The organism is Nonomuraea sp. NPDC005692 (assembly GCF_040631115.1).
Taxonomy (GTDB): Bacteria; Actinomycetota; Actinomycetes; order Streptosporangiales; family Streptosporangiaceae; genus Nonomuraea.
In genome coordinates, this window is record NZ_JBEXYU010000022.1 from 54915 (window position 1) to 110807 (window position 55893).

General features: G+C 72.5%; 49 protein-coding genes and 1 tRNA gene (2 of these 50 running past the window's edge). 30 read left to right on the top strand and 20 right to left on the bottom strand.

Annotation, left to right across the window (positions count from 1 at the left end; all coding sequences use genetic code 11):
* A protein-coding gene (locus ABZ459_RS34565) for a glycine--tRNA ligase (protein ID WP_357979394.1) crosses the window boundary here: on the top strand, positions 1-953 show its 3' portion. 433 nt of this gene lie to the left of the window's left edge; only the last 953 of its 1386 coding nucleotides appear in the window; its start codon lies beyond the left edge, outside the window; it ends in the stop codon at positions 951-953.
* A gap of 131 nt (positions 954-1084) precedes the next feature.
* On the opposite strand, the gene ABZ459_RS34570 is transcribed toward ABZ459_RS34565, so the two are convergent.
* Positions 1085-1996 carry a dienelactone hydrolase family protein gene (locus tag ABZ459_RS34570; protein WP_357979396.1) on the bottom strand — a complete coding sequence of 304 codons (912 nt, stop codon included), beginning with the start codon at positions 1994-1996 and terminating at the stop codon, positions 1085-1087.
* Between the two features lie 150 nt (positions 1997-2146).
* Here ABZ459_RS34570 and ABZ459_RS34575 point away from each other — a divergent pair, with 150 nt between their 5' ends.
* Together ABZ459_RS34575 and ABZ459_RS34580 are read left to right on the top strand one after the other, a co-directional pair.
* Positions 2147-2809, top strand: coding sequence for a response regulator transcription factor (locus ABZ459_RS34575; RefSeq protein ID WP_352323395.1), 663 nt, complete (start codon positions 2147-2149; stop codon positions 2807-2809).
* Positions 2806-3978: a HAMP domain-containing sensor histidine kinase gene (locus tag ABZ459_RS34580; RefSeq protein ID WP_357979399.1), complete on the top strand. Its 1173-nt coding sequence runs from the start codon at positions 2806-2808 to the stop codon at positions 3976-3978. The genes ABZ459_RS34575 and ABZ459_RS34580 overlap by 4 nt, the downstream gene beginning before the upstream one ends.
* A 51-nt stretch (positions 3979-4029) precedes the next feature.
* Here the strand turns inward: ABZ459_RS34580 and ABZ459_RS34585 are convergent, their stop codons facing one another.
* On the bottom strand, positions 4030-4473 hold the full coding sequence (locus ABZ459_RS34585) for a hypothetical protein (RefSeq protein ID WP_357979401.1): 444 nt from the start codon (positions 4471-4473) through the stop codon (positions 4030-4032).
* Positions 4474-4893: 420 nt separating this feature from the next.
* Here ABZ459_RS34585 and ppdK point away from each other — a divergent pair, with 420 nt between their 5' ends.
* Together ppdK and ABZ459_RS34595 are read left to right on the top strand one after the other, a co-directional pair.
* Positions 4894-7530 (top strand): pyruvate, phosphate dikinase, encoded by a 2637-nt coding sequence (gene ppdK / locus ABZ459_RS34590; protein WP_357979403.1) that lies wholly within the window; start codon positions 4894-4896, stop codon positions 7528-7530.
* A gap of 285 nt (positions 7531-7815) precedes the next feature.
* On the top strand, positions 7816-8286 hold the full coding sequence (locus ABZ459_RS34595; protein WP_357979405.1) for a GNAT family N-acetyltransferase: 471 nt from the start codon (positions 7816-7818) through the stop codon (positions 8284-8286).
* Here ABZ459_RS34595 and ABZ459_RS34600 read toward each other — a convergent pair.
* Positions 8283-9773, bottom strand: coding sequence for a M48 family metallopeptidase (locus tag ABZ459_RS34600; protein ID WP_357979407.1), 1491 nt, complete (start codon positions 9771-9773; stop codon positions 8283-8285). The genes ABZ459_RS34595 and ABZ459_RS34600 overlap by 4 nt on opposite strands.
* Positions 9774-9853: 80 nt before the next feature.
* Here ABZ459_RS34600 and ABZ459_RS34605 point away from each other — a divergent pair, with 80 nt between their 5' ends.
* On the top strand, positions 9854-11074 hold the full coding sequence (locus ABZ459_RS34605) for a deoxyguanosinetriphosphate triphosphohydrolase (protein ID WP_357979409.1): 1221 nt from the start codon (positions 9854-9856) through the stop codon (positions 11072-11074).
* Positions 11075-11151: 77 nt separating this feature from the next.
* Positions 11152-12315, top strand: a complete 1164-nt coding sequence (locus ABZ459_RS34610) for an FAD-dependent oxidoreductase (RefSeq protein WP_357979411.1) — start codon at positions 11152-11154, stop codon at positions 12313-12315.
* Here the strand turns inward: ABZ459_RS34610 and ABZ459_RS34615 are convergent.
* Entirely contained in the window at positions 12278-13183 is a 906-nt protein-coding gene (locus ABZ459_RS34615) for a M23 family metallopeptidase (RefSeq protein WP_357979413.1), read from the bottom strand. The two genes, ABZ459_RS34610 and ABZ459_RS34615, sit on opposite strands and share 38 nt — an antisense overlap.
* Before the next feature lie 209 nt (positions 13184-13392).
* Between ABZ459_RS34615 and dnaG the strand changes: the two genes are divergently transcribed.
* Both dnaG and rpoD read left to right on the top strand, forming a co-directional pair.
* Entirely contained in the window at positions 13393-15234 is a 1842-nt protein-coding gene (gene dnaG / locus ABZ459_RS34620; RefSeq protein ID WP_357979415.1) for a DNA primase, read from the top strand.
* A 322-nt stretch (positions 15235-15556) separates the two neighbouring features.
* Positions 15557-16693: an RNA polymerase sigma factor RpoD gene (gene rpoD / locus ABZ459_RS34625; RefSeq protein ID WP_043627522.1), complete on the top strand. Its 1137-nt coding sequence runs from the start codon at positions 15557-15559 to the stop codon at positions 16691-16693.
* A 63-nt stretch (positions 16694-16756) separates the two neighbouring features.
* On the opposite strand, the gene ABZ459_RS34630 is transcribed toward rpoD, so the two are convergent.
* Genes ABZ459_RS34630 through ABZ459_RS34660 form a run of 7 tightly spaced genes read right to left on the bottom strand, consistent with a single transcriptional unit; the run spans position 16757 to position 25047 of the window.
* Positions 16757-17563: a transporter substrate-binding domain-containing protein gene (locus ABZ459_RS34630; protein ID WP_357979417.1), complete on the bottom strand. Its 807-nt coding sequence runs from the start codon at positions 17561-17563 to the stop codon at positions 16757-16759.
* The gene (locus ABZ459_RS34635; RefSeq protein ID WP_357979419.1) at positions 17560-18936 is read right to left on the bottom strand and encodes a hypothetical protein; all 1377 of its coding nucleotides are present in this window, start codon (positions 18934-18936) and stop codon (positions 17560-17562) included. Before ABZ459_RS34635 ends, ABZ459_RS34630 begins: the two co-directional genes overlap by 4 nt.
* The gene (locus ABZ459_RS34640; protein ID WP_357979421.1) at positions 18933-19571 is read right to left on the bottom strand and encodes an FHA domain-containing protein; all 639 of its coding nucleotides are present in this window, start codon (positions 19569-19571) and stop codon (positions 18933-18935) included. Before ABZ459_RS34640 ends, ABZ459_RS34635 begins: the two co-directional genes overlap by 4 nt.
* Positions 19571-20857 carry a VWA domain-containing protein gene (locus ABZ459_RS34645; RefSeq protein ID WP_352352540.1) on the bottom strand — a complete coding sequence of 429 codons (1287 nt, stop codon included), beginning with the start codon at positions 20855-20857 and terminating at the stop codon, positions 19571-19573. The genes ABZ459_RS34640 and ABZ459_RS34645 overlap by 1 nt, the downstream gene beginning before the upstream one ends.
* The gene (locus tag ABZ459_RS34650) at positions 20850-21707 is read right to left on the bottom strand and encodes a protein phosphatase 2C domain-containing protein (protein ID WP_357979423.1); all 858 of its coding nucleotides are present in this window, start codon (positions 21705-21707) and stop codon (positions 20850-20852) included. Before ABZ459_RS34650 ends, ABZ459_RS34645 begins: the two co-directional genes overlap by 8 nt.
* Complete coding sequence (locus ABZ459_RS34655) at positions 21704-23884, bottom strand: tetratricopeptide repeat protein (protein ID WP_357979425.1); 2181 nt, start codon at positions 23882-23884, stop codon at positions 21704-21706. The genes ABZ459_RS34650 and ABZ459_RS34655 overlap by 4 nt, the downstream gene beginning before the upstream one ends.
* Positions 23881-25047 carry a hypothetical protein gene (locus tag ABZ459_RS34660; RefSeq protein ID WP_357979427.1) on the bottom strand — a complete coding sequence of 389 codons (1167 nt, stop codon included), beginning with the start codon at positions 25045-25047 and terminating at the stop codon, positions 23881-23883. The genes ABZ459_RS34655 and ABZ459_RS34660 overlap by 4 nt, the downstream gene beginning before the upstream one ends.
* A gap of 176 nt (positions 25048-25223) precedes the next feature.
* On the opposite strand from ABZ459_RS34660, the gene ABZ459_RS34665 reads away from it, so the two are divergent.
* Genes ABZ459_RS34665 through ABZ459_RS34675 form a run of 3 tightly spaced genes read left to right on the top strand, consistent with a single transcriptional unit; the run spans position 25224 to position 27159 of the window.
* Positions 25224-25382 (top strand): hypothetical protein, encoded by a 159-nt coding sequence (locus ABZ459_RS34665; RefSeq protein ID WP_352318900.1) that lies wholly within the window; start codon positions 25224-25226, stop codon positions 25380-25382.
* A 32-nt stretch (positions 25383-25414) separates the two neighbouring features.
* Positions 25415-26689, top strand: a complete 1275-nt coding sequence (locus ABZ459_RS34670) for a hypothetical protein (RefSeq protein ID WP_357979429.1) — start codon at positions 25415-25417, stop codon at positions 26687-26689.
* Positions 26686-27159, top strand: a complete 474-nt coding sequence (locus ABZ459_RS34675) for a hypothetical protein (RefSeq protein ID WP_357979431.1) — start codon at positions 26686-26688, stop codon at positions 27157-27159. Before ABZ459_RS34670 ends, ABZ459_RS34675 begins: the two co-directional genes overlap by 4 nt.
* A gap of 69 nt (positions 27160-27228) precedes the next feature.
* Here the strand turns inward: ABZ459_RS34675 and ABZ459_RS34680 are convergent, their stop codons facing one another.
* Positions 27229-27546 (bottom strand): YtxH domain-containing protein, encoded by a 318-nt coding sequence (locus ABZ459_RS34680; protein ID WP_352318894.1) that lies wholly within the window; start codon positions 27544-27546, stop codon positions 27229-27231.
* A 126-nt stretch (positions 27547-27672) separates the two neighbouring features.
* Between ABZ459_RS34680 and ABZ459_RS34685 the strand changes: the two genes are divergently transcribed.
* From ABZ459_RS34685 to ABZ459_RS34715, 7 genes are all read left to right on the top strand, one after another.
* Positions 27673-27744 (top strand) — tRNA-Asn (locus ABZ459_RS34685).
* A 203-nt stretch (positions 27745-27947) separates the two neighbouring features.
* Positions 27948-28412 (top strand): hypothetical protein, encoded by a 465-nt coding sequence (locus ABZ459_RS34690; RefSeq protein WP_357979606.1) that lies wholly within the window; start codon positions 27948-27950, stop codon positions 28410-28412.
* Positions 28394-28669 (top strand): hypothetical protein, encoded by a 276-nt coding sequence (locus ABZ459_RS34695; RefSeq protein WP_357979602.1) that lies wholly within the window; start codon positions 28394-28396, stop codon positions 28667-28669. Before ABZ459_RS34690 ends, ABZ459_RS34695 begins: the two co-directional genes overlap by 19 nt.
* A gap of 240 nt (positions 28670-28909) precedes the next feature.
* Entirely contained in the window at positions 28910-30052 is a 1143-nt protein-coding gene (locus ABZ459_RS34700) for a nitric oxide synthase oxygenase (protein ID WP_357979433.1), read from the top strand.
* Between the two features lie 41 nt (positions 30053-30093).
* The gene (locus ABZ459_RS34705; protein ID WP_357979435.1) at positions 30094-30867 is read left to right on the top strand and encodes an enoyl-CoA hydratase-related protein; all 774 of its coding nucleotides are present in this window, start codon (positions 30094-30096) and stop codon (positions 30865-30867) included.
* Positions 30868-31026: 159 nt separating this feature from the next.
* On the top strand, positions 31027-32067 hold the full coding sequence (locus ABZ459_RS34710; RefSeq protein ID WP_357979437.1) for an NAD(P)-dependent alcohol dehydrogenase: 1041 nt from the start codon (positions 31027-31029) through the stop codon (positions 32065-32067).
* A 21-nt stretch (positions 32068-32088) separates the two neighbouring features.
* The gene (locus ABZ459_RS34715; RefSeq protein WP_357979439.1) at positions 32089-33918 is read left to right on the top strand and encodes a glycoside hydrolase family 15 protein; all 1830 of its coding nucleotides are present in this window, start codon (positions 32089-32091) and stop codon (positions 33916-33918) included.
* A gap of 5 nt (positions 33919-33923) precedes the next feature.
* Here the strand turns inward: ABZ459_RS34715 and galK are convergent, their stop codons facing one another.
* Positions 33924-35036, bottom strand: a complete 1113-nt coding sequence (gene galK / locus ABZ459_RS34720; RefSeq protein WP_357979441.1) for a galactokinase — start codon at positions 35034-35036, stop codon at positions 33924-33926.
* Between the two features lie 43 nt (positions 35037-35079).
* Between galK and ABZ459_RS34725 the strand changes: the two genes are divergently transcribed.
* Positions 35080-35916, top strand: coding sequence for a pyridoxal-phosphate dependent enzyme (locus ABZ459_RS34725; protein ID WP_357979442.1), 837 nt, complete (start codon positions 35080-35082; stop codon positions 35914-35916).
* Here ABZ459_RS34725 and ABZ459_RS34730 read toward each other — a convergent pair.
* The 3 genes from ABZ459_RS34730 to ABZ459_RS34740 all read right to left on the bottom strand — a co-directional run bounded on the left by ABZ459_RS34730 (position 35850) and on the right by ABZ459_RS34740 (position 37576).
* Positions 35850-36521 carry a DUF6766 family protein gene (locus tag ABZ459_RS34730; RefSeq protein ID WP_357979444.1) on the bottom strand — a complete coding sequence of 224 codons (672 nt, stop codon included), beginning with the start codon at positions 36519-36521 and terminating at the stop codon, positions 35850-35852. The two genes, ABZ459_RS34725 and ABZ459_RS34730, sit on opposite strands and share 67 nt — an antisense overlap.
* 79 nt (positions 36522-36600) lie before the next feature.
* The gene (locus ABZ459_RS34735; protein ID WP_357979446.1) at positions 36601-36981 is read right to left on the bottom strand and encodes a hypothetical protein; all 381 of its coding nucleotides are present in this window, start codon (positions 36979-36981) and stop codon (positions 36601-36603) included.
* 49 nt (positions 36982-37030) lie between these two features.
* On the bottom strand, positions 37031-37576 hold the full coding sequence (locus ABZ459_RS34740; protein WP_357979448.1) for a hypothetical protein: 546 nt from the start codon (positions 37574-37576) through the stop codon (positions 37031-37033).
* A gap of 114 nt (positions 37577-37690) precedes the next feature.
* Between ABZ459_RS34740 and ABZ459_RS34745 the strand changes: the two genes are divergently transcribed.
* From ABZ459_RS34745 to ABZ459_RS34760, 4 genes are read left to right on the top strand one after another with little or no spacing between them, the layout of a single operon-like run.
* Positions 37691-38422 carry a helix-turn-helix domain-containing protein gene (locus ABZ459_RS34745; protein WP_357979450.1) on the top strand — a complete coding sequence of 244 codons (732 nt, stop codon included), beginning with the start codon at positions 37691-37693 and terminating at the stop codon, positions 38420-38422.
* On the top strand, positions 38419-40896 hold the full coding sequence (locus ABZ459_RS34750; RefSeq protein WP_357979452.1) for a PEP/pyruvate-binding domain-containing protein: 2478 nt from the start codon (positions 38419-38421) through the stop codon (positions 40894-40896). The genes ABZ459_RS34745 and ABZ459_RS34750 overlap by 4 nt, the downstream gene beginning before the upstream one ends.
* Before the next feature lie 49 nt (positions 40897-40945).
* Positions 40946-41092: a hypothetical protein gene (locus tag ABZ459_RS34755; RefSeq protein WP_357979454.1), complete on the top strand. Its 147-nt coding sequence runs from the start codon at positions 40946-40948 to the stop codon at positions 41090-41092.
* Positions 41079-42050, top strand: a complete 972-nt coding sequence (locus tag ABZ459_RS34760; protein ID WP_357979456.1) for a phosphotransferase — start codon at positions 41079-41081, stop codon at positions 42048-42050. The genes ABZ459_RS34755 and ABZ459_RS34760 overlap by 14 nt, the downstream gene beginning before the upstream one ends.
* Positions 42051-42098: 48 nt before the next feature.
* On the opposite strand, the gene ABZ459_RS34765 is transcribed toward ABZ459_RS34760, so the two are convergent.
* Together ABZ459_RS34765 and ABZ459_RS34770 are read right to left on the bottom strand one after the other, a co-directional pair.
* A complete protein-coding gene (locus tag ABZ459_RS34765) occupies positions 42099-44081 on the bottom strand; it encodes an amino acid transporter (protein WP_357979458.1) in 1983 nt (660 codons plus the stop codon).
* Between the two features lie 83 nt (positions 44082-44164).
* Positions 44165-45136 (bottom strand): PP2C family protein-serine/threonine phosphatase, encoded by a 972-nt coding sequence (locus tag ABZ459_RS34770; RefSeq protein WP_357979460.1) that lies wholly within the window; start codon positions 45134-45136, stop codon positions 44165-44167.
* A gap of 138 nt (positions 45137-45274) precedes the next feature.
* Between ABZ459_RS34770 and ABZ459_RS34775 the strand changes: the two genes are divergently transcribed.
* From ABZ459_RS34775 to ABZ459_RS34795, 5 genes are all read left to right on the top strand, one after another.
* Positions 45275-47380 carry an ATPase gene (locus tag ABZ459_RS34775; protein ID WP_357979462.1) on the top strand — a complete coding sequence of 702 codons (2106 nt, stop codon included), beginning with the start codon at positions 45275-45277 and terminating at the stop codon, positions 47378-47380.
* A gap of 131 nt (positions 47381-47511) precedes the next feature.
* Entirely contained in the window at positions 47512-48726 is a 1215-nt protein-coding gene (locus ABZ459_RS34780) for a cytochrome P450 (protein WP_357979464.1), read from the top strand.
* 250 nt (positions 48727-48976) lie between these two features.
* Positions 48977-49921, top strand: a complete 945-nt coding sequence (locus tag ABZ459_RS34785) for an alcohol dehydrogenase catalytic domain-containing protein (RefSeq protein WP_357979466.1) — start codon at positions 48977-48979, stop codon at positions 49919-49921.
* Between the two features lie 3 nt (positions 49922-49924).
* Positions 49925-51217 carry an alpha-galactosidase gene (gene melA, locus ABZ459_RS34790; protein WP_357979468.1) on the top strand — a complete coding sequence of 431 codons (1293 nt, stop codon included), beginning with the start codon at positions 49925-49927 and terminating at the stop codon, positions 51215-51217.
* Positions 51214-52272 (top strand): amidohydrolase family protein, encoded by a 1059-nt coding sequence (locus tag ABZ459_RS34795; RefSeq protein ID WP_357979470.1) that lies wholly within the window; start codon positions 51214-51216, stop codon positions 52270-52272. Before melA ends, ABZ459_RS34795 begins: the two co-directional genes overlap by 4 nt.
* A 4-nt stretch (positions 52273-52276) precedes the next feature.
* Here the strand turns inward: ABZ459_RS34795 and ABZ459_RS34800 are convergent, their stop codons facing one another.
* Positions 52277-53179, bottom strand: coding sequence for a sigma-70 family RNA polymerase sigma factor (locus tag ABZ459_RS34800; RefSeq protein ID WP_357979472.1), 903 nt, complete (start codon positions 53177-53179; stop codon positions 52277-52279).
* 204 nt (positions 53180-53383) lie between these two features.
* Between ABZ459_RS34800 and ABZ459_RS34805 the strand changes: the two genes are divergently transcribed.
* On the top strand, positions 53384-54691 hold the full coding sequence (locus tag ABZ459_RS34805) for an FAD-binding oxidoreductase (RefSeq protein WP_357979474.1): 1308 nt from the start codon (positions 53384-53386) through the stop codon (positions 54689-54691).
* On the opposite strand, the gene ABZ459_RS34810 is transcribed toward ABZ459_RS34805, so the two are convergent.
* Positions 54692-55893 carry the 3' portion of a C39 family peptidase gene (locus tag ABZ459_RS34810; RefSeq protein WP_357979476.1) on the bottom strand. 73 nt of this gene lie beyond the right edge of the window, so the window shows 1202 of its 1275 coding nt (coding positions 74-1275); the start codon falls outside the window, past its right edge; it ends in the stop codon at positions 54692-54694.

The window sequence follows — 55893 nt, forward strand, 5'->3', positions numbered from 1 at the left end:
TCAAGACCTTCCTCGGCCCGGTCGAGGACGAGTCGGGCCTGGCCTACCTGCGTCCGGAGACGGCCCAGGGCATCTTCATCAACTACCTCAACGTGCAGCAGTCGGCGCGCAAGAAGGTCCCGTTCGGCATCGGCCAGGTCGGCAAGTCCTTCCGCAACGAGATCACCCCGGGCAACTTCATCTTCCGCACCCGCGAGTTCGAGCAGATGGAGATGGAGTTCTTCGTCAAGCCCGGCACCGACGAGGAGTGGCACCAGTACTGGATCGACGAGCGTTTCCGCTGGTACTCCGACCTGGGCATCAACAAGGACAACCTGCGCCTCTACGAGCACCCGCAGGAGAAGCTGTCCCACTACTCCAAGCGCACCGTCGACGTCGAGTACCGCTTCAACTTCCAGGGCTCGGAGTGGGGCGAGCTCGAAGGCATCGCCAACCGCACCGACTTCGACCTCACCGCCCACTCCAAGGCCTCGGGCGTCGACCTGAGCTTCTTCGAGCAGGACACCGGTGAGCGTTACGTCCCCTACGTCATCGAGCCGGCCGCCGGCGTCGACCGGGCCACGCTGACCTTCCTGATCGACGCCTACACCGAGGACGAGGCGCCCAACGCCAAGGGCGTCCTGGAGAAGCGCACGGTGCTGCGGCTCGACCACCGGCTCGCGCCGGTCAAGGCCGCGGTGCTGCCGCTGTCGCGCAACGCCGACCTGTCGCCCAAGGCTCGCGACCTGGCCGCGCAGCTGCGCCGGCGGTGGAACGTCGAGTTCGACGACGCGGGCGCGATCGGCCGCCGCTACCGCCGCCAGGACGAGATCGGCACCCCGTTCTGCATCACCGTCGACTTCGACACCCTCGAAGACCACGCGGTGACGATCCGCGAGCGCGACAGCATGGCCCAGGAGCGCATCGCCATCGACCAGGTCGACTCCTACCTGCGCCAGCGCCTCAACGACTGACCCCGGCACCACGCCACCGACGCCGCCCCGGCTCTCCGCCGCGGGCGGCGCTCGCGTTTTCCGCCCCGGCCGAGCAGCACAGGCCCGGCCGGGGCGGCACAGGCCCGGCTGAGCAGGACAGGCCCGGCCGGTCAGGACAGGTGGCGGCCGAACCAGGTCAGCACGTAGTCGTAGGCCTGCGAGGCGGCCCGCTCGTCGTAGCGGGCTCCCGTGTCGTTGAAGAAGGCGTGGCCGACGCCGGGGACGGTCACCAGCTCGTGGGTGAGCCCGGCCTTCGTCAGCGCCGCCTCGGCCGCGTCCCTGGTGGCGTTGACGCGGTCGTCCTGCTCGGCGTAGATCGCCAGCACGGACGCCTCGGTGCCGGTCAGGTCGGCGTCGTCGGGCAGCGGGCCGTAGAAGGGCGCCGCGGCGGCCAGCCGGGTCTCCCCGGACGACAACAACAGCCACGTCATCCCGCCGCCGAAGCAGAACCCGATCATGCCCAGCCCGGCGCCCCTCGCCCGCTTCTCCAGCTCGCCGACGGCCGCCTTCATGTCGGCCACGAAGCGTTCCTGGGCGATCTCGCCCAGCTTGGCCGTGACCTGCGCGGTGTCGGCGAACGCGGCCGTGCCGCCCTCTCGGGAGAGCAGGTCGGGCGCCAGGGCCGAGTAGCCGCTCGCGGCCAGCCGGCCGGCGACCGAGCGGATGTGGTCGGTCAGCCCGCGGTTCTCGTGCATGACCAGCACCGCGCCCTTGGGGTCGGCGGCGGGCGCCCAGGCGGCCCGCAGGGTGGTCCCGTCCGGGCCGGGGAACGTGATCTCCTGCGTGGGCAGCGGGGCCGGGCCCGCGGGGGAGGCCGTGCCGGACGGCGAGGCCGCGAGCGGCGTAGGCGTGCTCGCCGGGTCGGTGTCCGGGGTGGCGCCGCAGGCGGCGAGGAGGGCAGTGGCGGCGGGGAGGGCGAGCCCGAGGAGGCCCAGGCGGCGCAGGGCCTCCCGCCGCGAGATCAGGCCCTCTACGTGGTCGAGTGCCACTTCTTCTGCCAAATATCGCTGGAAGGGCGTCATGGTCGAAAGATCTAACGGTGAACACCGAAAAATCGTGTAAAGGCGATAGTTATGTGGGCTTTCGCTGGCGTTTGGTGAGGTGGTGCTGAAGCCGGGAACGCCGCTCCGGACCCATGGCGTGACACCTCATCCGGAACTATGGTCAAGATCATGCGACTGCTGGTGGTCGAGGACGAGGAAGACCTGGTCGACGCGTTACGGGTGGGTCTGGTCCGGGCGGGCTACGCGGTGGACGTGGCCTACGACGCGCCGTCGGCGCACGAGAAGCTGGAGGTCAACACCTATGACCTGGTCCTGCTCGACCTGAACCTGCCCGGCGGCGACGGCTTCGAGCTCTGCCGTTCGGTACGGGCCGCCGGCCGCGGGGTGCGGATCATCATGGTCACCGCCCGCGACCGCCTCGACGACCGGGTGCGCGGCCTCGACGAGGGCGCCGACGACTACCTGGTCAAGCCGTTCGCCTTCCCCGAGCTGCTGGCCAGGGTGCGGGCGCTGCTGCGCAGGGACACCGGCGGCACCGCCGTCCTCCAGGTGGGCGGGCTGCGCATCGACACCGCCCGCATGGAGGTCTCCCTCGACGGCCGGTCGCTGGCCCTGACCCCCAAGGAGTACGGCGTGCTGCACTACCTGATGACCCGCCCCGGCCACGTGGTCTCCACCGAGGAGCTGCTCGAACACGTCTGGGACGAGCACGCCGACCCGTTCACCAACACCGTCCGGGTCACCGTCGGCAACCTGCGCCGCAAGCTCCAGGAGGACGGCCTCATCGAGACGGTGATCAGCCGCGGCTACCGGCTCAGGGAGCCGGCGTGATCCACACCATCCGCTTCCGGCTCACCGTGCTCTACTCGGGGCTGCTGTTCGTGCTGGCCGCGCTGGTGCTGGGCGGCATCTACGTCGCGGTCTCCAAGACCACCGAGGAACGCCCGTACTCCACCGAGTACGCCAAGGCGTACCGCGGCAACCAGTACGTGGGCAAGCAGGAGGTCGTCTTCATCGAGGAGGTCGAGAACGAGGTCAACATCAGGACGCTGGCCACGCTGCGCGACTACTCGCTGGCCACCCTGGCCGCACTCTACCTGGCGTCCCTGGGCATCGGCTGGGTGTTGTCGGGACGGGTGCTGCGCCCGGTGCGGTCGATCACCCGGACGACGGAGGAGATCCAGGCGACCGACCTGACGCGGCGGATCAGGCTGGGCGGCTCGCGCGACGAGCTCAAGGACCTGGCCGACACCATCGACACCATGCTCGACCGGCTGGAGGAGGCGTTCAGCGCGCAGCGCCGGCTGATCGACGACGCCTCGCACGAACTGCGCAGCCCCCTGACGATCATCCGGGCCAACGTGGACGCCGTGCTCGCCTCGCCCGAGGCCAGCGAGGAGGAGCGGGCCAGGGCCGTGCAGATCGTGGACCGGGCGACCACCCGCATGACCAGGCTCGTGGAGGACCTGCTGGCCAGCGCCCGGCGGCAGGCGACCGCGTTCGCCGACACCGACCTCGACCTGAGCAGGGTGGCGCGGGAGGCGTGCGAGGAGTACGCGGCGCCTGCCGCCGCCCGCGGCCTGACGATCACCCGCGGGCTGGACAGGAACCTGGAGATGACCGGCGACCAGGACGCGCTGCGCCGGGCCGTGGCCAACCTGCTGTCCAACGCGGTGCGCCTGACCCCGCCGGGCGGCAGCGTCCGGGTGGAGGCCGGCCGGTCGGGCGGCTGGTTGTGGGTCGCGGTCAGGGACGACGGCCCCGGGCTCGGCGTCGCGGAGCAGGAGCGGGTCTTCGACCGGTTCTGGCGCGGCGAGGCCAGCCGGCGCGACCGGCACACGGGCCTCGGCCTGGCCATCGTCCGGCAGATCGTGGAGTCGCACGGGGGACGGGTGGCGGTGTTCTCCAGGCTCGGGCAGGGGGCCACGTTCGTGTTGTGGCTGCCGCCGCGCGACGGCGCGCCGGGCCCGGCGCCCGAGGGCAACCCCATCCCCGCCTGACCGCCCCGCCTGACCGCCCCGCGGGGGCCCGCGCCGACGCGGGCCCGGCGTCTACTCCAGCACGCGCCCGACGAGCTGCCCGTCACGCGCCACCGCCACGCAGTACGCCGTGCGGTGGCGCGGCCACTCCTCCTCCAGTGGCGGCAGCGCGGTCACCTCGACCTCGCTCCCCCTGCCCGGCGCGACCCGCAGCCGCGGCGCGCAGAAGTCCGTGGCCTGCCGCTTGGCCTGCTCGGCGCCCGGCCACGCGCCCTCCGGCACGACGTAGATCATGCCGAACTCGGCCGCGTGCGGGTTGCCGCACGGCACGAGCGTCGCGATCAGATCGTCGGGGATCGACACGAGGCAGTCGCCCGGCCGGAGTTGGGTCGCGTGTCGCTGTTCCGCCCCCGGCACCAGCGACCCCGCGGAGGGCTCGGGCGTTCCCGAGCCGCAGGCGGACAGCGCCAGGACCAGGCAGGCGGCCATCAGACCTCGTGGCGTCGTGCGGGGCATGCGAGCAGAGTGTCATGCCTCGATCACGTCCATATCGCGGAACGACCCGAGCTGTGTCACGTTGAGCGATCACGACGGCCGCCGGCCCGGTGCGGCGGCCGGAGGTCCAGGTAGATCACCGTGTCCGCGGGGGACTTGGGCGATCCCGCGACGAAGCCTGCACGGCGCTTTGGCTTGGCGGGAGCGGCCATGGGCGTCTCCTGGCGGGACCGCATCCGATTCCCCACCTCTCGCTCCTCTTTCTCAAGAATTGGTGTAAACCAATTGGTATAAACCAATTTATCGGGCAGCGGTCCTATAATTGGATTAGACCTGTCGCGGGCGGTTGACCTGCAAAAACGATGACTTATCCGAGGAGTGCAGTTTCATCATCAATTTCGCCGGTAGAGTCCGGGACAGAAGCGTTGGATTGGAGCTGTGGTGGCCAAGTACGTTTACGACTTCACCGAGGGCAACAGGAATCTCAAGGATCTTCTCGGTGGAAAGGGCGCGAATCTCGCCGAGATGACGAATCTCGGGCTGCCCGTACCCCCCGGATTCACGATCACCACTGAAGCCTGCCGTCACTACCTGACGGAAGGCGCTCTTCCCGACGGCCTGGAGCGCGAGGTCGCCGAGCACCTGGACGCCCTGGAGGCCCAGATGGGCCGCCGGCTCGGTCAGGCCGACGACCCGCTGCTGGTCAGCGTACGGTCGGGCGCGAAGTTCTCCATGCCGGGCATGATGGAGACGGTCCTCAACATCGGGCTCAACGACGAGTCGGTGCACGGCCTGGCCAAGCAGGCGGGCGGCAACGACCGCTTCGCCTGGGACTCCTACCGCCGGCTGATCCAGATGTTCGGCAAGACTGTGCTCGGCCTCGACGGCGACCTGTTCGAGCACGCGCTCGACGAGCTGAAGGGCCGCCGCCAGGACACCGACCTCGACGCGGGCGAGTTGCAGGGGCTGGTCGAGACCTACAAGGGCATCGTCCGGGAGCAGACCGGCAAGGACTTCCCCGCCGACCCCCGCGAGCAGATGCGGCTGGCCGTCATGGCGGTCTTCGACTCCTGGAACGCCCCGCGCGCCATCCTCTACCGCCGCCAGGAGCGCATCCCGGCCGACCTCGGCACCGCCGTCAACATCGTGGCCATGGTCTTCGGCAACGTCGGCAACGACTCCGGCACCGGCGTCGCCTTCACCCGCGACCCCGGCTCCGGCCAGCAGGGCATCTACGGCGACTACCTGCAGAACGCCCAGGGTGAGGACGTCGTCGCGGGCATCCGCAACACCATCCCCCTCCAGGAACTCGAACGCCTCGACAAGCGCTCCTACGACGAGTTGCTGCAGATCATGGAGACGCTGGAGAACCACTACAAGGACCTGTGCGACATCGAGTTCACGATCGAGCGCGGCAAGTTGTGGATGCTCCAGACGCGGGTCGGCAAGCGCACCGCCGCGGCCGCCTTCTGCATCGCCACCCAGCTCGTCGACCAGGGCCTGATCACCCTCGACGAGGCCGTCACCCGCGTCAACGGCGACCAGCTCGCCCAGCTCATGTTCCCCCGCTTCGACGGCGGCGCCGAGAAGAAGAAGATCGCCAAGGGCATGAACGCCTCGCCGGGCGCCGCCGTGGGCAAGGTCGTCTTCTCCTCCGAGCGCGCCGTCGAGCTGGCCGGACGGGGCGAGGACGTCATCCTCGTCCGCCGTGAGACCAACCCCGACGACCTGGCCGGCATGATCGCCGCCAAGGGCATCCTGACCAGCCGCGGCGGCAAGACCTCGCACGCCGCCGTGGTCGCCCGCGGCATGGGCAAGACGTGCGTGTGCGGCGCCGAGGAGCTGGAGGTCTCCACCGGCGAACTCAGGTTCACCGCGCCCGGCGGCGAGGTCGTCTCCGAAGGGGACGTGATCTCCATCGACGGCAGCACCGGCGAGGTCTACCTCGGCGAGGTCCCGGTCGTGGACTCGGCCGTCGTCGAGTACTTCGAGGGCGCGCAGCCGGACGACGACCTGGTCAGGGCCGTGGACCGGATCATGGGCCACGCCGACTCCGTGCGCCGGCTCCGGGTCCGCGCCAACGCCGACACCCCCGAGGACGCCGCGCGGGCCCGCCGCTTCGGCGCCCAGGGCATCGGCCTGTGCCGCACCGAGCACATGTTCCTCGGCGAGCGCCGCCAGCTCGTCGAGGACCTCGTCCTGGCCGACGGCGACCAGGAGCGGCAGGCCGCGCTCGACGCCCTCGAACCCCTCCAGAAGGCCGACTTCATCGGCATCTTCAAGGCCATGGGCGGCGACCCGGTCACCATCCGGCTCATCGACCCGCCTCTGCACGAGTTCCTGCCCGACCTGGTGGACCTGTCGGTCAAGGTCGCCACCTCGCCCGACGTGACCGACAAGGACCGCAGGCTGCTGGCCGCCGTCAAGAGGCTGCACGAGCAGAACCCGATGCTGGGCCTGCGCGGCGTACGTCTCGGCCTGGTGATCCCCGGGCTGTTCGCCATGCAGGTGCGGGCGATCGCCCAGGCCGCGGCCGAGGTCCCCGGCGCGCGTCCGGAGATCATGATCCCGCTGGTGGCGTCCGTCCAGGAGCTGGAGTCCGTACGCGAGGAGGCGACCAGGATCCTCGCGGAGACCGGCGTCGAGGCGCTGATCGGCACCATGATCGAGGTGCCGAGGGCGGCGCTGACGGCGGGCCAGATCGCCGAGGCCGCCGAGTTCTTCTCCTTCGGCACGAACGACCTGACCCAGATGACCTGGGGCTTCAGCCGCGACGACGTGGAGGCCGCCTTCTTCTCGCGCTACCTGGAGCTGGGCATCTTCGGCGTCAGCCCGTTCGAGACCCTGGACCGCGACGGCGTCGGACGGCTGGTCAGGATCGCTGTCGAGGAGGGCCGTGCGGCCCGCCCCGACCTGCACGTCGGCATCTGCGGCGAGCACGGCGGCGACCCCGACTCGGTGCACTTCTGCCACGAGGTCGGCCTCGACTACGTCTCCTGCTCCCCGTTCCGCATCCCGGTGGCCCGGCTGGAGGCCGGCCGCGCCGCCCTGACCGACACCGACTCCGACACCCGCTGACGAGCGCGGCGGCCGGGACCCCGCAGCCCGGCCGCCCCTACCCGCGGCGCCGGTTGGCCAGCGCCACGGCGGTGAACACCACGACCCCGATCAGGAGGAAGAAGAGCACGAAACCGATGATGATCTCCGGGACGCCTAAGTTCACGAGGGTTACCTCCCTACCGGCGCCCCTGGAGGAGCGCTCCTTGCGACGGATCGTAGGAGCGCGCGGTTGAGGATCTGTTGATTTCCTGTCCACGAACCCCGGAGATCGCGCCAAAACCGGCCATTGGGATACTTTCCGCCATGAAAGATCTCCTGGAATGGGAGCTGCGGACCGCCGCGCCGGACGACGTGGAGGCCATCGCGGAGCTGCGGGCCACGGTGATGCGCCCCGACCTGGAACGGCTGGGCCGCTTCGACGAGCACCGGGTACGGCAGCGCTTCCGCGACTCCTTCGCCCCCGGGCACACCTCCGTCATCCTGGCCGACGGCGCCTTCGCCGGCTGCGTCACCCTGCGCCCCGCCGAGGACGGGCGCCGGCTGGAGCACTTCTACCTCGCCCCCGCCGTCCAGGGACGCGGGCTCGGCACGGCCGTCCTGCGCGCGCTGCTGGACCGCGCCGACGCCGAGCGCGCGACCGTGCGCCTGGTCGTCCTGCGGGGCAGCGCCGCCCAGCGGCTCTACGAGCGGCACGGCTTCACCGTCGAGGGCGAGGACCAGGTCGACGTCCTCATGGTCCGCCGGCCGGCCGCCGGGCCGCCCGCGGCGGGCTAGCGGGGCAGGGCCTCCTCGGCCGGTACGTAGTCGTGCCGCATCCCGTGGTCGCCCAGCCACTGCCGCAGCCCGGCCACGGCCTCCGGATCGCCGGCGACCCGGGCCGCGTACTCGGCCAGGGCCACCTCCTCGCCGTCCTCGAACAGCAGCCGGGCGGGGCCCGACCAGGACAGCGTCCACCTGGCCTCGCCGAGCTGGATCAGCACCGCCTCCAGGGCCTGCCCCAGCACCCCGGCGAGCAGCGTCTCCGAGGGTTTCCAGCCCAGCTCGCGCAGCTGTTCGGCCAGCTCGGCCTGCCGGCCCCTGGCGATCGACTCGAAGGCCGCGTCGAGGTAGGGCCGCGTGGCCCCCATCACCCGCTGGCCCGCCACCGCCAGGTCGTGCAGGGCCTCGGCGTTGCGCCCGGCGTACATGCCCCGGGCCACCAGCTCGTCCCACGGCACCGGGCGCAGCCCGGCCAGCGCCTCCGGCGTCCACATCGACCGCTCCACCGCCTCGGCCGCGACGTCGGGGTCGCGCAGCAGGGTCAGCGCCGGACGCGGGTCGGGGACGTGCTCGGGCTCCGGCAGCACCGCGATGGCCGCCAGCCGGTCGGCCAGGCTGGGATGGGAGTCGTACGGCGAGACCTCCTCGGGCCGCTCGCCCAGCCTGGCGATCTCGGCCTGCCGGCCGGGGTCGTTCATCAGCGCGTGGAAACCGCCGAACACCGAGGCGGGCCGGGTGCCGCCCACGCCGGTCAGCGACAGGTAGTCGCCGGCGTACAGCTCCCAGCCCAGGGAGGTGTCGTGGATCTTGCGGAGCGCGCCCGACATGGCCTGGCGCCCGCCGATCGCCACCGCGAACGCGTCGGCCTCCAGCTCCTGACGGCGCGACACGGCCTGCGAAACCCGCAGGTAGAGCTTGGCGTACCAGGCGAAGAGCCGTTGAATGATCGGATGGTTGCCCAACCCCTGCACGGTCGCGATCAGCGAGACCCGCCCCCGGTAGACGGGCGCGCCGAGCCGCGTGTGGGCCCCGCTGTAGTGGCCCAGCTCGTGCCCGAGCACGGCGCGCATCTCGTCGACGGTGAGCGTCTGGAGCAGTGGCAGCCCGATGAACATCCGCCGCCGCGTCGCGCGCAGCCCCAGGAACCGGGTGTCCTCCGAGACCGCCGCGTTCACCTCGGGGACGAGCCGGATCTCGTCGGGCGGCGCGGTGCGCACCCGCCGGGCCAGGTCCTCCACCGCCTGCCAGAGGGCGGGCTCGTGCTCGCGCCCCACCGGCACGCCCGGCAGCTCGCCCCCCTGCCTCCTGCCGACCATGAACAGCGCCCGCACCAGCGCGCCCGCCGCCAGCGTGAGCACGATCGCGACCTTCAGCGCCGCGGTGTGGAAGTCCACCAGCAGCAGGACGTCGAAGAACACGGCGGCCACCAGGATGACGCCGACCAGCACGTAGAAGCCGGCGAGCAGACTGAAGGCCAGCACCGCTCGGAACGCTGTCGTCATGGGGGAGGGCTCCCGGGGAAGGGGTTCTCGCGAGGCTCGACACTAGCGGAGACAGGAAACTGGATAAAATCACTGCACCAATGTCGTACTACGACGAGCACGACCAGGAACGATGGGTCCCGGAACCACCCGGCAACCCCGGCCGCGGTGCGTTCGAACGCGACCGCGCCCGCGTCCTGCACAGCGCCGCGCTGCGCAGGCTGGCGGCCAAGACCCAGGTCGTGGGCCCCGGCGAGACGCTCGGCGGCGGCCAGCACATCCCGCGCACCCGGCTGACCCACTCGCTCGAGTGCGCCCAGGTCGGCAGGGAGATGGGCGCCACGCTCGGCGTCGACCCCGACCTGGTCGAGACCGCCTGCCTGGCCCACGACCTCGGCCATCCGCCGTTCGGGCACAACGGCGAGGTGGCGCTCAACGCGCTGGCCACCTCGTGCGGCGGCTTCGAGGGCAACGCCCAGAGCCTGCGCCTGCTCACCAGGCTGGAGGCCAAGGTCCTGACCGACGACGGCCGCAGCGCCGGACTCAACCTCACCAGGGCCGCCCTCGACGCCTCCGTCAAATACCCCTGGACGTGCGAGAAGTCCCCGAAGTTCGGCGTCTACCACGACGACCTGCCGGTCTTCGAGTGGATCAGGGACGGCGCCCCGGAGGGCCGCGTGAGCTTCGAGGCCCAGATCATGGACTGGGCCGACGACGTCGCCTACTCCGTCCACGACCTGGAGGACGCCCTCCACTCCGGCCACGTCACCCCCGAGGCGCTCCAGTCGCCCGTGGAGCGCGGCGCGGTGGCCCGCATCACCCGCACCTGGTACGCGCCCGGCGCCGACCTCAACGAGCTGGAGGAGGTCTTCGCCAAGCTGATCGCCGACCCGCTGTGGCCGCGCCGGTTCGAGGCCACGCTCGCCGACCTGGCCGGCCTCAAGGCGCTCACCAGCGGCCTGATCGGCCGGTTCTGCCGCTCGGCCCAGACCGCCACCAAGGAGGTCCACGGCGCCCGCCACCGCGCCGACCTCGTCGTGCCGCGCGCCACGCTGCTGGAGTGCGCCCTGCTCAAGGGCGTCACCGCCCACTACGTGATGACCACCGAGGGCCACCACGCCAACCAGGCCAGGCAGCGCGAGCTGATCACCGAGCTGGCCTCGCTGATCACGCTCGGCGCTCCCGGCACCCTCGAACCCGCCTTCCGTCCCGCCTTCGTCGACGCCCCCGACGACGCCGCGCGGGTGCGCGTCGTGATCGACCAGATCGCCTCGCTCACCGACACCTCGGCCGTGGCCTGGCACCGGCGCCTGTCGACGTGACGCCATGCCGCCGGGGCCGGTGAAACCGCCCCCACGAGCGGCTTTGCGGACCTGCCTCGTCGGCGGATACTGCGCGCATGGCTACATATGTCATCGTCGGCGCGGGCCTTGCGGGAGCCAAGGCCGCGCAGACGTTGCGCGAGGAGGGCTTCGCCGGCGAGGTGGTGCTCGCCGGCGCGGAGAGCGAACGCCCGTACGAGCGGCCGCCCCTGTCCAAGGAGTACCTGCGGGGTGGCAGTGAGCGGGAGAGGATCTACGTCCACGCCCCCGGCTGGTACGCCGACAACGACGTTGAGCTGCGGCTCGGCCTGCCCGTCACCCGCATCGAGCCCCGCAACCACGTCGTCAGGTTCGCCAACGGGTCCCGGCGGGCCTACGACAAGCTGCTGATCGCGACCGGGGCGACGCCGAGGCGCCTGCCCGGCCCGGCCTACTACCTGCGTACCGTCGAGGACTGCGAGGCGCTCAGGCGGCGCTTCGCCGAGGGCGGCAGCGTCATCGTGGTCGGGGCGTCCTGGATCGGGCTGGAGAGCGCGGCGGCGGCCCGCGCGGCGGGCTGCCCGGTCACCGTCGTCGAGCCCGAGCCCACCGCGCTCCACCGGGCGCTCGGCCCCGAGCTGGGCGCGGTGTTCGCCCGCCTGCACGCCCGCAACGGGGTGGACCTGCGCTTCGGCACCGCGGTCGCCGAGGTCACCGGCACCGGCGTGCGGCTCAGCACGGGGGAGCGGCTGACGGCCGACCTCGTGGTGGCCGGCATCGGCGTCGCGCCCGAGGTGGAGCTGGCCCGCGACGCGGGCCTGGAGGTCCGGCACGGCATCCGCACCGACGCCTCCCTGCGCACCTCGCACCCCGACGTGTACGCCGCCGGCGACGCCGCCGAGCCCTTCCACCCCCTGTACGGCAGGCACGTCCGCGTCGAGCACCGGTCGGGCGCGCTCAAGGGCGGTCCGGCCGCCGCCCGGGCCATGCTCGGCCAGGACGTCGTCCACGACGAGATCCCCTACCTCTTCACCGACCAGTACGACCTGAGCATGGAGTTCACCGGCGACACCGGCGGCCACGACGAGATCGTCTGCCGCGGGTCGGTGGAGGACCTGCGGTTCGTCGCCTTCTGGCTGCGCGAGAGCCGGGTGGTCGCCGGCATGAGCGTCAACACCAGGGACGCCGTGCCGGAGATCCAGGAGCTGATCAGGACGGGCGTCGTCATTGACCGAAAGGAGTTGACGACGGGTCCGCCGTGATCGGGTTGTCGTCCTTGGCGTCGGCGGTCCTGCGCGGCTTCCTGGGCTGCTTGGTGGCCTGCGGCACCTTCTTGGACGTGCACTGGACCGCGCAGCGCGGCGTCTCGCCGAGTTTGCCGCGCAGCGCCAGGGTCTCCTTGCGGGGGGAGAGCGTGCGGTTGCCGGAGCGCCAGGCGTCCAGGTAGTCCCACGGCTCGACCATGCCCCGGCGCACCCACCAGTAGGCCGGGCCGGTCTTCCAGGAGATCGCGAAGTAGAGGTTGGAGCCGGCGTCGCGGGCGTTGCCCGACCTGCCCACCCGGCCGAGCAGCTGCCCGGCCTTGACCCGCACGCCGGGCCGTACGCCGTCGGCGACGGAGTCGAGGTGGCCGCCGAGGTAACGCACGCCGTCGTCGCCGACGATCGTGACGAACCTGCCCTCGCGGTCGGCGCCCTTGTCGGTGGAGGGCGCCCACCGGTTCTTGACGTTGACCTCGTCCACGACGCCGTCCACCGGCGCGACGAACGAGCAGCCCTGCGGGGCCCAGATCGTCGTCTTGGGCAGCACCAGCAGGCTGCGCTGGTAGGTCGTGCCGCAGCCCTTGACCGGGAACGTGTAGGTGAACTTCGACAGCTTGGGCGGCGGCACCTTGACCGGGTCGTCCCCCTTGGGCGGCCGCTCGGCCTGCTGCTCGCCCTCCTGGCCGGACGGGCCGGGCGAGGGGATGGTGGCGGTGACCGCCGGGGTGGCGGTGGGCGTGCCCGTGGCCGGGGCCGTGGAGGGTGACTGGGCGCTGACGCCCGCCACCCCGGTCGCCTGGGCGCAGGCGCCGGTGAGCAGCACGGCGCCGGCGACAATCGCCCACCGTACGATATGCCCGGAATGCATAGTCTTCCTCACCCGTGTCACCGTTTCCACCGACAACCCTCACCTTTGTAGCCGACCACGGGACTCCGCATCACCAGTTTCCCGCTTTAGCAACCCAGAGGTGACGCCCGTCTTCCCCGGCCGTCGACAGCCCGTGCCCCGCCGTTCACCGGCCGCGGCACACCCCGCGAGGGGCGGAACCGTCGGTCGGGCGGAATAGACTCACCGGCGTGGCTGGCCGGATCCGTGATGTCGACATCGCGCTCGTACGCGAGCGTTCCCCCATCGCCGACGTGATCGGCGAGCACATCCAGTTGCGCAACGCCGGAGGGGGCAACCTCAAGGGCCTGTGCCCCTTCCACGACGAGAAGAGCCCGTCGTTCAACGTCACCCCCGAGCGCGGCATGTACTTCTGCTTCGGGTGCTCGGAAGGCGGCGACGTGATCACGTTCGTCGAGAAGATCGAGCACCTGCCGTTCGGCGAGGCGGTCGAGCGGCTGGCGCAGCGTGCTGGCATCCAGCTCCAGTACGAGCAGGGCGGCTACGTCCCCAAGCGCGACCACGGTGAGCGGGCCCGGCTGATCGAGGCCCACCGGGTGGCCGCCGAGTTCTACGCAGAGAAGCTGTTCGGGCCCGACGCGGCCCCGGGGCGGCGGTTCCTGTCCGAGCGCGGGTTCGAGCGCGCCGACGCCGAGACGTTCGGCGTCGGCTACGCGCCGGCCGAGTGGGAGGCGCTGGCGCGCCACCTGATGGGGCGCGGGTTCACCGCCGACGAGCTGGTCAAGGGCGGCCTGGCCAAGGAGGGCAGGCGGGGGCCGATCGACCGGTTCAGGGGGCGGCTGATCTGGCCGATCAGGGACGCCACGGGCGACGTGATCGGATTCGGCGCACGCAAGTTGCTCGATTCCGACGATGGTCCGAAATATCTGAATACGCCTGACTCGCCGCTTTACAAGAAGAGCCAGGTCCTTTATGGCATTGATCTCGCCAAACGAGAGATCAGCAAGCGCGCCCAGGCGGTGATCGTCGAGGGATACACCGACGTGATGGCCTGCCATCTGGCCGGAGTTCCGACCGCGGTGGCCACCTGCGGCACGTCGTTCGGCGAGGAGCACATCAAGATCCTGCGCCGGTTCCTGCTCGACCAGGCCGAGTTCCGCGGCGAGGTCATCTTCACCTTCGACGGCGACGCGGCCGGCCAGAAGGCGGCGCTGCGGGCCTTCGCCGACGAGCAGAAGTTCGTCACGCAGACCTACGTCGCGGTGCAGAGCGACGGCCTCGACCCGTGCGACCTGCGGATCAAGCAGGGCGACGCGGCGGTGCGCGACCTCATCGCGAGCCGCGAGCCGCTGTTCCAGTTCGCCATCAGGAGCACCATCTCCCGCTACGACCTGCGCAGCAACGAGGGCAAGATCGCCGCCCTCGACGCGGCGGCGCCCATCGTGGCCGGGATCAAGGACGTCGGCCTGCGCAAGCGTTACGCCATCGACCTCGACCGCTGGCTCGGGTTCATGGACGAGCGCTTCGTCATGCAGCGCATTGGAGAGGTCGCCAACACCCAGCAGGGCCGCCCCCAGCGCGCCCCCAAGGCGGCTCCCGTCGATCCGAGCGTGCGGGTGGAGGGCGAGCTGCTCAAGCTGGCCGTCCAGCGGCCCGCGCTGCTCGGGCCGCGCTTCGACGCCCTCGACCCGCAGGCCTTCACCGCGCCCGACCACGTCGCGCTGCACAAGGTCATCCAGGCCGCCGGAGGCGTCGGCGCGGCCGGTCACGGCGGCCGTGAGTGGGTCGACCGGCTGCTGGAGCACGCCCACGACGAGGGCGCCAGGGGGCTCGTGACGAGGTTCGCGGTGGAGCCGATCCAGGCCGACGCGCACGCCGAGGAGCGTTACGCGGGGGCGATGCTGGCGGCCATCGAGGCGATCGCGGTCGACCGGGCCATCGCCCAGGCCAAGTCCCGCATGCAGCGCCTCAACCCGGTGGAGGAGCAGCAGGAGTACAACAAGCTGTTCGGCGAGCTGGTGGCGCTGGAACAGCAGCGCCGGGTGCTGCGCGACCGCGCCGCGGGAAGCTGACCGCCGGGGCCTTTTGATAACAGTTCGGCAGCGGGGACGGCCGGTGAACCGGGGGGTGTACGGGGAATCCCGGCCGGTCCGCGCTGCCGTTAAGCGGCATGTCGGACATCATCCGGGCAGCGAAAGAGATACGTCCGGCCGGCGGACGTCGCCGGACGTGGGATTCCAGACCGCGTAATTGACTTTTCTTTCCTGATCAAACTCGGGCCAAACCTTTACTCGATCTCAATTCGGTAATGCTGATCGTCTTACCTTCCGCAACAAAAATGGGTCTGCCATTTGATGGAACCAATACTGCAGACTGTCTCCCGTGGGTGCATCGGTGCTGCCAAGCGGGCCGCCATCGGTAGATCAGGTGGCGGACCTCGTCGCGAAGGGAAGGGAGCGCGGAAGCGTAACCGTCGATGACGTCGCCGCCGCGCTTGACCGATCCGAGCTGCCGTCCGACGCGCTGGAACGCGTCGTGCGGATGCTCGCAGAGAACGGCGTGGAGGTCCTCGAGCCCCAGGGCGACGAGGAGTCCACCCGCGCCGATGAGGAGGACGTAGGCAAGCGGGCGCCGACCAGCGATCTCGTCCGTATCTATCTGCGGGAGATCGGCCGCGTCCCCCTGCTGACCGCCGAGGAGGAGGTGGAGCTCGCCAAGTCGATCGAAGCCGGCCTGTTCGCCGAGGACAAGCTGGCCAACGGGGTCTCGCGTCTGGCCTTCCCGGAGTTCAGGGAGCTCGTCTGGCAGGGTACCAGGGCCAAGCAGCGGCTGATCGAGGCCAACCTCAGGCTCGTGGTGTCGATCGCCAAGCGGTACGTGGGCCGCGGCATGTTGTTCCTCGACCTGATCCAGGAAGGCAACCTCGGGCTCATCCGGGCGGTCGAGAAGTTCGACTACACGAAGGGTTACAAGTTCTCCACCTACGCCACCTGGTGGATCAGGCAGGCGATCACCCGGGCGATCGCCGACCAGGCGCGCACCATCCGCATTCCGGTGCACATGGTGGAGACCATCAACAAGCTCGTCAGAGTGCAGCGTCAGCTCCACCAGGACCTCGGCCGCGAGCCCATCCCCGAGGAGATCGCCAAGGAGATGGACCTCCCGGTCGACCGCGTGGTGGAGATCCAGCGCATCGCCCAGGAGCCGGTGTCCCTGCAGTCGCCGATCGGCGAGGAGGACTCCGACCTCGGTGACTTCATCGAGGACGCCGACGCCGTCGTGCCCATGGAGGCCGCCGCCTTCATCATGCTGCAGGACCAGCTCGACGACATCCTGGCCACGCTGTCCGACCGCGAGCAGCGCATCATCCAGCTCCGCTTCGGCCTGGCCGACGGGCATCCGCGCACGCTGGAGGAGGTGGGCAGGGAGTTCGGCGTGACGCGCGAGCGCATCCGGCAGATCGAGTCGAAGACCCTGGCCAAGCTCCGCCACCCGACGCGCGCGCAGATGCTCAGGGACTACCTGGACTGACCCTTCGACCCCGCGGCGGGCCCGGCGAGCGTGCCGGGCCCGTCCGCATGCCGGGCGGCGGGCTCAGGAGCAGCCCTCGAACTGCGGCACGGCGATGTTGTCCAGGTTCAGGCCCGCCTTGCCGAACCACTTGTGCAGCAGCCTGCCCGCGGTGCCGTCCTGGTACATGTCGGTGATCGCCCGGTTCACCGCCTCGCAGCCCGGCACGTCGTCCTTGTGCAGGCCCACCCCGCTTCGCTGCTCGTTGAACTGCGCGTTGGCCAGCCGCAGCCCCGAGCCGTCCTGATTGGCCAGGCCGGCCAGGATCACGTCGTTGGTGGTGACCGCGTCCACCTGCCGGTTCTTCAGCGCGCTCAGGCACGACGCGTAGTCCTTGAACGGCACCAGCTTGGCCGCCACGCTGCGTTCCTCCACGACCCGCTCGGCGGCGTTCGAGCCCTCCACCGCGCAGATCCGGCGGCCCTTCAGCTCCCGGACGTTGTTCACCTTGTCGTCCGGCCGCGTCAGGATGTCCTGGTAGGAGATGTGGTACGGCCCCGCGAACAGCACCTTCGCCTTACGGTCCATGCTGATCGTGTACGTCGCCACCACCATGTCGGCCCGCCCTTGGAGCAGCACCTTCTCCCGGTCGCCCGCCAGCACGGGGATCAGCTTGAAGTCCTTGCCCAGCCGCTTGGCCACGTAACGCGCGACGTCGACGTCGAAGCCCTCGAAGGTGCCGCCCGGCTTGCGGAAGCCCACCGACGGCAGGTCGGACCGGACGGCGATGACGATGGAGTCCTTGTCGAGGATCGACTCCCGGCCGCCGGTCCCGCAGCCCGCGGCGGCCACCGCGGTCAGGGCCAGGGCCGCTACCAGTGCCCGCTTCAACGGTACTCCTTGAGTCTCGGCCACACCCCGGCGATCATCAGCAGCCCGATCCCGGCGATCGCGAACGGCAGCAGCCGCCACAGGTTGTCCAGCGCGTTCTCGCCGGCGTCGATGGACCGGTCGAAGGTGCGCTCGTGCCGTTCGGCCAGGGCCACCAGGGCCTGGTCGTAGGCGTCGAACGCGGCGGTGACCGGCCCGAGCTTGGCGGTCACGGCCTCGGCGGTCCTGCCCTCCAGCGCCAGCGCCCGGAAGGAGGTGTCGGCCTGCTGGAAGGCCCGGTACGCGTCCAGCACGCGGGTGCCCTCCGGGCCGGTCAGCTCGGGCCCCAGCATGCCCCGGGCCGCCCCGGCGTCGGCGGCCACCTTCGCGTGGTACTGGGTGAGGTTGCCCGACTCGAAGTAGACGACCGACTGCGACTTGTCCAGGAACGTGTGCTCGTAGGTGTCGGCGCGGTCCTTGTCCAGCAGGTAGCGGCTCTGGTCGCCCTGCATGCTGTTGCTGATCGCGCGGGCCTTGGCCAGCGTCAGGACCGAGTCGAAGCCCTGTGTCTTGGCCGTGCGCAGGTCCGTCTGGTCCTGGCCGAGCACGTTCACGCCGAGGATCAGCGAGACCACGGTGGCCAGGGTTGCGACCAGCAGCGCCGGGCCGAACACCCGGCGGAAACGCCGGGCCAGGAAGACCTGGAGCCAGATCAGGCAGCCCAGCGCGAGCAGCCCGGCCAGCAGCACCGCGGAGCGCAGCAGCGGGACCATGGCGTTCTTGTCGTCGTAGGTGCGGCGGACGATCGTGCCGCTCTCCAGGGTCAGGTTGTAGGCCTGCGGCAGCAGCACCAGCCGCATCAGGTCGGTGGCCTGCCGGTAGGTGCCCACGACACCGTCCGGCGGCGCGCCGGGCGCGTGCCGGGCCTGCTCGTTCAGCAGGAGCGCCTGCCCGGCGAGCCGTTCGTAGCGGCCGAGCCCGTCCAGCACCGACTGCACGGTCCGCCGCTCGGCCGCGTTGTCGCCGGCCAGCTCGAACGCCTTCAGCAGCGCCTGGTTGGCCTCCGTGCGCCGCCGCTCGTACCGGTCGACGGCCTCGCGGCGCTGCTGGCCGTACTGGTCGCCCATGACCAGCGCGTTGGCGACCTGGGCGTCCATGTCGCTGAGCGCCAGGTAGAGCCCGGCGGTGGCGACGACCTGCGGTCCGGCGTCGCGGCCGATGACCTGCAGCCCGTCGCCGGCGGTCAGGCTGCCCACCCCGAGCGCCGCGAACAGCAGCGCGAGCGCCGCCACGGTGACGCCGGAGATGACGCGGATGCGGCCGGGCACGCTGTGGCGTGGCAGGGGGGCTGCGCCCGCCGGGACGAGGGCGCCCGGGTTCTGCACCAGGGTCACGGCGTCCCCTCCCTGATGGTGATGACGGTCCAGGCGCCCAGGTGGATCCGGTCGCCCGGACCGACCCGGACGGGCGTGTTGATCTCCAGGGTCCTGCCGTTGACCTGGGTGCCGTTGGCCGAGCCCGGGTCCACCAGCGTCCAGGTGCCGTCGGGCTGGGCCAGCAGCACGGCGTGCAGGTGCGACACGCCCGGGTCCTCGGGCGGGCCGGTCAGGTCGATCTCCGGCGCCAGGTTCCTGGCCCTGCTGCGCCGCCCGATGCGCACCTGCTCGCCGACCAGCCCGAACGAGCGCTCGGGGCAGTACGGCGGGAAGGCCATGCGCGCCGCGTCGGGACCGCCCTCGGCGACCACCTTCTCGTAGTAGGTGCGGTCGGCGGCGGCGACGGCCTCCCACCGCGCACCCCGCACCGGGAGCGGGACGCCGCCCCCGCCGCCGGTGAAGTCGTGCCCGCACACCTCGCAGAACTGCCCGGCGCGCGGCGTCTGGCAGACCGGGCAGGCGTCGTCACCCCCGCCGGCGCCCGCCGCCACCGGCTGGGGCTGGGACGCGGCGGGCGTCCCGCCCATCTGCGCGCCGCAGACGTCGCAGTAGTCGTCGGAGCCGGAGGCGTGCCCCTGGGGACAGGTCGCCATCAGCCCTCGCCCTTACGCAGCCGGCTGGTGCGGACGGAACCGGTGTCCAGCTCGATCTCGTCGGCCTTGTCCACGTTCCTGCGCAACCGGGCCGTGCCGGTCGCTGGATCGACCTCCACGACCTTCTCCAGCAGCCGGGCGGTGTCCTCGCGGCCCGACTCCGCGGCCAGCTCCCTGGCCTTGGCCAGGCGCGCGGTCGCGGCTTCCACGTCCCCGGCGGCGCGGGCGCTGAGGCCGTCCTGGATGAGCTCGTGCAGCTCGGCCTGGCCGGTGTAGTGGGCGACCTTCCGGTTGATCTGCGTGGACTGCGCCAGGTCGTCGGTCCACTGGGCCAGCACGTTGCCGCTGGCCACGACGTCCTGGGTGTCGGGGCGCACCAGCTTCACCCAGCCGGCCCTGATCTCCTGGCCGATCTGGCCCGGCGGCACCTCGACGCACAGGTGGTACTCGCGTTCCTCCTGGCCCCACGAGCCGGTCGGGTAGTCGCCGGTCAGCGGGTTGACGTCGGTGCGCTTGCCGGTCAGGTCGAGCAGCGTGGGGGAGACCTGCTTGACGAACTTCAGCTTGGCGGTCTGCGGCACCCACACCCGCAGCGACAGGTCCGCCACGGTCTTGCTCATCGACGTCTGCGTCACCCGGCGGAAGAACTCGGCCAAATCGCTCTGGTTCCGTACGAACTCGAACGAGCCGAGCATCGCCTCGGCGACCTTCCGCAGCTCGGCGGGCACCCAGTCGTCGCCCACGCCCAGGCTGTCGCAGACGAACTTGCCGCTCCACCCCTGCAGCACGGCCCCGAACACCTCGGGACGCTCGTTGTTCTGCCCATCGGTCATCAGCAGCGCGTGCCTGATCGCGTTCGGGTACCCGCTCAGCAGATGCCCGGCCAGCTTCAGCCACTCGCCGATGGCCGTGCCGCCGTGCGCGAGCAGCCTGCTGATGGCCCGCTCGGCCTCGGCGCGGGTGGCGGGCGTGGCCCTGACCAGGTTGGCGTTGCCGCCGGGGTAGACGACCCTGGCCTTCTCGGTCCCGGCGATCACCGCGAAGTGCACGCCGTCGCGCAGCGCGTGCACGGCCGCCGCCGCGGCCTGCCGGGCCTCGCGGATCTTGCCGCCGCTCATCGAGCCGGAGGTGTCGACGATGATGACCTCGGCCGCCTCGGTGGGCGCGGCCTGGGCGAAGCCGCCGCCGGAGGAGGCCACGGTGAGGATCGCGTGCACCTCGCGGGCGTCGGTGGACAGGTACTTGTTCTGGTCGATGTTCAGCGTGAACGTGGGCTGGTCACCCATGCGTTTCTCCTAGGGGGATGAGAACGATCGTCACGTTGTCCTGGCCGCCGGAGGCCAGTGCGTGGCGCAGCATCTCGCGGGCCATGTCGAGGGGGGTTCCCGTCTGCGGGAACCGGTAGCCGTCCAGGTAGCGCCACAGCCCGTCGCTGCACACCAGCAGCAGGCCGGGCGCCCCCGGGGCGAGCGTGCGCACGTGCAGCGACACCTCGCCGGAATCCGCGCCGAGCCACGCGGTGATCTCGCCGGTCGGGACCACGTCGTCCTCGGTCAGCAGCACGCCCTGCCCGGGGGCCTCGCCGGGCAGCCAGTACGCCCGCGTGTCGCCCGCCCAGCTCAGCGTGATCCCGCCGGGGCCGGCGACCGCGGCGACGTAGGTGCAGGCGGGGGCGTCGTCCACGGAGGTCGCCAGCGCGGTCACCGCCTTCCCGGCCAGTTCGAACGCCTCCTGCGCGGACGCCCCCCTGGCCAGGGCGGCCCCCGCGGTCTGCACCGCCGCGGCCGAGGCCTCGTCGGCCCGCGGCGAGCTGCCCACGCCGTCGCACACCACCGTGACCACGGCGTCGCCGGTGGTCAGCAGCGCCATGGCGTCCTCGTTGCGGGCGCGCCGCAGCCCCCTGTCGGTCACGGCGGCGGCCCCGCCGTCGAGCACGGTCTCGGCGTGGTCGCGGCCGGTGGGCTGGCGGGCGCCGCAACGTTCGCAGTAGCCCTCCGCGTCCACCGCGGCCGCGCCGCAGGAGGTGCAGACCGGCGCGCCGAGCGCGTGCCCGCACCGCTCGCAGTAGACGTCCCCCTGGACGACGGGGGACGCGCACATCGGGCAGTTCTGGGGGGTCGGTACGGGTTCCGTCACAGCCACGTCCTCGGTCGTACGGCGTTCGCCTCGTCGATGAGCGCGTGGCGTTCATGGCGGGAGCCGGCCGCCACCGCGAGCTTCCGGTAGATCGACTCCAGCCGCCTGCGCAGCCCCGGTTCGGTGAAGTCGGCCTCGGCCAGCTTCGTCCCGGGCGGCGCGGGGTTGTTCGCCAGCCAGGCCAGCGCGCAGCGCAGCAGCTCGGCGGTGAGCAGGTCGCGGCGGCGCGGGTCGAGGTCGGCCAGGTTGGCCAGCCGCCCGGCCGCGCCGACCAGGTCGGCGGCGGACACCGTGCTCAGGTCGGTCCGGCGGAACACCGAGGCGGCCAGCGCCACCTGCGCCGCAACCCGGTAGCTGGAGGTGGGCGGCACCTCGTCCAGCACGTTGACGCGGCCCGTCCTGGCCAGCCCGAACGCGGCGCTGACGTAGGAGTGGTCGGTCCGCCAGACGGCGTTGTACCAGTGGGCCGCCTGCCTGCCGGCGCACTCCAGCGCGAACGCCAGCGCCAGCTTGGGCGCGAGCTCGCCGGGCAGCGCCGACACGCACGCGTCGAACATCGTCACCGCGGTGTCCGTCTGGCGCGTGGCCAGCGCGAGCACCCCGCGGTACCAGGTCGTCCGCCAGTCGCCGGGGAACTGCTGTGCCAGCTCCGACAGCGCCGACGAGGTCTCGGCGGCGCCCGCCTCGGCCAGCAGCCTGGCGCGCATGAGCCGGGTCTCGGGCGTCGGCGGCATCGCCGAGAGCTGGTCGAACAGCTCCTTGCCGTCGAACCCGAGCAGGCCCGCCAGCGCGCCCGCCGCCGGGTCGAGCGGATCGACGTGCGGCACCGGCAGCTCGACCGCGACCACGGCCGGGTCGAGCGGCCCGAACACCTCCTGGCGCGAGTCCGACAGCGCCGTCCACACGGCCGAGCGCTCGGGCCCGAACAGGGTCGAGGGCGCCGGGAACGGCACGCCATCCTCGGCCGCGCTGATCTCCCGCAGCACCCCGACGAGCTGCTCCTCCATCTCCCAGGCGCTCTGGAACCGGTCGGCGGGGTTGGGCGCGGTGGCCTTGCGCAGCAGCCGCGCGAACGACTCGTGCCCGCAGTCCTGCGGCAGCGCGCTGGCCACGCCGCCCTTGGCCGGGCTCCAGGACGGGATCGTCAGCACCGCCAGGGTCCTGGCCACGGTGTAGAGGTCGGAGGTCACGGACGAGGGATGGGTGTCCAGCTCGGGCGCGTGGTAGCCGACCGTCGCCCAGGACGTGCCGGGCGGCGAGCCGACCGGCTGGACGGCGCCCAGGTCGATCAGCTTGAGCCGCCGGCCGACCCGGATCACGTTGGCCGGCTTGAGGTCGCAGTAGACCAGGCCGTTCTCGTGCAGGTAGCCGAAGGCGTGCAGGATCTCGCGGCCGTAGATCAGCGCCTCGCGCAGCGGCAGCGGGCCCTGGCGGCGCAGCTCGTGCAGGGACTGGCCGCCGACGTACTCCATGACGATGTAGCCGAGGCCGCCGGAGAGCTGGAAGTTGAGGATCTTGACGATGTTCGGGTGGTCGACCGTGGTGAGGAACTTGCGTTCGGCCTCGGCCGCCGCCAGCGCCTCGGCGTCGTTGGTGTTGAGCAGGCCCTTGAGCACGACCCAGCGGCCGTCCAGGGCCTCGTCGGCGGCCAGGTAGATCCAGCCGAGACCGCCGTGCGCCAGGCAGCCGAGCACCCGGTACTGCCCGGCCACCATGTCGTCCTTGGCCAGCTTCGGGGTGAAGGAGTACGGCGTGCGGCAGTGCGGGCAGAACCCCTCCGTCAGCCCGGGACGGCCCTGCCGGGACCGGCCCACCGGCTCCCCGCAGGCCGGGTTGGCGCAGAACCGCTTCTCCTCCGGCACCTGCGGATCGGCCATCACGGCCGTCGCCGGATCCCGGTACGGCACGGACGGCAGGTCGGCGATGCCGCCCAGCACCCCGGCCCGCGACCTGCCGCTGCTGCTCACCGGCGAGGTCAGCGACCGGCTCACCGGCTGGGTGTTCACCGGCCCGGAGAGCGGGCCCGAGAGCGGGCCCGAGAGCGGCCCCGACGCCGGGGCCGACGCCTGCTGGGGGACGGACACCGCCGGGGGCGGCGCGCCCGCCGCGTTGCCGCACAGGTCGCAGTAGCCGTCCTCGATGGTGCCGGTGCAGCCCGGCTGCGCGCAGCGGGTCATGGCTTACCTCCGTGTATCGCGCGCTGGTAGGTCTCGACCGCGGCGGCCGCCTCGGTCAGGTCGCAGGGAGCGCTCCACAGCAGGGATCGTGCCCGCTCGAAGCACGCGGTGACGCCGGGGTCCTCGGCCATGCCCTTGCGCACCGCCATGGCCTGGCAGGCGCCGAGCCGGCCGCGTAACTCGTCGCGCCTGCCGACCAGGCCGTACAGGGCCTTGGCGGTGGCCCGCGCCCGGTCGGCGGCCTTCTCCGCCTCGCTCTCCACGCTCGCCAGCCGCCTGGCCCGTAGCACCCAGGTGTCGGCCGAGGCGTCGAGCGCGGCCAGCTCGCCGGTCAGCTCCTCGACCCGGCTGCGCGGGCGGGCCTGCGGCGGCAGGGCGATCTTGACCACCACCGCGCCGTGGGCCAGCCTGGCCTCGCTCTCGGCCGCGCGTACCCGGTCGAGGGCGGCCACCAGGTCCTCGCGGCGCCTGGCGTACTCGCGCTTGACCACGATCGCCTGGTCGACCTCCGCGCGGGCCTCGGCCAGCACGCGGGCGACCCCGCCGAGGTCGGGGCCGACGCCCGCGCCGAGCGGGTCGGCGAGCAGGGCCGCGCGCATCCGCCGCAGCTCCGACTCCTGCGCCTCCAGGCCGACGCTCTCGCCCAGCTCGCGCTCCAGGTCGTGGATCTCGCGCAGGGCGCGGTCGGCGTCGTCGAGCCGGGGCAGGACGGCGTTCCACACGGCGTCGATGTCGTTGAGCGCCGAGGTGACCTCGCGGAAGGCGCCGTCCATGCGGGCGACGGTCTCGTCGAGGGTCAGCCGCTCGTCGGCCTCGGGCAGCAACGAGCGCTGCTCGACGGGCTTGGCCGCGGCCCGCAGCACGACGGACGTGCCCGACAGCAGCCGGGTCAGCTCGTCGAGCTGCTCGGCGCCGAGCTTCGCGCGCGCGGCCCTGACCTGCTCGGCGTCGCGCAGCACGGCCCGGTAGGCGTCGTTCAGCAGCCACAGCCGGGTCAGCGCGGCCTGGACGGCGGCCCAGCGCTGCCGCGTCACCCCGTCCAGCGTCGCGCCCTTGAGCAGTTGGTACGTGGTGTGGGATTCGAGATCGAGCAGGTCGCCGGAGATCCGGTCACGTTCGTCGGCCCGAGCGCGCAGCGCGTACTCGGCGCCTTCCCTGCTCATGGGTGGTCCCAGACTCATCACGCTCCCCGTGAAGAGGGCCCCCGACGCCCCGTGTCCTACCGGCTCAACGGGAGTCTTGACCGGTTGGTTCCAAAGGGTAGGGGTGACCCTGACTTGTCCCTGATTCAACCCTCGGTCACCTGCAAACGGCTTAAAGGATCTCCTACGGTGGAGACATGGCACGCATCCTTCTGATCATCGCCGCGATCATCGTCGCACTGCTTCTCGTCGGCCCGCTCGTGGGTTTCGTCTTCACGCTTCTCAAGTGGGCTCTCATCATCGGCGCCGTCGTCCTCGGTGTCACGTTCGTCGCGAAGTGGGCCAAGAGGCCGTAGCTTCCGCCCGCTTCCCAAGGCATAGTGAGTGAATGGAGGCGCGGCCGGCGGTTGACGATGCCGCGCTCGGGCGCGAGGCGCTGGCCGTGCTCGAGGCGAACTGGACGGGCAGCGGCACCGTGCCTGCGCCGGGTCTCTACCCGCACCAGTGGAGCTGGGACTCCGCGTTCGTCGTCATCGGCCTGGCCAGGCACCGCCCGGAGCGCGCCCGGGAGGAGCTGCTCAGCCTGCTGAGCGGCCAGTGGGCGACCGGCATGGTGCCCCACATCGTCTTCCACACCCGCGAGGCGTACTTCCCCGGGCCGTCGGTCTGGCGCTCGCAGGAGCACGCGTCGGCGCCCAGGGTCTGCACCTCCGGGCTCACCTCACCGCCGCTGCAGGCGCTGGCGCTGCGGTGGCTCTACCGGCACACCGGCGACGTGGCGTTCGTCCGGCGGACGTTCCCGCTGCTCGTCGCCCAGCACCACTACCTCGCCTCGGCCCGCGACCTCGGCGGCGCCGGGCTGGCGGCGATCGTTCACCCCTGGGAGTCGGGCATGGACGACAGCCCGGCCTGGGACCAGCCGCTCGCCGCGCTGCCCGCCATCGGGTACGGCTACCGCAGCGTGGAGCTGGCCGACCGCCACCCCGACAGCGACCACGACCGTTACGTCTGGCTGGCCATGCGGTACCGCGACGCCGGCTACCGCGCCGAGTACCTGCGCGACGAGCACCCGTTCGCGGTCGAGGACCCGATGTTCAACGGCATCTGGCTCGCCTCCTGCCAGGCGCTGGCCGAGCTCGCGCCGGTGGCCGGGGCCGACCCCGCGCCCCACGCCGAACAGGCCGGACGCATCAGGCAGGCCATGCTCGACCGGCTCTGGGACGGCTGCTTCTACCCCCGCGACCTGCGCTCCGGCCGACTGATCAAGGTCTGCACGGTGGGCGCGTTCGGGCCGCTGCTCGATCCCGGGCTGCCCAGCGACCAGCTGCACGCCTGCGTCGAGGTGCTGGAGTCGGCCCGGTTCATGGGCGCGACCGGCTACCCGGTGCCGAGCTGCGAGATCCGCGCCGCCCAGTTCGACCGCACGCGCTACTGGCGCGGGCCGTCCTGGGTGAACACCAACTGGCTGTTACGCCGGGCCGCCGCCGTCCACTCGCTCGACCAGCTCGGCCGGCAGCTCGCCAACGGCACCCTGCGGCTCGTCCGGCAGGCCGGGTTCCGCGAGTGCTTCGACCCGTTCGACGGCAGCGGGCGCGGGTGCCGGGACTTCTCCTGGAGCGCGGCGCTCACCCTCGACCTGCTCGCCGATACCGTGGAGATATGAGCATTCTTCGCCGCCTGCCCGCCGACGTGCGCCGATCGCTGGACACCCGGCCGGGGGAGCGGGTGCTGACGTTCACCGAGACCGGCGACGGTCACCTGGTGGCCACCAACCTGGCCCTGTTCCTGTCCGACGGGACGCGAGTGCCGTACGAGGAGATCGACAAGGCGTCCTGGGACGACGAGGGGCTGCGGGTCGTCACCACCGCCGGCGCCCGCCACTTCGAGCGCGTCGCCGAACCGCGGATGGTGCCCGAGACCGTGCGCGAGCGGGTGAACTCCACCATCGTGGTCAACAAGCACGTCAGCCTGCCGGGGCGCGGCGGCGTACGGCTGGTGGCCAGGCGCCCGCCGGGCGGCGAGGTGCTGGGCTGGACGCTCGTCTTCGACGAGGGGCTCGATCCGGCGGACCCGGGCCTGCGCGCGCAGGCCGAACAGGCCCTGGAAGGCGTCCGGCGCAGCATGGGCGTGTGAGGATCACACGTCCGTGCCGCGCCGGATCTCGGGGCCGGATCTCGGGGCCGAATCTCGGGGGAGACCCCCTCAGTAGGGGATGCCGGTCTCGCGGGACTTCCGTTCCGCGAGATCCTCCTCCTCGGGCCAGCCGCTGCCGGACCTGTGGTGGCCGTCGGAGCCGAGGAACGGGATCTTCTCCTGAAGCGTCCCGCCCACCTTCTCCCTGGCCGCCCCGGCCAGCCTCGACGCCTGCGCGCCGACCACCCCCGCGGCCTCCTGAACCCTCGGGCTGTCGGCCACACGCTGGGCCGCCCGCTTGATCTGTTCGTACCGCTCGCGGCCCGCCCGGCTGCCGAGCACGTAACCGACAGCCAGACCGACCGCAAATGTCATCCGATAACGCATCTTGCACCTCCGCTGTCTCCCGGCCTACCCCAGTTGCGATGCGACACGCACTCCAGGAGTGCGCTAATCTATTCCTGCGCACGAAGGAAGGGCCCAACAGGCCCGACCAGCAGGGCGAACGTACGATCCCGCGTAGCTCAACGGCAGAGCAGCCGGCTGTTAACCGGCAGGTTATAGGTTCGAGTCCTATCGCGGGAGCTGCAGTCAACCAAGAGGTTGGCAGTTCAGGCCCTCTCACCGACAGGTGAGAGGGCCTGATGCGTTCCACGGAGAGGTCCCCCGTCGCGTACGGATGGGACGGCAGGGTGGGCTCCAGAAAGCCATCTCGCTGACGCCCTCGTCGAGAAGTTGTACATTCACAACGGGTCCAGTGAACGTCCTCCTCACTCCGCGAGAAGCCGTTGACCACGTCTGAAGCACCGCTCAGCCCGGAACAGGGCCGCACTCCGCCGGCGGGCCTGACGCGTGCCAGGGCACGTCAGATCGTCGGGCGTCTCACGCTCTGGGTGGTGTTCGGGGTGATTTTCGGCCTGCTGCCCATCTGGATCGATGCCTTGCGTGGCGTCATGTCGCCTCAGCGGTTCAGCTGGACGTCCATCCTGGCCAAGGGGGAGCTCTTCATCGCGTCCTCCGCGCTGGCCGCCGCGGCGGTGGGTGAACTGGTCTTCGCGCCCTTCGGTCATGAATGGCAGATCATGAGAGCCATGATGGTGGGATCGTCGCTCCTGTGCTGCATAGGGAACGCGGTCGCGTACACCCAGGTGGCCATGGCGGGGCCGGGCACCGTCGCCAACGTCTCGCTGACGCTGTTCGTTCTCACCCTGGCCGCCAGCGCCGCCTGCGTCGGATTGGCGGCCGGCCGATGACCGATGTTCTCGGCCTCGCGGTCGTCCTGGCCGGATCGGGCGCCCTGGGCGCGTTCGCCTCCGCGCTGCTGGCCTGGTTCAGGCTGCGGCGACACGGTGCCGAGGTCCGCATCCGGGTGCGGAACGAGGGCGGCACCACGATCGAGCTGGCGGCGACGAATCTGCGCGGCCTCTCGGGCGAGGAAGTGCGGGAACTGACGCAGCGGATTTCCGACGCGCTCGAAGAGTCACGGATCGCTGACGATCCGAAACCCTGAACGATCAGGACATCGGCATGTCCTGAAAGAAAGGGATTCACGCGTTGTAGTGGGTGGGTTACCGATTTTTGGCGTTACGGGGACAACAGGAGTTCGGGGCGGGAAGATGAGGCTGCCGGCCGGGTGCGGCCGGCAGCCGCGGGAAGTCGTGACGGAGGCGTGGAGAGGGCGCCGCCGGCAGGACGTGCCGCCGACCCGGAATCGGCGGGGCGCTCCGCTGAGCGAAATGTTGGTTGCCGCGTGCGTACCTGGATCAGGTCACTGCGTCCCTTCGATGTGCATGCCGTGCACGCGCTGTTCGAGCGCACCACGGACCTCCGCGAGGCGGAGCGCTTCGTCAGGCTCTTCCACGCCGAGCACCCCTCGGCCGGCGGCCTGGCCGCCCGGCTGCGCGACGTCGCCAGAGACGTCGCCCGCCACGGCACCTACGTCCACACCTTCGAGGAGCTGGAGTTCGGCGCCCGGGTCGCCTGGCGCAACAGCGGCCGGTGCATCGGACGCCTGTACTGGCGTTCGCTGAAGGTCCGCGACCGGCGGGAGGTGACGACGGCCGAGGGAGTGGCGGTGGAGTGCGTGGCGCACCTGCGCGAGGCGACGGGGGAGGGACGCATCAGGCCCACCGTCACCGTCTTCGCCCCGGACACCCCGGCCATGCCGGGGCCGCGGGTGCTCAACGACCAGCTCGTCCGCTACGCGGGCCACCGGCTGAACGGCGGCGGCGTCCTCGGCGACCCGCGCAACGCCGAGCTCACCGACCTGGCCAAGAAGCTGGGCTGGCGCGGCGGGCCGGGCCGGTTCGACGTGTTGCCGCTGGTCGTGCGGGCCGGGCTCGGCGACCCGCTGTTGTGCAACCTGCCGGGCGACGCCGTGCTGGAGGTGCCGCTGCTGCATCCCGAGTACGCGTGGTTCGCCGAGCTGGAGCTGCGCTGGCACGCCGTGCCGGTCATCTCGGACATGTGCCTGGAGATCGGGGGCGTCTGCTACCCGTGCGCGCCGTTCAACGGCTGGTACATGGGCACCGAGATCGGGGCGCGCAACCTGGCCGACTCCGACCGGTACGACCTGCTCCCCGAGGTGGCCAAGCGCCTCGGGCTGGACACCTCCACCGAGCGCTCGCTCTGGCGTGACCACGCGCTGGTCGAGCTCAACGTGGCGGTGCTGCACTCGTTCGAACGCGCGGGGGTGACGATCACCGACCACCACACCGAGTCCCGGCGTTTCCTGACCCACCTGGAACGCGAGGAGCGCGCCGGACGGCGCTGCCCGGCCGACTGGTCGTGGATCGTGCCGCCGCTGTCGGGCGGCGCGACCCCGGTCTTCCACCGGTACTACGACACCTGCGAGCTGACCCCCGCGTACGTGCACCGCCACCCCACCCGCTGAGCCGCTTGCCAGCCCCGCCCAGAACATGATTCGGTTAGCGCATGGCGGAACTCGTGCTCTCATCGTCGGACCGGGGCGTGCTCACGCTGACCTTCAACCGTCCCGACACGCTCAACGCCTGGACGGACGCCATGGGCCGGCGCTACTTCGACCTGCTGGCCGAGGCCGAGAAGGACCCCGACGTCCGGGCGATCGTGGTGACCGGCGCGGGCAAGGGCTTCTGCGCCGGGGCCGACTTCAGGACGCTCGCCGCCATCCAGACCGGCTCCTACGACGAGACCCCCGACCCCCGCCCCAACACCTTCCCCACCACCATCGGCAAGCCGGTCATCGCCGCGGTCAACGGCGCCTGCGCCGGGCTCGGCATGGTGCACGCGCTCGTCTGCGACCTGGTCTTCACGGCCGAGGAGGCCAAGTGGACGACGGCGTTCCCGCGCCGCGGCCTGGTCGCCGAGTACGGCCTGTCCTGGGTGCTGCCGCGGGTCATGGGCCAGCAGCGGGCCATGGACGTCCTGCTGTCGGGCCGGGTGTTCAGCGGGCGGGAGGCGTACGAGCTGGGGCTGGCCAACCGCGCGGTGCCGGGGGAGTCGCTGCTGGAGCAGGCCCAGGAGTACGCCAGGGAGCTGGCCGTGCACAGCTCGCCGGCGTCCATGGCGGTGATCAAGCGGCAGGTGTGGCAGGACTGGGACGTCACCCTGGAGGAGTCGGCCAGGAAGGCCGTCCACGAGATGCTGGCCTCCTTCGGGCGGCCCGACTTCGCCGAGGGCGTCGCCAGCTTCCTGGAGCGCCGCCCGCCGGACTTCCCGGCGCTGTGAAACCGCAGGCCGGAGGGGTTACGGGCAGAGCGCGCCGAGGTTAGACGGCGATCCCGGCAGGGTAGGGCTGGGCGTGTCCGAAGGGTCCGCGGCCAGGCCGGGGCGTGGGGGGACGTCCAGCGGGGGCACGTTCGGGGGGGCGCGGTGCAGGCTTTCGTCATGAAGGAGATCGGCCGGGTCGGCTTCATGGACAAACCGGTGCCGCGGCCGGGTCCGCGCGACGCCGTCGTCCGCACCACCACCGCCCTCATCTGCACCTCCGACTCCCACACCGTCCAGGGCGGCATCGGGCCGCGCACCGATCTCACGCTCGGGCACGAGGGCGTCGGCGTGGTGCACGAGGTCGGCGAGGAGGTACGGGACTTCCGGCCGGGCGACCGCGTCCTGGTGGGGGCCATCACCCCCGACTGGGGCGATCTCGCCTGCCAGGACGGCCATCCGTCGCAGTCGGGCGGCCCGCTCGGCGGGTTCAAGTTCGCCAACTCCAAGGACGGCGTCTTCGCCGAGTTCTTCCACGTCAACGAGGCCGACGCCAACATGGCGAAGATCCCCGACGGGGTGCCGGACGAGACGGCCGTCTACTGCTCGGACATGCTCTCGACCGGGTTCATGGGCGCCGAGAACGGTGACATCCCCATCGGCGGGGCGGTCGCCGTGCTGGCCCAGGGCCCGGTGGGCCTCATGGCCACCGCAGGCGCCCGGTTGCGCGGCGCCGGCCTGGTCATCGGGGTCGAGTCGGTGCCCCGCCGCAAGCGACTGGCCCGCGACTTCGGCGCCGACGAGATCGTCGACTTCAGCGCCGAGGACGTCGTCGAGGGCGTGCTCCGCCTGACCGGGGGACAGGGCGTGGACACCGCCATCGAGGCGCTCGGCGCGGACGCCACCTTCCAGACCGCGATCAAAATCATCAAGCCGGGCGGGACGGTCTCCAACACCGGCTACTACGGCCAGGGCGAGTTCGTCCGCATCCCGCGCGTCGAGTGGGGCGTCGGCATGGCCGAGAAGAAGATCACGACCGGCCTGTGCCCGGGCGGGCGGCTGCGCATGGAACGCCTGCTGCGCGTCCTGGAGGGCGGCCGGGTCGATCCCACGCCGCTGACCACCCACACGTTCCGCTTCGAGGAGATGGAACGCGCCTTCGAGGTCTCGGACAAGAAGCTCGACGACGTGGTGAAGGTGATGATCACCTTCCAGCGGTGATCGCAGAGGAGAACGCCGGCCATGCTCGATCTCGATCCACCCTTCCGCCCGGTGCGCCACCGGGAGGGCTACCCGGCGCTGGAGGACCTGGGGCTCATCGGCGACGGCACGACGGCGGCCCTGGTCGCCCTCGACGGTTCGATCCCGTGGTTGTGCCTGCCGCACTTCGACAGCGACCCGCTGCTGTGCGGCCTGCTCGACCGCGAGCGCGGCGGCTGCTTCACGCTGACGACCGACGACCTGCGCGAGGCCAGGCAGTACTACGAGCCGGACACCGCCGTGCTGGTCACCGAGCTGCGCGGCCCGTCCGGCGTGGTCCGGATCACCGACGCGCTGGTCCTGCGCGCCGGCGCCGACCTCAGCGACGACGCGGGCGGCGGACGGGGCGAGCTGGTCAGGTCCGCGGTCGTCCTGGCGGGGGACGTGCGCCTGCGGGCGGAGCTGGCGCCGCGCGGCGGCGGGCAGGCCCGGGTGCTCGGCAGCGGCCTGGAGGTGCGCGCGTCCCGCCGCCCGGACCTGCGGCTGCACCTGCGGTCCGACCGGCCGCTGACCGGGCTGCGCACCGTGCACGACCTCCACGAGGGCGAGCGCCTCGACCTGGTGTTGTCGTGGGGGCGCATCCACCGTCACCACCGGTTCGACCCCGAGGCGATGGTGCGGCAGACCGCGGACGCCTGGCGGCGCTGGATGAGCGCGTGCACCTACCGGGGCCCGCAGGAGGCGCTGGTCCGGCGCTCGGTGATCACGCTGAAGCTGTGCGACGACTGGGTGAACGGCTCGCTGGTCGCGGCGCCGACGTCCTCGTTGCCCGCGCCCGTCGGCGGGGTGCGCAACTGGGACTACCGCTACACCTGGATCCGCGACGCCGCCTACGCCGTCTTCGCGCTGCGCCGCGTCGGCTTCGCGGAGGAGGCCGACGGCTTCCTCGGCTGGGTCCTCGACGCCTTCGAGCAGAGCGGCCAGCCGCGGATCATGTACACGCTGCGCGGCGACCCCGTACCCGAGGAGGTCGTCGACGCCGACCTGGAGGGCTACCGGCGCTCGGCGCCGGTGCGGTGGGGCAACGGCGCGGCCGACCAGCGCCAGCACGACGTCTACGGCGAGGTGCTGGACTGCGCCGACCAGTGGCTGCTGCCCGGCCGCGACCTCCAGCCCGCGCTGTGGTCGGGGCTGTCGGCGCTGGCAGAGGCCGCCGCGCACACCTGGCGGCAGCCCGACCAGGGCATCTGGGAGGTACGCAGCCAGGGCCGGGTCTTCACCTACTCGGCGGGCATGTGCCAGGTGGCGCTCGACCGGGCCGCGGCCATCGGCGAACGGCTGGGCCTGGCCGGTCCGATCGCCAGGTGGCGCTCCACCGCCGAGGAGCTGCGCCGGCTGATCCTGGAGCAGGCGTGGGACGAGGAGGAGCAGTGCCTGAGCGAGCACCTCGACGGCGGCGGCGGCCTGGACGCCAGCCTGCTCGCGCTGCCGCTGCGCAAGGTCGTGCCGGCCGACGACCCGCGGATGGCGGCGACCACCGCCGCCGTCGCCGAACGCCTGTCCGCCGGTGACGGCCTGCTCTACCGATACCTGCACCAGCAGTCGCCGGACGGCCTGCCCGGCGACGAGGGCGCCTTCCTGCTGTGCAGCTTCTGGCTGGTGGACAACCTCATCCTGCAAGGCCACCGGGCCCGCGCCGAGGAGCTGTACGCCTCCCTGTGCGCCCGCGCCAGCCCGCTCGGCCTGCTCCCGGAGCAGATCGACCCGGCCACGGGCGCGTTCGCGGGCAACTTCCCGCAGGCGTTCAGCCACATCGGGGTGATCGCCAGCGGGGTCAACCTGGCACGGGCGGGAGCGGCCCGGACGCCCTGACCGGCTCAGGCCAGGCGGTGGGCGCCCTTGGCGGCGGTGGCGGCCAGGAATCGCGGGGGCTGGAAGCCGCGCTCGGCGTAGGCGGCCGAGACCGACTCGCGCACGCTGTCCAGCCGGTCGTCCGGGACCAGGGCGATGGCCGAGCCGCCGAAGCCGCCGCCCGTCATCCTGGCGCCGCGGGCCCCGCCGCGGAAGGCGGCCTCCACGGCCACGTCGAGCTCCGGCGAGGAGACCTCGTACTGGTCGCGCAGCGACAGGTGGGAGGCGTTGAGCAGGGCGCCGATCTCGGTCACCTTGCCCGCGCGCAGCAGGCCGACCAGGGCCTCGACGCGGTGGTTCTCGGTGACGACGTGCATGACGCGCTTGCGCTCGTCGCCCTGGAGCCGGTCGAGGGCCGCCGCCAGGTCGGTGACGTCGCGCAGGGACGCCACACCCAGCTTGCGGGCGGCGGACTCGCACTCGGCGCGGCGCTTGGCGTACTCGCCGCCGGCGTGCTCGTGGTGGACCTGGGTGTCGATGATGAGGATGCTCAGGCCCTCGGTGGCCAGGTCGAGGGGGATCTTCCTGGATCCGAGCGAGCGGCAGTCGAGGAACAGCGCGTGGCCCTCCTCGCACAGCGCCGAGGCGGCCTGGTCCATGATGCCGCACGGCATGCCGACGAAGTCGTTCTCGGCCCGCTGGCTGAGCAGGGCGATCTCCATCGGCGTCAGGCCGAGCCCGTGGACGTCGTTCAGCGCGGAGGCGACGGCCACCTCCAGCGCGGCGCTGGAGCTCAGCCCCGCGCCCTGGGGCACGTCGCCGTCGATCGCGATGTCCGCGCCGGCGACCCGGTCGCCGAGCATGGCCAGGACGCCCACGGCGTAGCGGGCCCAGCCGGTCGCCTCCTCCCTGGCCGACAGCTCGATCGGGCCGCCGGAGGACTGGAGGGACAGCAGCCGGATGGTCTGGTCGGCGCGCGGGGTGACGGCGGCGCTCACGCCCCACGGCACCGCGAAGGGCAGGACGAAACCGTCGTTGTAGTCGGTGTGCTCGCCGATCAGGTTGACCCGGCCGGGCGCGCGCCAGACCGTCCGGGGATCGGCACCGAAGGCGGCACGAAAAGCTTCAGCAACGCGCATAATCCAACACTCCTCAACAAAGGCCCGACCGTAGACTAGCGCCATGGAGGAGCTCCTGGATCCAGCGCTCGGCGAGGTCCGGGTGTTCCTGAAGCACGATGACAACAAGCGGCGCAAACTCAAGTACAACCTGGGCCATCGGCGGCTGCTCACCTTCGGCGGGGCGTACTCCCATCACATCAGGGCCGTGGCCCAAGCCGGACGGCTGCACGGCATCGAGACGATCGGGGTGATCAGGGGCGAGGAGCACCTGCCGCTCAACCCCACGCTCGCCTTCGCCGCCTCCTGCGGGATGACCCTCACCTACCTCGACCGCGCCTCCTACCGGCTCAAGCACACGCCCGAGGTGCAGGCGCGGCTGCGGGAGCGGTGGGGCGACGTCACGATCCTGCCCGAGGGCGGCAGCAACGCCGCGGCCGTGCGCGGCTGCGCCGAGCTCCCGCCCGAGATCGACGTCGACTACGACGTCGTCTGCTGCCCGGTCGGCACCGGCGGCACCCTGGCCGGCATCTCGGCCGGGCTGCCCGAGGGCAGGCGGGCGCTGGGCTTCGCGGTGCTCAAGGGGGCCGGCTTCCTGGCCGGCGAGGTGGCCCGGCTCCAGCACGAGGCCTACGGCCGCACCTGGACGAACTGGTCGATCGACCTCGACCACCACTTCGGCGGCTACGCCCGCTCGACCCCCGCCCTCGACCGGTTCGCCGCCGAGCACCGGGTCGAGGGCGTCTACGTGGCCAAGATGCTCTACGGCGTCCTCGACCTGGCCCGGCAGGGAGTGTTCGCGCCGGGCACCCGCGTCGTGGCCGTGCTGACCGGTCAGCCCTCGACGTCGGTGGCCGCGTGCGGGGCGCCGACCGGCTTCGACTCGGGCGAGCCGCGCTGACGCAGGTAGACCGAGAGCACCACCATCGACAACACGGCCAGCAGTTCCGACTGCCAGTTCTGCAGGCTGCGGTTCCAGAACTCGGCGGAGGTCACGTACTGGCCCCACGAGACGGGGTCGCGCAGGTCGCCGAGCCGTTCGGCGTTGTAGGCCGCCTGGCCCGCCACCGACTGGGCCAGCCACGACAGCACGAAGATGGCCCCCATCACCAGCCCGAGCGAGTTGCTGAACAACCACAGCCGGGCGCCGCGGGCCTTGGCCCAGGCGGGGGAGTAGCTGGTGGCGTGCGCGCCGACCTGCTGCTCCTCGTCCGACTCGGCCCCGGCGTCCTCCACCTTCTTGGACTCGGGGGAGCCCTTCTGGACGAGCCAGACGGTCAGCATGATGTACAGGAAGAACTGCAGGTACTCCGACTGCCAGTTCTCGGCCACGTCCACGGCGAAGTCGGAGGAGGTCACGTACTCGGCGAACGACACCGGGTCGGCGCCCTGAACCATCTGCAGGTCGTTGAACTGCAGCATGCCCGCCACAGCCTGGCCGCCGAGCGCCAGCAGGAACATGACCAGGAAGGCCAGCGAGAGGGAGTTCTCCTTCAACCACTTCACAACCGCGCCCACCCTATGGCCAGGAACCAGGCCAGCCCCGCCGCGATGACGAGCAGGGTCAGCGTGAACATCACCCGCATCAGTCCTCCACCTCACATTCGTAGGGCAGGTCGTGCACGGGCCGGCAGCCCGCGGCCTTGACCCGCCAGCCGTCGTCGAAGCGGTGCAGGAACAGCGTGTCGCCGGCCAGCCGCACCTGGGCCTCCTTCCCCCACACGTTCACCTCGGTGACCGCGCCGCCGGGCCCCAGCTTGAGGTCGCCCAGCGCCTGGGCGCAGGTCTGGCCGCGGTCGGGCAGCTTCTCGGCGGTGGTCCGGGCCAGCAGTCCGCACGCCGCGTCCTCCTGGTGAGCCGCCAGCGCCGCGTGGAAACTCTCGGCGGCGCGGGCGGGGGACGTCGTGTCCACGGCGCAGCCGACGGCCGCCAGGAGGAGCGTCATCACGACGAACGGAAATCTCATGAGCCTCCCGCTACCCACGGGGGCACCGGGCATGCTGGCCGGGGGCGGGCTACCCGAGCTGGTCGAGCACCGGGGCGACCAGCGCGTTGAGCTCGCGGACCAGCACGAGCACGGCCCGGTGGGCACGCTGCTCGACCTCGTCGTGCGGCCCCTCGGGCTCCGGCGGGAGGTCGCCGAGCGGCACGGGCGCCTCGACGAGCAGCGTGGCGCGCAGGAACGGGATGCGCGCGAGGTCCTGCTGGCTCGGCTCGACGTACTGGCCGAAGGTCTCCTGCCAGCCCAGCCAGCCGCGGTCGCGCCACCAGGCACGCGACCTGGTCAGCTCGGCGGGCGGCGGCGAGACGATCCGGACGCGCGCGAACAGGGTGCCGTCCCAGGTGTTGCGGTGGCAGGTGGCCTCCAGGACGCGGCGGTCCCAGCGCACATATCCGGGGGTGAGGGCGGGCGGGGTGGCCAGCCGCCAGGCCGCGCAGGCGAACCTGACCGGCGCGATGTCACCCCACTCGAACTCGTCGAGGTTCTTGCGCACGTGCACGGCGTAGCGCCCGTCACGGTCCCTGTCGAACTCCTGGTCGATCCAGAACGCCTTGCCCATGCCCCCTACGCTACGGCCCGGCGGCGCCTTCCCGGCGGCGTACGGGAGATCCGGGCTTGCCGTCGATTGTGTGACCATTTATGCTCATTTGGTCAAACAATTGGAGGATGACGTATGGCCCGAGCGGGCAGGCCCCCACAGGACCCCGCGCGGCAGGCCGAGCGCGCCCACCGGATCCTCGACGCCGCCGCCGAGCTGATCCTGCGCTGGGGCTACGACAAGACCACCGTCGACGACGTCGCCAGGCGCGCCGGGGTCGCCAAGGGCACGATCTACCTGCACTGGAAGACGCGTGAGGAGCTGTTCGCCGCGCTGCTGCGGCGCGAGCGGGTGCTCATGCTGGATCGGGCGCGCGACGGCGCGCCGGCCACCCTCGGCGAGCTGTTCCGGAGCCTGGCCGCGGCGCTGCTGCAGCGGCCGCTGCTGCACGCGGTGCTGCTCGACGACTCCGAGGTGCTCGGCAAGCTCACCCGGCTCAAACGGCAGGGCCCGGCGGCCGGCGGCCTCGAACTCGGCGGCCCCTTCGACGCCTACCTGCGCGAGCTGGTCCGGCTGGGCGCCGTGCGCGCGGAGCCGGCCGAGCACGTCACGGTGATCGGCTCGATCTTCTACGGCTTCATGTTCCTGCCCGGCGCGCAGCCGGAGTCCGAGCGGCTGCCCGACGACCGCGTCGCCGAGCTGCTGGCCGAGACCGTCGAGCGCGCGGTGGGCACCGGACGAGCGCTGCCGCCCGCCGGCGCCGCCGCCGTCGCGCGGGCCACGCTCGACCTCCTCGACGCCCTCGCCGACGTCGCCCGGCGCAAACTGGCGACATCCATGAGCCCGGCCAAGGAGCGCGTGCAATGAAGGCAGTCATCCCCCTCGACGACGAAGCCGCCGCCGACCTCGGCACCGCGGGCGGCAAGGGCGCCTCGCTGGCCCGGCTGGTCAGGGCGGGGCTGCCGGTGCCCGGCGGGTTCGTCGTCACGACGCTGGCGTACCGGTCGTTCGTGGCGGCGTTCGGCGACGAGATCGCCTCCGGCGACGACCCCGGCGCGCTGTTCGCCGCGCACGAGATCCCGGCCGCCCTCGCCGAGGCGATCCGGGCCGCGCACGCCGCGCTCGGCGACGACGTCGCGGTGGCCGTGCGCTCCTCGGCCACCGCCGAGGACCTGCCCGACCTGTCGTTCGCCGGGCAGCAGGACACCTTCCTCAATGTCAGGGCCGACGGCCTGCTGGAGGCGGTCCGCCGCTGCTGGGCCTCGCTGTGGAACCCGCGCGCCGTCGCCTACCGCGAGCGCAACGGCGTCCCGCACGACGACGTGGCCCTGGCGGTGGTCGTCCAGGAGCTGGTGGACGCCGACGCGGCCGGGATCATGTTCACCGCCGACCCGGTCACCGGCGCGCGCGACGAGATCGTGGTCAACGCGTCCTGGGGGCTCGGCGAGGCCGTCGTCGGCGGGCAGGTCACGCCGGACACGATCACCCTGTCCGGCGGCCGGGTCACCGGCTCGCGGGTCGCCGACAAGACCGTCATGACCGTGCGTACCGCGAGCGGCACCCGCGAGGAGCCGGTGCCCGAGGAGCTGCGCCGCGCTCCCGTGCTCGACCCGGCGCAGGCGGTGGAGCTGGCCGCGCTCGGCGAACGCGTCCAGGCCCTGTACGGCATGCCCATGGACGTCGAGTGGGCCAGGCGCGACGGCACGTTCGCGATCCTCCAGGCCCGCCCGATCACCGGCCTGAAGCCGCAGGTCGAGGAGTGGAACGACAGCCTCAAGGGCGACTACCTGTGGACCGCCGGCAACCTGGGCGAGGCCATCCCCGACGTGATGACGCCGGCGACCTGGTCGTTCGTCCGGATCTTCATCCACGAGGCCATGTCGGCCTCGGCGCTGCCCGGCTTCGACCTGGTGGGCAACATTGGCGGCCGCTTCTACATGAACCTCAGCGTCGTCCACTCCATCGCCGCCGCCCTCGGCATGCGGAGCAGGCTGGGCGCGGTCGAGCAGGTCTTCGGCAGGCTGCCGGCCGGCCTGGAGGTGCCCCCGGTGCGGCTGTCCCGCTGGGAGATCATCCGGCGCGTCCTGCCGATGGCCGTCGACCTCCAGCGCCGGGTGCGCCGGAACCTCAAGGACATGCCGGCCTTCCTCGCCACCTCCCGGCAGCGCTGCGAGGAACTGCGCGAACGCGTGGCCGCCACGTCCTCCGGTCCCGAGCTGGCCGACCTGTGGGCGTCCGAGATCGAGCCGCACATGGTCACCTCCAGCCGCATGCTGGAGGCCGCCGGCCGCCAGGGCGGCGCCACGCTGGTCTGGACCCGCGACCGGCTGCGCAGGCTGATGGGCGAGGTGGACGCCGAGGCCATGCTCACCGGCGTCAACGCCGACGGCGAGCTGGCCAGCCTCGGGCCCGTCCTGGGCCTGGGCAGGCTGGCCAGGGGCGAGATCAGCAGGGAGGAGTTCGCGCTGGCCTACGGGCACCGCGGCCCCCACGAGTTCGAGGTCTCAAGGCCCAGGCCCGGCGAGGACCCGGCCTGGATCGACGCCCAGCTCGCCGGCCTGCGCGACCTGCGGGCCGACACCGAGGCGCTGCTGGCCCGGCAGGAGAAGGCCAGGCGGGAGGCGTGGGCCCGGTTCGCCGCCCGCCACCCCCGCAAGGAGGCCCGGATGCGCGCCCGGGTACGGCGGTGGAACGCCGTCGTCCGCGACCGGGAGAACGCCCGCTCGGAGAACATGCGGGCCTTCTGGGTGCTGCGCGCGTTCGTGGTGCGCGCCGGGGAGCTGACCGGGCACGGCGACGACCTGTTCCACCTCTACCTGGAGGAGATCCTCGACGTGCTGCGCGGCGACGCCTCGGCCCTCGCCCGGGTCCCGGTCCGGCGGACGACGCACGACCGGTACGCCGCGCTGCCGCCGTACCCGACGGTGATCGTCGGCCGGTTCGATCCCGTCCGGTGGGCCGCCGACCCGCGCCGCCGGGCCGACGTCTACGACGCCCGCGGCTTCGACGTCCCGGTCAGCGACACCGTGACCGGGTTCCCCGGCGCGCCGGGCGTGGTCGAGGGCGTGGTCAGGGTCATCGCCGGCCCGGAGGACGGCGACCGGCTGGGGGCCGGCGAGATCCTGGTGACGACCCTGACGAACGTCGGCTGGACGCCCATGTTCCCGCGCGCCGCCGCCGTCGTCACCGACATGGGCGCCCCGCTGTCGCACGCCTCGATCGTGGCCCGCGAGCTGGGCATCCCGGCCGTGGTCGGCACCGGCAACGCCACCATGCGGCTGCGCGACGGCGACCGCGTCCGCGTGGACGGCGAGCGCGGCACGGTCGAGTTGCTCCAGTGAAAAGACTGCGCCAAGTCGGCCGTCCCCCGGCGGCCGGTGTGTTCACTGGATGACCATGATCGAACAGTGGATCCTCGACGACGAGCGCGAGCTCGAAGCACGCTGTGCCCGCTTCCGCCTCGCCCTGCTGGGCCTCGACCGCGACGTCGCCCAGCCCGACCTCCAGGAGGCCCGGCAACCGGATGACACCACCTGAACAGCACGACCCGCCCGGCCCCCGGCCCGGACCGCACGGATGGGACGACCAGCCCGGCCCCGGGACCGGACCACACGGCTGGGACGACCTGCCCGGCGCTCTCGTCCGGGAGGTCGAGCGGCGGCTCGGCGGGGCGGCGGCCGGCTTCGCGGAGCGGCACGGCGGATTCACCGGCGGCGTGCGCGGCGTGCTCACGCTGACCGGCGGCGGCCGGGTATTCGTCAAGGCCGTGCCCGCCGGTTCGCCGTACGCGGCCGACTACCGGGCGGAGGCCGTGGTGGGCGCGGCCCTGCCGCCGGGCGTGCCCGCCCCCCGGTTCCTGTTCTCCTGCGAGGCGGCGGGGTGGGTGCTGCTCTGCTCGCGGGTCGCGCCCGGCCGGATCCCGCACGAGCCCTGGCACGACGACGAGCTGGCCGCCGCGCTCGCCCTGCTCACCGCGTGCGCCCGCGAGCTGACCCCGTCCCCGCTGGCGGGCCTGCCCACGCTGGCCGGGCGCATGTCGGGACGCTGCGAGCTGTGGAACAGCCTCGACCCCGCCCGCGCCGGTGCCTGGGAACGCGCCCGCCTGCCCCGCCTGGCCGCGGTCGAACGCCGCTGGACCGCCCTGGTCACCGGCGGCACGCTGCTGCACTTCGACCCGCGGTTCGACAACATCCTCATCGACCGCGACGGGACCGCCCGCCTGGTGGACTGGGGGCGCGCCTGCACCGGCCCGGCCTGGGCCGACCTGGTCTGCCTGCTGCTGCAGTCGGACCTCGGGCCGCGCGACCCCGAGCACCTGCTCACCACGCACCTGCTCGGCCGCCGGGCGCCCGCCGAGCAGGTGGACGCCCTCCTGGTCGCCCTCCTCGGCTACTGGACGCGCTCGGCCGCCGCGCCCGCCCCGCAGGCGCTGCGCGACCGGCGCGAACGCTCCCGCCGCGCCACCCTCGCCTGGCTGCGCACCCGCTGGCCCTGACGCGGCCCCGAACCGGCCCCGAACCGGCCCCGAACCGGCCCCGGCCGATCAGCCGCCGACGTGGATGCCGGGCCGCCGCTGCGGGTCGGGCTCGACCTTGCGGATGATCTCGCGGACGACCGGCGCGGTGTCGCCGCGGCCCAGGATGAGGTAACGCAGCAGGTGGACCATCGGCGAGCCCTCGGCCCACTCGAAGTAGCAGTGGGGGCGCACCCCGGTGCCGTCACGCAGCGCCAGCAGGACGGCCGCGATGGCGTTGGGCGCGGCCGGGCTCTCCGCGCGCAGCACGCGGTGGCCGTCGACCTCGACGCCGTGCACCCGCAGCACGTCGCTGAAGCTGGACGGGTCGATGACGTCGATCTCCAGGAACAGCACGTCGGCCCGGCCCGGCACCGGGTTCATGGACCGCTGCTCGCTCTCCTTGGCCAGGTACTCGGCCGCGTCGCCGGGGCCGCGCCGGTTGGCGATGATGTTGAGCGCGCCGTCGTGGTTCAGCGAGTCGGTGACGAACCGGCGCGCCGCCTCGTCGAACTCGATCCGGTCGGCCCGCAGCTCGGTCGTGCGCGACACCCGCGAGATCAGCGAGATCGCGACGATGCCGAGGATGAAGAACGCCGAGATGGTGATGCCGTCGGGCTTCTCCCTGATGTTCTCCACCAGCGCGTAGACCAGCACCAGGGTCAGCACGGCGAAACCCACGACGGCCGGGGTCTGGCGGTGGCGGACGGCCGAGATGGTCACCGCCACCGCGCCGGAGACCATCATGGCCAGGATGCCGGTGGCGTACGCGCCGGCCTGGGCGTCGACGTCGGCGTTGAAGGCCAGGGTGAGCAGCACGCAGATGGCCGTGTAGACCAGCACGACGGGCCGGACGGCCTTGCCCCACTCGGGCGCCATGCCGTACGAGGGCAGGTAGCGCGGCACGATGTTGATCAGGCCCGCCATGGCCGAGGCGCCGGCGAACCAGAGGATGAGGATGGTGCTGACGTCGTAGACCGTGCCGAAGCCCTCGCCGAGCCGTTCGTGCGCCAGGTACGCCAGCGCCCTGCCGTTGGCCTGCCCGCCCGGCGCGAACTGCTCGGCCGGGATGAGCACGGTCGTGACGAAGCTGGTGGCGATCAGGTAGACGCTCATGATGAGCGCGGCCACGGTCAGCAGCTTGCGGGTGTTGCCGATGCGCGAGCGCAGCCGCTGCTCGGGGTCGTCGCCCTGGGCGGCCACGAGCGGCATCATGCTGACGCCCGTCTCGAACCCGGACAGGCCCAGCACCAGCAGCGGGAAGGCCAGCACCGCCGGGCCGAGCAGCCCGGTGACGCCGCCGCGCCCGCTCAGCAGCGCGTCCGTCCAGCGCGACAGGGTCTCCGGCTCGGCCGCCACGTCGGCGAACCCGACGGCGACGACGACCGCGTTGAGCAGCAGGAACAGCGCGACCAGCGGGATCGCGACGCCGACCGCCTCGGTGAAGCCCATCAGGAACACCCCGCCGAGCACCACCAGCAGCACCACGGTGATGATCACCGCGTGCCCGTGCAGGAAGCTCGGGAAGTACGGGTTCTCCAGGATGTGCACCGAGGCGTCGGCGGCCGACAGCGTGATCGTGATGATCCACGACGTGGCCACGAACCCCAGCAGGACCAGCACGAACAGCTTGCCCCGCCAGAACGGCAGCAGGCGTTCCAGCATGGCGACCGACCCCTGCCCGTGCGGGCTCTCCTTGGCCACCCGCCGGTACATCGGCAGCATGCCCAGCAGCGTCAGCGCCACGATGAGCAGCGTGGCCAGCGGCGACAAAGCGCCGGCCGCGAGCGCGGCGATGCCGGGCAGGTAGGCCAGGGTGGAGAAGTAGTCGACGCCGGTCAGGCACATGACCTTCCACCAGGGCTGCGGCTCGCCATGGCCCTCGGCCGACTCGGGGCCGACCGGCTGGACCTGGTGCCGCAGCAACCATCGCGCCAGGCCGGTCGAAGGCGGCCCGGTACGGCCCGCGCTCTCGATCGCCTCGGGTATGGCAAGCTCACCGGTACCGCTCACCGGAACTTCCTCTCGGGGACGCCGCCAACGAACGTCCCCACCTTAGGGGGTCGGCTCTCGGCGGCACCCGGTGCGGTCCTCCCTCAGAAGCCGTCCTTGCGGGAGTCGGCCGGAAGGACGGTGGCGGCCGGGCCGTCCGGCGCGGGACCGGCCGCGCGCTCGGCGGGGTCCGGCGCGGGCACCGGCTGCACCAGCACCAGCGTCAGGTCGTCGCGCAGGTCGCCGGCGTGCTCGTCCAGCAGGTCGAGCAGGTTGGGCAGCGCGTGGTCGAGGCCGGGCGCCGCCAGGGCGTGCCGGACGTGCTGGTCGAGCGGGAACTCCACGCCGTCGGCGTCCCTGGCCTCGCTCAGGCCGTCGGTGTAGAGCAGCAGCCGCTGGGACAGGCCGAGACCGGCGCGCCGCATCCGCGGCTCGGGGCCCAGGCCGAGCGGCGGCGAGGGCTCGGGCGGATCCAGCGCCTCCAGGCGGTGGCCGATGCGCAGCGGAGCCGGATGGCCGCAGTTGACCAGCCGCACCTCGCCGGGCACGAACTCGGCCAGCAGGACGGTCACGAAGTCCTCCTCGCCCAGGTGCGGGACGAGGTCTGCGTCGAGCGCCGCGGCCAGCGCCACCAGGTCGGACGCGTCGGGCGCGTGCCGCCGGAAGGAGGCCAGCACGACGGCGCTCAGGCGGACGGCCTCCATGCCCTTGCCCTTGACGTCGCCGACGATCAGCCGCGCCCCCGAGGGCGCGACCAGCGCGTCGTGCAGGTCGCCGCCGATCAGCGCCTGGTCGGTGGCCGAACGCGTGTGGACGGCCAGGCTCATGCCGCCGAGCCGGGGCGGCAGCGGCCGGACGATCGCCTGCTGGGCCAGCTCGGCGATCTGGCGTACCCGGGACAACTCGCGCTCCTGGTCGCACTGGAACCGGTAGGCCACGGACGTCAGCCCGGCCGCGGGAGCGAGGACGAGCAGGCCCGTCAGAGGGTCGAAACCGGCGCGCCCGAAGGTGACATAGAGCGCGACAACCCCTTCGACCAGCAGGAACAGCAGGAACCAGCCTCGCTGTGAACGCATGGTGTGTCTCCGGTTATCGGCTTCTTCTTTCCGGACGCGGCGAACAGGGTGAGTAGCTACTTTCTCACTTTTAGTCACGCAGTGCATCAGGTTCCGGCAAGCTGCTGTCACAACTTCATCCGATAGGTGGCGATCACGATGGCAGGTAAGTGGCAGGCGGGCAACCTTCCAGCGGAACTCACGAGCCTGATCGGCCGCGGCGCGGAGCTGGAGCAGGTGCGCAGGGCGTGCCGGCGTTCGCGGCTGGTGACCCTGACCGGGGTGGGCGGCGTCGGCAAGAGCCGCCTGGCCCTGCGTGCCGCCGCCGACCTGCAGCCCGACTTCGCCGGCGGGTGCTGGCTGGTCGAGCTGTCGCCGCTGGACGACGGGACCCTGCTGCCGCACGCCATCGCCGAGGCGCTCCGGCTCACCGACCAGACCACCAGGCCGATGTCCGAGGTGCTGGCCGAGCACCTGTTCGGGCGCGAGCTGCTGCTCGTGCTGGACACCTGCGAGCACCTGGTCGGCGCCTGCGCGGCGACCGTCGAGGGGCTGCTCGCGGCGGTTCCCGGGCTGCACGTCCTGGCCACCAGCCGCCGTCCGCTGGAGGTGGACCCCGAGCTGGTGATCGTGGTCGACCCGCTGCCGGTGCCGGCCGCGGGCGCCACCGCGCCGCTCGGCCACGACGCCGTGACCCTGCTCGTCGAGCGCGCCGCGGAGACGATGCCGTCCTTCGAGATCACCGACACCAACCGCGACGACGTCGTCCGGCTGTGCCGCAGGCTCGAAGGCATCCCGCTGGCGATCGAGCTGGCCGCGGCCCGGCTGCGCGACCTGCCCCTGGGCCATCTGGCCGACCGGCTGGAGGACCGCTTCGCCACGCTGGAGGACGACCTCGCGCTCACCCAGGAGGCCGACCCGCCCTGGCACCAGGCGCTGCGTACCGCCGTCGGGTGGAGCCACGAGCTGTGCGAGCCCGCCGAGCGGCTGCTGTGGGCGCGGGTGTCGGTGTTCGCCGGCGACTTCGACGCCGAGGCGGCGCGCCGGGTGTGCGCCGACGAGCGGCTGCCCGAGGCCGACATCGGGCTGCTGCTCGACGCCCTGGCCGACGAGTCGATCCTGACCTGGCTGCCGACCGGCTCCGGCGAGCGCTACCGCATGCTCGACACGCTGCGCGAGTACGGCGCGGGCTGGCTGCGCGGCCTCGGCGAGGAGGAGGAGCTGCGCCGCCGGCATCGTGCCCACTACCAGGACCTGGCCGTGCGCGGCGCGGCCGGCTGGCTCGGCGCCGGCCAGCCCGCCTGGTACGACCGGATGGTCGGCGAGCACGACAACCTGCGCGCCGCGCTGGAGACCGCGCTCGGCGAGCGGGACGGCGGGGCCGCCCTCGACCTGGCCGGCACGCTGGCCTTCTTCTGGTACGGCTGCGGCTACGCCAAGGAGGGCCGCCACTACCTGGGCCAGGCCCTGGCGCTCGACCCGGCCCCCGGCCCGGTCCGCGCCCGCGCCCTGTGGGCCGACGGCCTGCTCGCCGCCACCCAGGGGGACGGCGCCGCCGTCGAGGCGCGGGCCGAGGAGTGCGAGGCCGCCGCGGCCGACGACGACGCCTTCGCCGCGCTGTGCGTCAAGGCGCTGCGCTCGGCGGCCGGGGTGATCCGCGGCGACCTGGAGCAGGCCATGGCGGAGTCGGAGCCGGCGTACGCGATGCGCTGGAGCGGCGACGAGCTGACGATCGCGGGGCTGCTGGCGCTGATGTGCCGGGCGGTCACGCACACCGTCGCCGGCCGGATCGAGGAGGCGATCTCGGTGCTGGAGGATCTGCGCGCCCTGTGCGACCAGCAGGGCGAGCAGGCGATGCGCTCCCACGGCGACCTGCTGCGCGGCCAGGCCGAACTGGCCCGCGGGCAGGTGGCCGCGGCCGTCGCCTACGGGCAGGCGGCGCTGCGCACCAAGCGCCGGCTGCACGACGACTTCGGCATCGGGCTGACCGTCGACCTGCTGGCGCTCGGCGCGGGGGCCGCGGGCCGGCCGGAGCGGGCGGCCCGGCTGCTGGGGCTGGCGCAGCGGATCTGGAGCAGCCACGGGCAGGCGCAGGCCAGCGTCCCGGCCTGGGTGGCGGCCCGGCAGGAGTGCGAGCGGCAGGCGCGCGAGGCCCTGGGCGACGACGCGTACGGGTCGGCGTTCAGCGCCGGGTACGACGGCGAGGTCGACGCCGGGATCGCGTACGCGCTCGAACCCGAGGGGGAGGGGCTGCCGAACGTGTGAGACCGCCGATCCTGGGGCTCCGACGTGGCGGAGGAGGCAGATGTTGCCTGCCTGGCGGTGACAACCTCACCCCTTGGATCCATCGGCGTTACCACGGAGAGTAGGGAGACATCCGTACATGGGAGGCTGCATTGGACACCGCGCCACTTCCGTTCCCGGTTCCCGGCGAGCGGACGTCCGAGACGATCCGCCGCCTGCGGGACGAGCACGGCCCGGTCCTGCCCGTCCTGCTGCCCGGGGGGGTGAACGGCTGGCTGGTGACCTCCTACGAGGCGACGGACGAGGTGCTGGCCAACGACGAGGCGCTCTACAGCAAGGACGCCAGGAACTTCACCGGCCTTCATGACGGCACCGTCCCCGCCGACTGGCCGCTGCGCCAGGTCATCGAGGGCGACCACCTGCTGACCAAGGACGGCGCCGACCACCGGCGGCTGCGCAGCCTGATCAACCGCGCCTTCACGCCGGCCCGGGTGGCCGCGCTGGCGCCGCGCGTCCAGGAGATGACCGACGAGCTGCTCGACCGCCTGGCCGGGCGGGACGGCGAGGTCGATCTCGTGTCCGCCTTCAGCGAGCCGCTGCCGGTCGCCGTGATCTGCGAGCTGTTCGGCGTCCCGCAGGAGGAGCGGGCGCAGATCCGCGAGTGGACCGGGGTGATGTTGTCGCACGCCGCCGCCCCCGACGAGGTCAACGCGGCGGCCGGGGCGCTGCTCGGCTACCTGGCGGCCTTCATCGCGCGCCGCCGCCGCGAGCCGGCCGACGACCTGACCACCGGTCTGATCCGCGCGAACGAGGACGACGGCGGCCGCCTGTCCGACAACGAGCTGCTGTGGATCCTGTGGGTCGTGCTCGTCGCCGGCCACGAGACGACCGTGCACCTGATCGCCAAGGCGGTCGTGGCCCTGTGCGCCGACCCCGCCCAGCTCGACCGCGCCCGTACGGAGGACGCGTGGGAGCAGGTGGTCGAGGAGGCGCTGCGCAGCCGCAACTCGGTCGTCGGCCTGGTCTTCCGCTACGCGCTCAAGGACGTCACGGTCGCCGGCACGACCATCCCGGCGGGCCGGCCCATCGTCGTCGGGCTCACCGGCGCGGGCACCGACCCGGCCCGCTACGGCCCGGACGCCGGCCGCTTCGACCTGGGCAAGGCCAAGGAGGGGCACCTGGGCTTCGGCCGGGGCCCGCACTTCTGCCTGGGGGCGCCGCTGGCCCGGCTGGAGGCCAGGATCGCGCTGTCCTCGCTGTTCGGCAGGTTCCCTGGGCTGCGCCTGGCGGTCCGCCCCGAGGAGATCGCCTACACGGCGTCGATCATCACCGAGGGGCCGCTGGCGGTGCCCGTACTGCTGCGCTGATTCTGCCTGTCAAACCAGCTTTCCGTCATTCGGAACGGAGTGGCCGGGGTGAGGGCGATGTCCCCGACCCGGCCGCTCCTGCGTTGCCGGGTGCGGCGATGCCGCATGCGGTTCGGGGGAGTTCGCCCCCGCCTCTTGACACGCTCTTCGCCTCAATGGTCTCCTAGCGCCAGTTCGGAATAGCATTCCTTATGACGGAATAGGACGGGGATCTCATGGAACGCGCGCATTCGACCGCCGGTCGGCCCTCGTGAGGGCTCTCGTCTTCACCGCCCCCGGCGTCGTGGAGCAGCGGGACGTGCCCGAGCCCGTGGCCGGGCCGGACGAGGTGCTGGTGCACGTGGTCGCCGCCGGCATCTGCGGCAGTGAGCTGCACGGCGTGCGGACCCCCGGGTTCCGGGTGCCGCCGCTGGTCATGGGGCACGAGTTCGCCGGGCGCACCCACGACGGGCGGCCGGTGGCGGTCAACCCGATCCTGTCGTGCGGCGGGTGCGACGTGTGCCTGCTCGGCCGGCCCAACGTGTGCAGGAAGCGGCAGATCATCGGCGTGCACCGGCCGGGCGCCTTCGCCGAGCGCGTCGCGGTGCCGGCCGCGGCCGTGGTGCCGCTGCCCGAGGGGCTCGGCTGGACCGCCGCGGGGGTGGTGGAGCCGGCCGCGAACGCCGTGCACGCCTGGGGGCTGGCCGGGCGGCCGGCCGGGGCGCGCGTGGGCGTGATCGGGGCCGGGGCCATCGGCCTGACCTGCCTGCTGACCGCCCTGTCCGGCGGCGCGGCCGGCGTGGACGTGGCCGACCGCTCGCCCGAGCGGCTGGCCGTCGCCGCCGGGCTCGGTGGCGTGGCGGCGGGCGCCGAGCTGACCGGCGAGTACGACGTGATCTTCGACGCGGTCGGCGCCGCCTCCACCCACGAGCAGTCCCTGTCCCGGCTGCGCCCCGGCGGCGTGGCCGTCTGGCTCGGCCTGGCCGACCACGTGGCCGGCTACGACGCCGCCGACCTGGTGCGCGGCGAGAAGCGGGTGCTGGGCTCGTTCGCCTACGACGCGGCCGACTTCGCCGCGGCCGTCGACCTGGTCGCCCGCTGGGACCTGAGCTGGGTCCGGACCTTCCCCCTCGAAGAGGGCGCCGAGATCTTCACCCGGCTGATGAACGGCCAGGCCACCCCCGTCAAAGCCCTGCTGACCCCGGAATCGAGGTAACCCATGGCCCGCATCGTCCTGGTGGGCGCCGGCAGCATCACGTTCGCCAAGAACCTTCTCTCCGACATCCTGACATTTCCGGAACTGTCGGAGTCCACGATCGTGCTCCACGACATCGACCGGGCCCGGCTCGACACCGCCGCGGCGATGGCCCGCTGGATGGTCGCCGAGCTGGGCATCGGCGCCAGGATCGAGGCGTACGCCGACCGTCGGCCCGCCGTCGAGGGCGCCGACTACGTGATCAACGAGATCGCGGTGGGCGGCCTGGAGGCGGTCAGGCGCGACCTGGAGATCCCCGCCGCGTACGGCGTGCGCCAGACGATCGGCGACACCCTGGGCATCGGCGGCATCTTCCGCGCCCTGCGCACGATCCCCGTCATGGTCGGCATCGGCGAGGACCTGGCCGAGCTCGCCCCCGACTCGGTGCTGTTCAGCTACACCAACCCGATGTCGATGATCCCCTGGTCGGTCTACGCCGGCACCCCGTTCAAGAACGTCGTGGGCGTCTGCCACGCCGCCCGCGACACCCAGAGCACGCTGGCCGCCATGGTCGGCGTGCCGGAGGAGGAGATCTCCTTCCTCACCGCGGGCGTCAACCACCAGGCGTTCGTGCTGCGCTTCGAGCGCGACGGGGAGAACCTGTACCGGCGGCTCGACGAGCTGATCGACCAGGACCCCGAGCTGCGGCGGCGGGTGCGCGTGGAGGTCTACCGCAACTTCGGCTACTTCCCGACCGAGTCCTCCGAGCACGGCTCGGAGTACCTGCCGTGGTTCCTGCCGCACGCCGAGGAGGTCGAGCGGTACCGCATCCCGATCAACGTCTACCTGGAGTGGCTGGCCGAGGGCTACGAGGAGTACGAGGAGTACAAGAGCTCGCTGGAGGCCGGGCGGGGCGTGCCGATCGAACGCGGCGACGAGCTGGCCTCGCTGGCCATCCACTCGATGGAGACCGGCACCCGCAGGCTGATCCACGGCAACGTGCGCAACGGCGGCCTGATCTCCAACCTGCCGCCGGAGGCCACCGTCGAGGTGCCCTGCCACGTCGACCGGTCCGGCGTGCAGCCGGTGCCCGTCGGCGAGCTGCCCGCCCAGGTCGCCGCCCTCAACCGGGCCTTCCTCAGCGTCGGCGAGCTGACCGTCAAGGCGGCCCTGGAAGGGCGGCGCGACCACGTCTACCAGGCGGCGCTGCTCGACCCCAACACCGCCGCCACCCTTCCGGTCCGCAAGGTCCGCGAGCTCGTGGACGCCCTCATCGAGGCCCACGGCGAGCTGCTGCCCGAAGGCATCAGGAAGTGACCCTGCCCGACGCCGGGCTGCCGTTGTCCCGCTACCGTCCGGTGTCGCAGCTCCGGGTGGCCGTCCACGAGGTCGAGCGGGCCCGGCTGCCCGTCGTGGACGCCCACATCCACCTCGGCCGCTGGCTGACCGAGGACGACGGCTGGATGGTCGAGGACGTCCCCGCCCTGATCGGCATGATGGACGAGCTCAACCTGCGCGGCATGGTCAACCTCGACGGCCGCTGGGGCCGGGAGCTGGCCGAGAACATCGAACGCTACGACGCCGCCCATCCGGGCCGGTTCGCCACGTTCTGCCACGTCGACTGGTCCGAGACCGGAACGCCCGGCTTCGGCGAGCGGCTGGCCGCCCAGCTGCGCCGGTCGGTCGCCGAGGGCGCGGCCGGGCTGAAGGTGTGGAAGGACGTCGGGCTGCGGGTGCGCGACCACCGGGGCGAGCTGGTCATGCTCGACGACCCCCGGCTGGACCCGCTGTGGGCCGCCGTGGGGGAGGCGGGCGTCCCGATCGCCCTGCACACCGCCGACCCGGTCGCCTTCTTCGAGCCCATGGACGAGCGCAACGAACGCCTCGAACTGCTGGCCGCTCGGCCCGACTGGAACTTCTCCGGGCCGCGGTTCCCGCCGTTCGAGCGGCTCATGGAGGCCATGGAGTCGATGGTCGCCCGGCATCCGGCCACGACCGTGATCGGGGTGCACGCCGGGTGCTGGCCGGAGAACCTGGGGTTCGCCGGCCGGATGCTGGACGCGTACCCGAACTTCCACATCGACATCGCGGCGCGCGTCGCCGAGCTGGGACGCCAGCCGCGCGCCACGCGGGCGCTCATGCTCCGCCACCCCGGCCGGGTGTTGTTCGGCACCGACGAGATCCCGCCGCACCCGGACGTCTACCGGATCCACTTCCGGTTCATGGAGACCGACGACGAGGCGTTCGCGCACTCCCTCGACGACCCGCCGCTGATGGGCCGGTGGACGATCTCCGGGCTCGACCTGCCCGACGACGTCCTGGAGCAGGTGTACGCGCGCAACGCGCTGCGGCTCGTGCCGCGGCTGGCCTGACGGATCAGGGCGCCGGCACGCCGTCGTCCGGGGCGGGGTCGGGCTCGGGGTCGAGGGCGAGGTCGAGGGCGGCGAGGCGGGCGGGGTCGGAGACGATGTCGATCCCGGTGATGCGCTCGCCGTCCGTCGTGACGCGCAGCACCAGGAACAGCCGGCCGCCGCGCAGGACGCCGATGCCCGGCGCGCCGTCGATGAGCACGAGATCGGCGAAGCGCGCGCGGCCGGAGTCGGTGAGCGTCCCCTGGGCCACCGGTCGGGCGCCGCGCCGCTCGCCGCCCGACCCCGGCACGTCCGACCGGTGCAGCACGTCGGGGTCGAGCACCGCGAGCAGGGCGTTCAGGTCGCCGGCGCGGGCCGCGGCGAGGAAGGCGGCCACGAGCCTGCGCTGCCTGGCGTGGTCGGCGGCGGGCAGGACGGGCGTGCCGTGCACCCGCTGCCGCGCCCGGCTGGCCAGCTTCTTGGCCGTGGCGGGGGAGCGCGCGACGATCTGCGCGATCTCCCCGAACGGCACCGCGAACAGGTCGTGCAGCACGAACGCGACCCGCTCGGCGGGGCTCAGCGTGTCGAGGACGACCAGCAGGGCGAGCCCGACCGAGTCGGCCAGCACCGCCGCGTCGGCCGGATCGCCGTCATGGACGCTCACCTGGTCGAACCGCTCGCCCTCGACGAGCTGCTCGTCCCTGCGCCCTCGGGCGCGCAGCATGTCGAGGCAGACCCGGCCGACGATCGTGGTCAGCCAGCCGGGCACGTTCGCGACCCCGCCCGTGCCGGCGCGGGCGGCCCGCAGCCAGGTCTCCTGGACGGCGTCGTCGGCCTCGTCGGCCGAGCCGAGCATGCGGTACGCCACCGCCCGCAGGTGGCTCCTGGCCAGGTCGAAGTGGCCGGCCAGGTCGGCTTGCGCGTTCATCGGTCACCTTTCGTCGCGCCGGGTCGTCATACAGGCGGCTGGGCGACGACGGGGGGCGACCATGGCGGCATCCTAAGCCCGTCCGGACATGGTGAGGGGGCCCGGCGTACGAGTGCGCCAGGGCGATCGTCCTTTTTTCGGTGGGCGGTCACCTTTCCCGGGCCCGCGTCGTCAAGGGGGTGAGTCTTCATGAAGGAGTGGACGATGACGTACGACAAGCTGCGCACCGCGGTCGAGGGACGCGTCTGGCTGCCCGGCGACGAGGGTTTCGAGGCGGCGGCCAGGGCGTGGAACCTGACCGTGGCCCAGCCGGTGGCCGCCGTGGTCGAGGCGGCCGACGCGGACGACGTGGCCGCCCTGGTCCGCCATGCCCGCGAGGAGGGGCTGACCGTCTCCGCACAGCCGCGCGGCCACGGCGCGAGCGGCACCGCCGACGGCGTGATCCTGCTGCGCACCCACCGGCTGGACGAGCTGGAGATCCATCCGGGCGAGCGGCGCGCCCGCGCCGGCGCCGGCGTGACCTGGGGCGCGGTGCAGACCGAGGCGGGCAGGCACGGCCTGACCGGGCTCGCCGGCAGCAACCCCGCGGTCACCGTCACCGGCTACACCCTCGGCGGCGGCCTGAGCTGGTTCGGCCGCAGGTACGGCTGGGCGGCCGACAGCGTGCGCGCCTTCGACGTCGTGGACGCCGAGGGCCGGCCCGCGCGGGTGACCGAGGAGAGCGACCCCGACCTGTTCTGGGCGCTGCGCGGCGGCGGCGGCGACTTCGCGCTGGTGACCGCCGTCGAGTTCGACCTGTACGCCGAGCGCGCCCTGTACGGCGGCCGCCTCATGTGGCCCGGCGCAAAGGAGGCCGAGGTGTTCGCGGCCTTCCGCGAGCTGACCGCCGACGCGCCGCCCGAGCTGTCGTTGTGGGTGAACCGGGTGCAGTTCCCCAAGGCGCCCCCGATGGTGACCGTGGACCTGGCCTACCTGGGCGCGGCGGCCGAGGCCGAGGGTCTGCTGGGCCGGCTCGCCAAGATCGACGGCGTGCTGAGCGACACGCGGGCCGCCATGGCCACGGCCGACCTCGGCGCGATCACCGCCGAGCCGACCGACCCGGCGCCCGCGGTGGCCCGTACCGAGCTGCTGACCGGGCTGGACGCCGGCGCCGTCGAGATCCTGCTGGCCGAGCCGGTCGGCCCGCTGGTCGCCATGCAGGTCAGGCACCTGGGCGGCGCGCTGGCCCGGCCGGGGGGCGGCGCCGGGGGCGCGCTGGCCGAGCCGTACCTGCTCTACCTGCTCGGGGCCGGCATCAGCCCCGAGCTCGGCCAGGCCGTACGGGCCAAGCAGGACGCGGTCGTCGCCGCCCTGGGCGACCGGGTCAGCGGGCGCAAGCCGTACACGTTCCTGTCGCCGGGCGAGCGGGCGGCTCAGGCGTTCCCCGAGCCGGCGCTCGCCCGGCTGCGCGAGATCAAGCGGTCGCGCGACCCGCAGGGCGTGTTCCGCGCCAACTACCCGGTCCTGGACTGATCACCAGTTGGCGGGCAGCCCCGGCGTCGTGGCGGGCAGGGCGTGGCCGGGCGGGCGGATGACGTAGACGACGCCGCCGCTGCTCGAACTGCGCAGCCACACGTTCTCGAAGTCGGCGCGCGGATAGACGTGGCGGACGGCGTCGTTGCCGGCGGAGGCCGGGTCGTTGGCGATCACGTCGCCCGTCGCGGTGAAGCCGACGATCACCATGAGGTGGCCGTCGGTGCCGTAACCGGCGCCGGGCAGCTCGCCCTTCTTGAACGACTGCGAGGTGATCACCGGGATGCCCGCCTTGATCAGCCGCTCCAGCTCGGTCAGGGTGCGCAGGCGGGTGACGAAGCCGTCCAGGCCGTACCGGCCGGCGTAGGCGGTGTTGAACGGCCAGTTGCCGGCGCCCTGGTAGGCGTGGTCGTAGGTGTAGCGGGCCGCGTGGTCCACCTCGGGGTTCGGGTCGGAGGGGTCCACCCAGGCGGTGTCCTGCGCGCTCGGCCACTTGTCCCAGTAGCCGAGCACCATCGTGGTCGAGGTCGGGCTGCACCACGCCTCGCCGCCGCCGTCCCATTCGGGGTAGTGGCCCGCGTGCACGTTCTGGGAGCGGCGCGGGACGTTCAGCTCGACGCCCCACGCCCCGCCGCCGGGGCTGACCGGGACGGTCTTGCGCTCGGGCACGTTCGAGGCCATCGCGCCGAACGTGCGCACCCGGGGCGTCACGGCCGAGCCCGGCCTGCGGTAGAGGGTCAGGCGCAGCTGGTACGCCGACAGCTGCCGCCCGGACGCCGCCACCAGCGTGTCCACGGCGACGGACCCGTCCGCGTCGCCCTGGCCGGCCACGGAGGTGCGCAGGACGTCGCCCTCCGCGTAGGACCAGCGGCCGAGGACGTACCACTTGCTCAGCCCGGCGGTGTTCCTGGCCCTGGCCTCCACCTGCAGCCAGCTTCCCTGGGGCACGTCGGCGGTCCAGGAGGCGATCAGCTGGGTGGCCGGGAAGCCGACCGTGCGCTCGGGGCCGGTCCAGCGGGCGTACTCCCAGGTCTTGGTGCCCAGGGCGTCGGTGTAGGAGGCGGTGCCGGAGGCCGAGGCGAACGACAGCCCGTCACCGGCGGACGTGCCCTCGCCGGTGCCGGTGGCGAAGTCGGCCCGCTGGTAGACGACGTCGGGGACGACGGGACCCGGCTTCCTTACCGCGACGTCCTTTCCCGCGA

Bases quoted from the DNA above. Each gene is read 5' to 3' on its own strand.
- ABZ459_RS34800 (WP_357979472.1), bottom strand. From the start codon at position 53,179: ATGAACGCGCAAGCCGACCTGGCCGGCCACTTCGACCTGGCCAGGAGC.
- ABZ459_RS34595 (WP_357979405.1), top strand. From the start codon at position 7,816: ATGAAAGATCTCCTGGAATGGGAGCTGCGGACCGCCGCGCCGGACGAC.
- melA (WP_357979468.1), top strand. From the start codon at position 49,925: ATGGCCCGCATCGTCCTGGTGGGCGCCGGCAGCATCACGTTCGCCAAG.
- ABZ459_RS34725 (WP_357979442.1), top strand. From the start codon at position 35,080: ATGGAGGAGCTCCTGGATCCAGCGCTCGGCGAGGTCCGGGTGTTCCTG.
- ABZ459_RS34575 (WP_352323395.1), top strand. From the start codon at position 2,147: ATGCGACTGCTGGTGGTCGAGGACGAGGAAGACCTGGTCGACGCGTTA.
- ABZ459_RS34640 (WP_357979421.1), bottom strand. From the start codon at position 19,571: ATGGCGACCTGTCCCCAGGGGCACGCCTCCGGCTCCGACGACTACTGC.
- ABZ459_RS34600 (WP_357979407.1), bottom strand. From the start codon at position 9,773: ATGACGACAGCGTTCCGAGCGGTGCTGGCCTTCAGTCTGCTCGCCGGC.
- ABZ459_RS34605 (WP_357979409.1), top strand. From the start codon at position 9,854: ATGTCGTACTACGACGAGCACGACCAGGAACGATGGGTCCCGGAACCA.
- ABZ459_RS34735 (WP_357979446.1), bottom strand. From the start codon at position 36,981: ATGAGATTTCCGTTCGTCGTGATGACGCTCCTCCTGGCGGCCGTCGGC.
- ABZ459_RS34570 (WP_357979396.1), bottom strand. From the start codon at position 1,996: ATGACGCCCTTCCAGCGATATTTGGCAGAAGAAGTGGCACTCGACCAC.
- ABZ459_RS34660 (WP_357979427.1), bottom strand. From the start codon at position 25,047: ATGAGCAGGGAAGGCGCCGAGTACGCGCTGCGCGCTCGGGCCGACGAA.
- ABZ459_RS34760 (WP_357979456.1), top strand. From the start codon at position 41,079: ATGACACCACCTGAACAGCACGACCCGCCCGGCCCCCGGCCCGGACCG.
- ABZ459_RS34665 (WP_352318900.1), top strand. From the start codon at position 25,224: ATGGCACGCATCCTTCTGATCATCGCCGCGATCATCGTCGCACTGCTT.
- ABZ459_RS34805 (WP_357979474.1), top strand. From the start codon at position 53,384: ATGACGTACGACAAGCTGCGCACCGCGGTCGAGGGACGCGTCTGGCTG.
- ABZ459_RS34670 (WP_357979429.1), top strand. From the start codon at position 25,415: ATGGAGGCGCGGCCGGCGGTTGACGATGCCGCGCTCGGGCGCGAGGCG.
- ABZ459_RS34770 (WP_357979460.1), bottom strand. From the start codon at position 45,136: ATGCGTTCACAGCGAGGCTGGTTCCTGCTGTTCCTGCTGGTCGAAGGG.
- ABZ459_RS34645 (WP_352352540.1), bottom strand. From the start codon at position 20,857: ATGGGTGACCAGCCCACGTTCACGCTGAACATCGACCAGAACAAGTAC.
- ABZ459_RS34750 (WP_357979452.1), top strand. From the start codon at position 38,419: ATGAAGGCAGTCATCCCCCTCGACGACGAAGCCGCCGCCGACCTCGGC.
- ABZ459_RS34710 (WP_357979437.1), top strand. From the start codon at position 31,027: ATGAAGGAGATCGGCCGGGTCGGCTTCATGGACAAACCGGTGCCGCGG.
- ABZ459_RS34775 (WP_357979462.1), top strand. From the start codon at position 45,275: ATGGCAGGTAAGTGGCAGGCGGGCAACCTTCCAGCGGAACTCACGAGC.
- ABZ459_RS34615 (WP_357979413.1), bottom strand. From the start codon at position 13,183: ATGCATTCCGGGCATATCGTACGGTGGGCGATTGTCGCCGGCGCCGTG.
- ABZ459_RS34745 (WP_357979450.1), top strand. From the start codon at position 37,691: ATGGCCCGAGCGGGCAGGCCCCCACAGGACCCCGCGCGGCAGGCCGAG.
- ABZ459_RS34715 (WP_357979439.1), top strand. From the start codon at position 32,089: ATGCTCGATCTCGATCCACCCTTCCGCCCGGTGCGCCACCGGGAGGGC.
- ABZ459_RS34675 (WP_357979431.1), top strand. From the start codon at position 26,686: ATGAGCATTCTTCGCCGCCTGCCCGCCGACGTGCGCCGATCGCTGGAC.
- ABZ459_RS34705 (WP_357979435.1), top strand. From the start codon at position 30,094: ATGGCGGAACTCGTGCTCTCATCGTCGGACCGGGGCGTGCTCACGCTG.
- ABZ459_RS34680 (WP_352318894.1), bottom strand. From the start codon at position 27,546: ATGCGTTATCGGATGACATTTGCGGTCGGTCTGGCTGTCGGTTACGTG.
- ABZ459_RS34740 (WP_357979448.1), bottom strand. From the start codon at position 37,576: ATGGGCAAGGCGTTCTGGATCGACCAGGAGTTCGACAGGGACCGTGAC.
- galK (WP_357979441.1), bottom strand. From the start codon at position 35,036: ATGCGCGTTGCTGAAGCTTTTCGTGCCGCCTTCGGTGCCGATCCCCGG.
- ABZ459_RS34655 (WP_357979425.1), bottom strand. From the start codon at position 23,884: ATGACCCGCTGCGCGCAGCCGGGCTGCACCGGCACCATCGAGGACGGC.
- ABZ459_RS34755 (WP_357979454.1), top strand. From the start codon at position 40,946: ATGACCATGATCGAACAGTGGATCCTCGACGACGAGCGCGAGCTCGAA.
- ABZ459_RS34610 (WP_357979411.1), top strand. From the start codon at position 11,152: ATGGCTACATATGTCATCGTCGGCGCGGGCCTTGCGGGAGCCAAGGCC.
- ABZ459_RS34585 (WP_357979401.1), bottom strand. From the start codon at position 4,473: ATGCCCCGCACGACGCCACGAGGTCTGATGGCCGCCTGCCTGGTCCTG.